This is a genomic window from Sporosarcina sp. SG10008, assembly GCF_044569405.1.
Classification (GTDB): Bacteria; Bacillota; Bacilli; order Bacillales_A; family Planococcaceae; genus Sporosarcina; species Sporosarcina psychrophila.
In genome coordinates this window covers 2,407,109-2,464,779 of record NZ_CP172607.1, presented here as the reverse complement: position 1 = coordinate 2,464,779, position 57,671 = coordinate 2,407,109, and the positions used below count along the sequence as shown (strand labels likewise).

53 protein-coding genes and 1 pseudogene (2 of these 54 running past the window's edge) are annotated in these 57,671 nt (G+C 39.4%); 39 read left to right on the top strand and 15 right to left on the bottom strand.

Features of this window, described 5'->3' with window-relative positions; genetic code table 11:
- Positions 1 to 120, top strand: the end of a protein-coding gene (locus tag ACGLYD_RS11890; protein WP_399633208.1) for a transglycosylase domain-containing protein. Its footprint begins 2,022 nt before the window's first position; 120 of the gene's 2,142 nt are visible here — the last part of the coding sequence; its start codon lies off the left edge, out of view; the stop codon is at positions 118 to 120.
- Between the two features lie 365 nt (positions 121 to 485).
- Positions 486 to 1,328: a YwqG family protein gene (locus tag ACGLYD_RS11885; protein WP_338655943.1), complete on the top strand. Its 843-nt coding sequence runs from the start codon at positions 486 to 488 to the stop codon at positions 1,326 to 1,328.
- Positions 1,329 to 1,508: 180 nt separating this feature from the next.
- Here ACGLYD_RS11885 and ACGLYD_RS11880 read toward each other — a convergent pair whose 3' ends face one another.
- The 3 genes from ACGLYD_RS11880 to ACGLYD_RS11870 are packed head-to-tail and all read right to left on the bottom strand — an operon-like array spanning position 1,509 to position 3,868.
- Positions 1,509 to 2,243 carry an ABC transporter permease gene (locus tag ACGLYD_RS11880; protein WP_399628058.1) on the bottom strand — a complete coding sequence of 245 codons (735 nt, stop codon included), beginning with the start codon at positions 2,241 to 2,243 and terminating at the stop codon, positions 1,509 to 1,511.
- Complete coding sequence (locus ACGLYD_RS11875) at positions 2,244 to 2,954, bottom strand: ABC transporter permease (RefSeq protein WP_067210967.1); 711 nt, start codon at positions 2,952 to 2,954, stop codon at positions 2,244 to 2,246.
- Positions 2,954 to 3,868 carry an ABC transporter ATP-binding protein gene (locus ACGLYD_RS11870; RefSeq protein WP_187045330.1) on the bottom strand — a complete coding sequence of 305 codons (915 nt, stop codon included), beginning with the start codon at positions 3,866 to 3,868 and terminating at the stop codon, positions 2,954 to 2,956. The genes ACGLYD_RS11875 and ACGLYD_RS11870 overlap by 1 nt, the downstream gene beginning before the upstream one ends.
- Before the next feature lie 139 nt (positions 3,869 to 4,007).
- Here ACGLYD_RS11870 and ACGLYD_RS11865 point away from each other — a divergent pair, with 139 nt between their 5' ends.
- Together ACGLYD_RS11865 and ACGLYD_RS11860 are read left to right on the top strand one after the other, a co-directional pair.
- A complete protein-coding gene (locus tag ACGLYD_RS11865; RefSeq protein WP_187045329.1) occupies positions 4,008 to 4,940 on the top strand; it encodes a YafY family protein in 933 nt (310 codons plus the stop codon).
- 63 nt (positions 4,941 to 5,003) lie between these two features.
- On the top strand, positions 5,004 to 5,492 hold the full coding sequence (locus tag ACGLYD_RS11860) for a GyrI-like domain-containing protein (protein WP_067210960.1): 489 nt from the start codon (positions 5,004 to 5,006) through the stop codon (positions 5,490 to 5,492).
- Between the two features lie 64 nt (positions 5,493 to 5,556).
- On the opposite strand, the gene ACGLYD_RS11855 is transcribed toward ACGLYD_RS11860, so the two are convergent.
- Positions 5,557 to 6,903, bottom strand: coding sequence for a histidine kinase dimerization/phospho-acceptor domain-containing protein (locus ACGLYD_RS11855; RefSeq protein WP_399628054.1), 1,347 nt, complete (start codon positions 6,901 to 6,903; stop codon positions 5,557 to 5,559).
- Entirely contained in the window at positions 6,900 to 7,574 is a 675-nt protein-coding gene (locus tag ACGLYD_RS11850; RefSeq protein WP_399628051.1) for a response regulator transcription factor, read from the bottom strand. Before ACGLYD_RS11850 ends, ACGLYD_RS11855 begins: the two co-directional genes overlap by 4 nt.
- A gap of 986 nt (positions 7,575 to 8,560) precedes the next feature.
- Between ACGLYD_RS11850 and ACGLYD_RS11845 the strand changes: the two genes are divergently transcribed.
- From ACGLYD_RS11845 to ACGLYD_RS11795, 11 genes are all read left to right on the top strand, one after another.
- Positions 8,561 to 8,869 carry an ArsR/SmtB family transcription factor gene (locus tag ACGLYD_RS11845; RefSeq protein ID WP_399628048.1) on the top strand — a complete coding sequence of 103 codons (309 nt, stop codon included), beginning with the start codon at positions 8,561 to 8,563 and terminating at the stop codon, positions 8,867 to 8,869.
- Between the two features lie 207 nt (positions 8,870 to 9,076).
- Entirely contained in the window at positions 9,077 to 10,447 is a 1,371-nt protein-coding gene (locus ACGLYD_RS11840) for an NAD(P)-binding domain-containing protein (RefSeq protein WP_354312524.1), read from the top strand.
- A 15-nt stretch (positions 10,448 to 10,462) separates the two neighbouring features.
- Positions 10,463 to 10,663, top strand: a complete 201-nt coding sequence (locus ACGLYD_RS11835; RefSeq protein WP_354312526.1) for a hypothetical protein — start codon at positions 10,463 to 10,465, stop codon at positions 10,661 to 10,663.
- Between the two features lie 335 nt (positions 10,664 to 10,998).
- On the top strand, positions 10,999 to 12,558 hold the full coding sequence (locus ACGLYD_RS11830) for a PTS sugar transporter (protein WP_399628044.1): 1,560 nt from the start codon (positions 10,999 to 11,001) through the stop codon (positions 12,556 to 12,558).
- Positions 12,559 to 12,671: 113 nt separating this feature from the next.
- On the top strand, positions 12,672 to 13,301 hold the full coding sequence (locus ACGLYD_RS11825) for a hypothetical protein (RefSeq protein ID WP_399628041.1): 630 nt from the start codon (positions 12,672 to 12,674) through the stop codon (positions 13,299 to 13,301).
- Positions 13,302 to 13,413: 112 nt separating this feature from the next.
- The gene (locus ACGLYD_RS11820; RefSeq protein ID WP_187045320.1) at positions 13,414 to 14,193 is read left to right on the top strand and encodes a MurR/RpiR family transcriptional regulator; all 780 of its coding nucleotides are present in this window, start codon (positions 13,414 to 13,416) and stop codon (positions 14,191 to 14,193) included.
- Positions 14,194 to 14,448: 255 nt separating this feature from the next.
- The gene (pfkB, locus tag ACGLYD_RS11815) at positions 14,449 to 15,369 is read left to right on the top strand and encodes a 1-phosphofructokinase (RefSeq protein WP_187047933.1); all 921 of its coding nucleotides are present in this window, start codon (positions 14,449 to 14,451) and stop codon (positions 15,367 to 15,369) included.
- Positions 15,370 to 15,374: 5 nt separating this feature from the next.
- Entirely contained in the window at positions 15,375 to 16,808 is a 1,434-nt protein-coding gene (locus ACGLYD_RS11810; RefSeq protein WP_187045319.1) for a PTS fructose transporter subunit IIC, read from the top strand.
- Positions 16,809 to 16,814: 6 nt separating this feature from the next.
- A complete protein-coding gene (locus ACGLYD_RS11805; RefSeq protein ID WP_255428465.1) occupies positions 16,815 to 17,282 on the top strand; it encodes a PTS sugar transporter subunit IIA in 468 nt (155 codons plus the stop codon).
- Positions 17,283 to 17,284: 2 nt separating this feature from the next.
- Entirely contained in the window at positions 17,285 to 18,154 is an 870-nt protein-coding gene (locus tag ACGLYD_RS11800) for a class II fructose-bisphosphate aldolase (protein ID WP_187045318.1), read from the top strand.
- Between the two features lie 72 nt (positions 18,155 to 18,226).
- The gene (locus tag ACGLYD_RS11795; RefSeq protein ID WP_399628036.1) at positions 18,227 to 19,081 is read left to right on the top strand and encodes a Cof-type HAD-IIB family hydrolase; all 855 of its coding nucleotides are present in this window, start codon (positions 18,227 to 18,229) and stop codon (positions 19,079 to 19,081) included.
- 309 nt (positions 19,082 to 19,390) lie between these two features.
- Here ACGLYD_RS11795 and ACGLYD_RS11790 read toward each other — a convergent pair whose 3' ends face one another.
- Complete coding sequence (locus ACGLYD_RS11790; RefSeq protein WP_187045314.1) at positions 19,391 to 19,675, bottom strand: nucleoside triphosphate pyrophosphohydrolase; 285 nt, start codon at positions 19,673 to 19,675, stop codon at positions 19,391 to 19,393.
- Positions 19,676 to 20,096: 421 nt separating this feature from the next.
- On the opposite strand from ACGLYD_RS11790, the gene ACGLYD_RS11785 reads away from it, so the two are divergent.
- Positions 20,097 to 20,450 carry a hypothetical protein gene (locus tag ACGLYD_RS11785; RefSeq protein ID WP_187045313.1) on the top strand — a complete coding sequence of 118 codons (354 nt, stop codon included), beginning with the start codon at positions 20,097 to 20,099 and terminating at the stop codon, positions 20,448 to 20,450.
- 300 nt (positions 20,451 to 20,750) lie between these two features.
- On the opposite strand, the gene ACGLYD_RS11780 is transcribed toward ACGLYD_RS11785, so the two are convergent.
- The 3 genes from ACGLYD_RS11780 to ACGLYD_RS11770 form a co-directional block, all read right to left on the bottom strand.
- On the bottom strand, positions 20,751 to 21,206 hold the full coding sequence (locus ACGLYD_RS11780) for a YehR family lipoprotein (RefSeq protein ID WP_187045312.1): 456 nt from the start codon (positions 21,204 to 21,206) through the stop codon (positions 20,751 to 20,753).
- Between the two features lie 221 nt (positions 21,207 to 21,427).
- Positions 21,428 to 21,787 carry a hypothetical protein gene (locus ACGLYD_RS11775; RefSeq protein WP_354312530.1) on the bottom strand — a complete coding sequence of 120 codons (360 nt, stop codon included), beginning with the start codon at positions 21,785 to 21,787 and terminating at the stop codon, positions 21,428 to 21,430.
- Between the two features lie 220 nt (positions 21,788 to 22,007).
- On the bottom strand, positions 22,008 to 22,796 hold the full coding sequence (locus ACGLYD_RS11770; RefSeq protein ID WP_399628030.1) for a helix-turn-helix domain-containing protein: 789 nt from the start codon (positions 22,794 to 22,796) through the stop codon (positions 22,008 to 22,010).
- A 235-nt stretch (positions 22,797 to 23,031) separates the two neighbouring features.
- On the opposite strand from ACGLYD_RS11770, the gene ACGLYD_RS11765 reads away from it, so the two are divergent.
- The 3 genes from ACGLYD_RS11765 (at position 23,032) to ACGLYD_RS11755 (ending at position 24,728) form a co-directional block, all read left to right on the top strand.
- Positions 23,032 to 23,154: a hypothetical protein gene (locus tag ACGLYD_RS11765; RefSeq protein WP_340767521.1), complete on the top strand. Its 123-nt coding sequence runs from the start codon at positions 23,032 to 23,034 to the stop codon at positions 23,152 to 23,154.
- A gap of 117 nt (positions 23,155 to 23,271) precedes the next feature.
- The gene (locus ACGLYD_RS11760; protein WP_399628027.1) at positions 23,272 to 24,162 is read left to right on the top strand and encodes an NERD domain-containing protein; all 891 of its coding nucleotides are present in this window, start codon (positions 23,272 to 23,274) and stop codon (positions 24,160 to 24,162) included.
- Positions 24,163 to 24,452: 290 nt separating this feature from the next.
- Positions 24,453 to 24,728, top strand: coding sequence for a hypothetical protein (locus tag ACGLYD_RS11755; RefSeq protein ID WP_399628024.1), 276 nt, complete (start codon positions 24,453 to 24,455; stop codon positions 24,726 to 24,728).
- Between the two features lie 199 nt (positions 24,729 to 24,927).
- Here the strand turns inward: ACGLYD_RS11755 and ACGLYD_RS11750 are convergent, their stop codons facing one another.
- Positions 24,928 to 25,509: a protein-L-isoaspartate(D-aspartate) O-methyltransferase gene (locus ACGLYD_RS11750; RefSeq protein WP_399628021.1), complete on the bottom strand. Its 582-nt coding sequence runs from the start codon at positions 25,507 to 25,509 to the stop codon at positions 24,928 to 24,930.
- 393 nt (positions 25,510 to 25,902) lie between these two features.
- On the opposite strand from ACGLYD_RS11750, the gene ACGLYD_RS11745 reads away from it, so the two are divergent.
- Both ACGLYD_RS11745 and ACGLYD_RS11740 read left to right on the top strand, forming a co-directional pair.
- A complete protein-coding gene (locus tag ACGLYD_RS11745; protein ID WP_067210937.1) occupies positions 25,903 to 26,274 on the top strand; it encodes an ester cyclase in 372 nt (123 codons plus the stop codon).
- A gap of 187 nt (positions 26,275 to 26,461) precedes the next feature.
- Complete coding sequence (locus ACGLYD_RS11740; RefSeq protein WP_399628017.1) at positions 26,462 to 26,992, top strand: DUF1572 family protein; 531 nt, start codon at positions 26,462 to 26,464, stop codon at positions 26,990 to 26,992.
- Between the two features lie 897 nt (positions 26,993 to 27,889).
- On the opposite strand, the gene ACGLYD_RS11735 is transcribed toward ACGLYD_RS11740, so the two are convergent.
- The 3 genes from ACGLYD_RS11735 to ACGLYD_RS11725 all read right to left on the bottom strand — a co-directional run bounded on the left by ACGLYD_RS11735 (position 27,890) and on the right by ACGLYD_RS11725 (position 30,505).
- Positions 27,890 to 28,588, bottom strand: a complete 699-nt coding sequence (locus ACGLYD_RS11735) for an ankyrin repeat domain-containing protein (RefSeq protein WP_338655970.1) — start codon at positions 28,586 to 28,588, stop codon at positions 27,890 to 27,892.
- 183 nt (positions 28,589 to 28,771) lie between these two features.
- Positions 28,772 to 29,731, bottom strand: a complete 960-nt coding sequence (locus ACGLYD_RS11730; RefSeq protein WP_067210929.1) for a hypothetical protein — start codon at positions 29,729 to 29,731, stop codon at positions 28,772 to 28,774.
- Between the two features lie 234 nt (positions 29,732 to 29,965).
- The gene (locus ACGLYD_RS11725; protein WP_187045303.1) at positions 29,966 to 30,505 is read right to left on the bottom strand and encodes a TetR/AcrR family transcriptional regulator; all 540 of its coding nucleotides are present in this window, start codon (positions 30,503 to 30,505) and stop codon (positions 29,966 to 29,968) included.
- Between the two features lie 140 nt (positions 30,506 to 30,645).
- Here ACGLYD_RS11725 and ACGLYD_RS11720 point away from each other — a divergent pair.
- A pseudogene (locus tag ACGLYD_RS11720) lies at positions 30,646 to 32,033 on the top strand (DHA2 family efflux MFS transporter permease subunit).
- A 103-nt stretch (positions 32,034 to 32,136) separates the two neighbouring features.
- Here ACGLYD_RS11720 and ACGLYD_RS11715 read toward each other — a convergent pair.
- Entirely contained in the window at positions 32,137 to 32,685 is a 549-nt protein-coding gene (locus ACGLYD_RS11715) for an ECF transporter S component (protein WP_340742448.1), read from the bottom strand.
- Positions 32,686 to 32,888: 203 nt separating this feature from the next.
- On the opposite strand from ACGLYD_RS11715, the gene ACGLYD_RS11710 reads away from it, so the two are divergent.
- The 4 genes from ACGLYD_RS11710 to ACGLYD_RS11695 all read left to right on the top strand — a co-directional run bounded on the left by ACGLYD_RS11710 (position 32,889) and on the right by ACGLYD_RS11695 (position 39,017).
- Positions 32,889 to 33,737: a pyridoxamine kinase gene (locus ACGLYD_RS11710; protein WP_399633205.1), complete on the top strand. Its 849-nt coding sequence runs from the start codon at positions 32,889 to 32,891 to the stop codon at positions 33,735 to 33,737.
- A 401-nt stretch (positions 33,738 to 34,138) separates the two neighbouring features.
- The gene (locus ACGLYD_RS11705; RefSeq protein WP_399628012.1) at positions 34,139 to 37,171 is read left to right on the top strand and encodes an efflux RND transporter permease subunit; all 3,033 of its coding nucleotides are present in this window, start codon (positions 34,139 to 34,141) and stop codon (positions 37,169 to 37,171) included.
- A gap of 158 nt (positions 37,172 to 37,329) precedes the next feature.
- The gene (locus tag ACGLYD_RS11700) at positions 37,330 to 38,568 is read left to right on the top strand and encodes an NADH:flavin oxidoreductase/NADH oxidase family protein (protein ID WP_340742446.1); all 1,239 of its coding nucleotides are present in this window, start codon (positions 37,330 to 37,332) and stop codon (positions 38,566 to 38,568) included.
- 248 nt (positions 38,569 to 38,816) lie between these two features.
- On the top strand, positions 38,817 to 39,017 hold the full coding sequence (locus ACGLYD_RS11695) for a cold-shock protein (RefSeq protein WP_025783429.1): 201 nt from the start codon (positions 38,817 to 38,819) through the stop codon (positions 39,015 to 39,017).
- 226 nt (positions 39,018 to 39,243) lie between these two features.
- On the opposite strand, the gene ACGLYD_RS11690 is transcribed toward ACGLYD_RS11695, so the two are convergent.
- Complete coding sequence (locus ACGLYD_RS11690) at positions 39,244 to 39,906, bottom strand: TetR/AcrR family transcriptional regulator (protein WP_338655980.1); 663 nt, start codon at positions 39,904 to 39,906, stop codon at positions 39,244 to 39,246.
- Positions 39,907 to 40,409: 503 nt separating this feature from the next.
- Between ACGLYD_RS11690 and ACGLYD_RS11685 the strand changes: the two genes are divergently transcribed.
- The 13 genes from ACGLYD_RS11685 to ACGLYD_RS11625 all read left to right on the top strand — a co-directional run.
- A complete protein-coding gene (locus ACGLYD_RS11685) occupies positions 40,410 to 41,912 on the top strand; it encodes a BCCT family transporter (RefSeq protein ID WP_338655982.1) in 1,503 nt (500 codons plus the stop codon).
- A 68-nt stretch (positions 41,913 to 41,980) separates the two neighbouring features.
- On the top strand, positions 41,981 to 44,029 hold the full coding sequence (locus ACGLYD_RS11680) for a CocE/NonD family hydrolase (RefSeq protein WP_399628007.1): 2,049 nt from the start codon (positions 41,981 to 41,983) through the stop codon (positions 44,027 to 44,029).
- A gap of 560 nt (positions 44,030 to 44,589) precedes the next feature.
- On the top strand, positions 44,590 to 45,711 hold the full coding sequence (locus ACGLYD_RS11675) for a M24 family metallopeptidase (protein WP_399628004.1): 1,122 nt from the start codon (positions 44,590 to 44,592) through the stop codon (positions 45,709 to 45,711).
- Between the two features lie 45 nt (positions 45,712 to 45,756).
- Positions 45,757 to 46,281 (top strand): DUF2179 domain-containing protein, encoded by a 525-nt coding sequence (locus ACGLYD_RS11670; protein WP_067210904.1) that lies wholly within the window; start codon positions 45,757 to 45,759, stop codon positions 46,279 to 46,281.
- A gap of 55 nt (positions 46,282 to 46,336) precedes the next feature.
- A complete protein-coding gene (locus ACGLYD_RS11665) occupies positions 46,337 to 47,311 on the top strand; it encodes a proline dehydrogenase family protein (protein WP_338655988.1) in 975 nt (324 codons plus the stop codon).
- Positions 47,312 to 47,712: 401 nt separating this feature from the next.
- Entirely contained in the window at positions 47,713 to 48,963 is a 1,251-nt protein-coding gene (locus ACGLYD_RS11660; protein WP_399628001.1) for an amidohydrolase family protein, read from the top strand.
- A gap of 551 nt (positions 48,964 to 49,514) precedes the next feature.
- Positions 49,515 to 50,225, top strand: a complete 711-nt coding sequence (locus ACGLYD_RS11655) for a LysM peptidoglycan-binding domain-containing protein (RefSeq protein ID WP_399627998.1) — start codon at positions 49,515 to 49,517, stop codon at positions 50,223 to 50,225.
- 321 nt (positions 50,226 to 50,546) lie between these two features.
- Positions 50,547 to 51,818, top strand: a complete 1,272-nt coding sequence (locus ACGLYD_RS11650; protein ID WP_399627995.1) for a polysaccharide deacetylase family protein — start codon at positions 50,547 to 50,549, stop codon at positions 51,816 to 51,818.
- Between the two features lie 20 nt (positions 51,819 to 51,838).
- Positions 51,839 to 52,342, top strand: a complete 504-nt coding sequence (locus tag ACGLYD_RS11645) for a sigma-70 family RNA polymerase sigma factor (RefSeq protein ID WP_399627992.1) — start codon at positions 51,839 to 51,841, stop codon at positions 52,340 to 52,342.
- Entirely contained in the window at positions 52,339 to 53,412 is a 1,074-nt protein-coding gene (locus ACGLYD_RS11640) for a S26 family signal peptidase (protein WP_340742442.1), read from the top strand. Before ACGLYD_RS11645 ends, ACGLYD_RS11640 begins: the two co-directional genes overlap by 4 nt.
- Positions 53,413 to 53,616: 204 nt before the next feature.
- Complete coding sequence (locus ACGLYD_RS11635) at positions 53,617 to 55,095, top strand: S-layer homology domain-containing protein (RefSeq protein WP_399627987.1); 1,479 nt, start codon at positions 53,617 to 53,619, stop codon at positions 55,093 to 55,095.
- A 194-nt stretch (positions 55,096 to 55,289) separates the two neighbouring features.
- Positions 55,290 to 56,654, top strand: coding sequence for an S-layer homology domain-containing protein (locus tag ACGLYD_RS11630; protein WP_399627984.1), 1,365 nt, complete (start codon positions 55,290 to 55,292; stop codon positions 56,652 to 56,654).
- A gap of 458 nt (positions 56,655 to 57,112) precedes the next feature.
- Positions 57,113 to 57,671, top strand: partial view of an S-layer homology domain-containing protein gene (locus ACGLYD_RS11625; RefSeq protein WP_399627981.1) — the start only. Its footprint extends 884 nt past the window's final position; 559 of the gene's 1,443 nt are visible here — the first part of the coding sequence; its start codon is at positions 57,113 to 57,115; its stop codon lies off the right edge, out of view.

Genomic DNA, 57,671 nt, shown 5'->3' with positions numbered 1-57,671 from the left:
ATGGAGGACAAAAGAAACAAGGACAAAGACAAAGACAAAGACAAAGACAAAGACAAAGACAAAGACAAAGACAAAGACAGAGACAGAGGCAGAGACAAAAAGGATAAAGATAATGAGTGAGACATGATTATTTGAATGTATGAACTGTTTGACTTCTTGTTTAGGGGAATATTGCATCAACCAAAAAATTCTATGATTAAAGAAACAAAGGTAGCGAGTTGCTTGAAAAAATCTCGTTCGATGCAGGAATGGAAGTGCACACAAGGCGTCAACTTGTCCGTGGGATATGGCGAGGAACACACTGAGCGAAGAGTATCTGGATATAGATGCTTTTTACCAGGTGACGAAGTTGTTGGAGGCTATTTTTAGTCGACAAAGAGCTTCGGAATATTGTATGGCAGAGTATGGGCTAGATGATAAAACCTAATCAAGGACCCAGCTGTATCAAGTTGAACGGATAACAATCATTAAAGGGGAGATGCATTATGCACGTTATTGATAAGTTATTGAAAGAATATAATCTTGTCCATAAAAAAGAAGATCTATTGAAAATCACAGCTTCATCTATTGGAATGGTTAAAGAACTAGTAGACGAGGCGGATATTCCAATAGGGCATTCTAAATTTGGTGGTTTACCCGATTTACCTGCTCACTTTTCATTTCCCAAATACCATAATGGATATCTATCATTTTTAGCACAATTGAATCTAAGAGAAGCTAGCCCTTTTGATAAGGAAAACCTACTTCCGAAAACAGGAATTCTCTATTTCTTTTATGATGTAGTAGATCAACCTTGGGGATTTGATAAAGAAGATAAGAATTGTTTCAAAGTTCTTTATTTCGATGGAGATGTAAAAGAGTTAACACGCACACCATATCCCGAAAAGACAGAAGATTATTTCCAATTGCCTGTATTTAAAGCAATGTTTAATGAATTATTATCCTTTCCGGAAGAGTTTTCGGGGATAGTATTGAACGAAGAGGAATTAGATAACTACTTTGATTTCAGAGGGAGTATGATGCAACAAGTAGAAAGGTACAGTGGATCAATTGCTTCTCCAATGCACTATATGTTTGGAGAACCTTTTGCCATACAGAATAACGTGTTTGAAGAAATTATTTATTATGATAACGATGAGAAAATAGATTGGAACTCGAAGGAAATCAAACAGAAACGTAATGAAATGGTTTTATTGTTTCAAATGGATAGTGATGATGATTTAGATGTCATGTGGGGCGATGTTGGGATTCTTTACTTTTGTATCGATAAAAACGACCTTCAGAGTAAACAGTTTGATAAAGCGAAGTTTACTCTTCAATGTCATTGAGTAGAGGGCACTACCCTTCACATAATATCAAAGTAAAAAGGATTGCCTAGTATCCTGTCTTGAACTGAGCCTCGAATAGTGGACACTTTAAAAAAAGTGACCCATTCGAGGTTTTCTGTTTTAAATTTTCGGATACGCTTTTTCAGTCAAAACATCCATGTGGACGCCAGACACTAACGTTCATACTTCCTTTCTCAAAAAGTAAACAAAGCCAGTTCCTAAAAAAAGCACAAAACTCCCCAAAATTACGGTGAATAATGTGATAGGAGAAACATTTAATGCACCAAAACTTTCAACTGAATTGGACATCATCATCTCAAATGGTTGTGCCCATGGATAGTATGGAGCGAACCTTTCTGAGTTGACAATCAACATATTCGGTATCGTAAAAATCACATTGACTGCAAGTGGTGCGGCGAAGCTCGACCATGCAACAGATACAAACATTTGTAAAGCGATTAACGGTAAGCAGGCAATCCATCCTCCGATGACACTTGTGGAAATGGTGCCCCAAGGAATGTCAGCCGGGAATCCTTTTATCCATCCTATGAGGAAAAGACCCATAATAAATAAGATTTGTGTGGCCGCAATTAGAAGGCTAACAATAAGGATTTTCACGAGATACACATTTTTTCTAGAAACCGGAAGTGAAAGAAGTTGCTTCCACCCACCTCCAACATGCTCATATCGACAAACAAAACTTGAAAAGATCCCAGTTAATAACGGTAAAAAAAGAATGGCGTGACTAATTGTCATCATACCAAGCGTTGCGATCCATTGGTGTTGTTTGGAATCTGGAATTTCACTTAATTCACTCAGCCCAAGCAACAACGATAAAATCGGACTCACGAAAATGAGCATCCATATCGAGGATTTTCGTAACTTTAGAAACTCAGATTGAAATAATTTTCCCATTTATTTCACGTCCTTTCGATTAAAGTCTAGGAGACTTATGAAATAAAGTAGAATTCCCGTTCCAAGGCCAGCAAAAACCGAGTACATTGGTTTTTCCCATTCATTCATTAACAACGGCCATTTCCATGGAACCCAGTCGGCAAAGTTCATTGAATACATAGAGATGATTGCACCGAGAATTCCAAATGTTAATGGAATGGCTTGATTTTTCAATGTAATCGCCAACCAAATTTGCAAGATGATAAAAGGTAAAGCAGCAAGACATGGGAAGAAACACATTTTGAGTAAATAGAGATAAGGTATATCCGTGCCGAATTTTAATGCAATGCCAAGTACAATCGTACCAACCGCTAAGAAGAAACAAGAAATCAAGAGGAGGAAAATGGACAGAAGCACTTTACCTGTAAATACTTGAGTTTTTGAAATGGGCAATGCCAAGAGTTGCTTCCAAGCATTTGTCTGATGCTCAATATTGGCAATCATTGATGTCAATATCGTTAAGCCGATGAGAATCGTGATGATAGATAACATAGAAACCTCACCAATTAGCCCCACCCATAAATCATCCTTGTAAACTTCTGTGAGCCAATCATACCGTATTCCAAAATTGACGGCTTCCAGGCCAATGACCCCCATTGGTCCAAGAAGTACGAGAAATAGGATCATTTTTCGCTTGATTTTAAGAAACTCAGAGGCCATTATCCGCGTCATCACAAACTGCCCTCCTGTCCGGTTAATTCTAAAAAGATTTCTTCCAATGATTTTTTCTCTTCTTCTACTCTGTAAATTGAATAATCGTTTTGAACGAGGGATTTCACAATTTTAGCGACTTTTTCATCTGAACCATTTTCAATTGAAAGCTGATTGTGAACGAGATCCGTAGTATACCCATGTGTCAATAATGTCTTCCAAGCGGATTCCGCGTCATTTATTGTTAACTTAATCTTGCTCGTAGACTGCTCTCTTAGTTTCGAAATGGAATCTTGAAAAATCATTTGGCCTTTTGAAATAATGCCTACTTGTGTCGCCATTTGGTCGATTTCTGAAAGTAAGTGGCTCGATAGGACAATCGTAATCCCGTGATCCTTTGGCATACTTTTAATAAGTTCACGAATCTCAATAATTCCCGATGGATCCAGTCCGTTCGTTGGCTCGTCCAAAATGAGCAGTTCAGGATTCCCAAGTAAAGCAGTCGCAATGCCAAGCCGTTGCTTCATGCCTAAAGAGAACCCTTTTACAGGTCGTTTCGCATCCTTTGTCAGACGGACGATTGAAAGGACTTCATCAATTCTAGATTTTGGCACGTCCAATAACAGGCGCACCGTTTCTAAATTTTCACGGGCGGATAAATGCCCATAATAAGAAGGATATTCGACCAGTGATCCAACCTTTTTTAAGATGGAGAGTTTTTCTTTTTTAACATCCTTGCCGAAAATATGGATTGAGCCTTTTGTCGGTCGAGCAAGCCCGAGAAGCATTCGAATGGTCGTCGTTTTTCCGGCACCATTCGGCCCTAAAAAACCATAAATCTCACCCTTTTTCACTTTCAAATCTACATCATTAACAACTCTTGTCGAGCCAAACTTTTTCGTCAGCTTCTTCGTTTCAATAATAAAATCATTCATTTCTCTCACCTCATTTACAGCTTACCGTGTGAAGGTTAAAGTGAGGGGGTGATCAAGTTTAAATTTCGTTTAAAATGAAGAAGAATATTTTGATAAGCTAATTTATGATTATACAAATACTTTTAAATGGAGGTAACCAATGAAGATAGATAGGTTACTAACAATGACCATGATGTTGATTAATCGTAAAAAAGTAAAAGCGCAAGAATTTGCTGAGTTCTTTAATGTGTCTGTTCGTACTGTTTATAGGGATATTGATACACTCAGCAATGCAGGAATTCCCGTTATTAGTTATCAAGGTGCAAATGGTGGAATTGGTCTGCTTGAAGGCTACAGAATAGATAAGCAAATTCTTACGGAGGAAGAGATCACATCCATCTCGATTGCTTTAAAAAGCATACTTACTTCCCATGAAGACCTTTCCGCTAAAGCGGTATTAGAAAAATTAGAAGGACTTGCGGAAAAGAAGGGACAGCAAGCTTTCGACTATCTATTCGTAGATGACAGTCCGTGGGGTCAAAACGCTCGTTTGAAAGAAAAGGTAACATTGCTAAAAAACGCGATTACGACAACAATTTGTGTCCGTTTTTCTTATTCAAGTAGTGAGGGGAACGTCACATTCCGCTCCATAGAGCCACATACGCTCATCCAAAAAGGGAGGATTTGGTATGTGTATGGATATTGCCTTCTCAGGAACACGTTCCGACTATTTAAGTTAGCGAGGATAAAGGATCTTGAGATGTGTAATACATCTTTTATTCGTAAAGAAGTGAATAATGATGAACTTCCCTGGGATAAGGCATGGTATGCACCGAGCAAGGTGGTCACGTTAAGAATGGCATTTCATCCAGACTATCGCTTAAAAATTGAAGAGCTATTTGGTTTGGATTCGATAGAGGCCAATCAATCCATTGTGAAGATAGAAATACCAGAAGATGAATGGTTATACGGGTTTATCTTAAGTTTTGCTGATAAAGTGGAGGTGCTTGAGCCTGCTCATATAAGAGAAAAGATTCAACAAAAGGTAAGACACATCATTGATGTATACGAAAAAACAATTAAACCAATATGACATACTGCTGTCAAGTTTAGGTTGATATAGTTGAAACAAACCTAAAAAGGCGGGGAGAAAAAGATGATGAATCCAGTAATAAAAAAGAAAGACCGGTTTACTATTATAGGTATTTCAGTAAAGACGACAAACGCTAATGAAATGACAGCAGGTGCGAAAATTGCGGGATTATGGGAACGGTATTATGGACAAAAATTATTTAATGAGATTCCCAATCCTATCAATACATTTGTAACTTATGGCCTGTATTCAGACTATATAGATGGTGTGAATGGAGAATATAGTATAACTGCTGGATTAGAAGTAAGTGACCATAGCGAGATCCAAGAAGATTACGTTGTTAAAACAATACCAGCTGCAACATATCTGGTATTTACGTCTGAAGAAGGACCGATTTCAGAAATCGTAATTAAACTATGGCAAGATATTTGGAACTGGTTTGAACAAGAGGAAGTGGAGCGGACGTATACGGGTGATTTTGAGGTATATGATGAAAGATGCCAGAACCCACAAAATGCACAGGTGGACATTTACATAGCCATTAAAGCATAAAAAAATTTAAAAAGCTTGTAACCTTTCCAAACAATAAGGAAATGGATACAAGCTTTATTTCATTTTAAATCTGTTGAATAGTCATAATTGTACCGTGTTCGCTTGTTTCAATATTCCAGTCCAACTGCATGTCCTTCAGCATAAGTGAAACGATAGAGAGTCCTATGCCAACACCTTTATGACTCGACCTCTCTCCCATTCCAGGCCCATGATCTTCAATCACAATTGTTTCATTTTCAATTCGAACTGCTACAAACTGTCCGCTTTTTGCGTGACGGTAAATATTTTGAAACAGGTTATCCAAAACACGGTGGACCCACTGAGGATCGACATCCCACATCAACCGTTTATCCGGAATCGTTAACTCAATATCAAACTGAAGATTTTCAAAGGTAGGATACCAGGCCGCAAATGAATTTCGAACGAGTCGAACCATATCTACATTTTCTGGATAGTACGGATACTTTCCCGTTGTCAACAACGTGTACGAGAGTAGATTTTCAATAAGCTCGCCCATATAACCTACTTTTTCATCAATGAAGTCAAGAGACTCCTGTCCCTTTGTACTGAGTGGTTCTTTCTTTAAACGATAAGCGTGCCCACGTATTGTTGTAAGGGGGGTACGTAAATCATGCGATAGATTCGCAATGAGTTCTTTTCTAAGCTCTTCTTCCTCCATCTCACGTATTCTACTCATTTCTAGTTCTTGAACCATCCGATTGAAGGAGTGTTCAAGACGGCCGATTTCGTCTTGTTTGGACACTTCAATAGTCGTTGGAATTCCATTCGCTTCAGGCGTTGCCATCACTTCTTGCAAATGAAGTAGTCTTTTTCGAATCCGATAAAAAAAGAGCGTAGAAATTAATATAAATAGAGCAAATATAAACAAAAGAGCCACTGGGAAAAAATAATTATATTTTGCTCTTAATTTGTCATTTGGACTCACCATATCCGGACGTGGGATTTGTAACACCATAAAGCCTTCTTGTTGTTCATGCCCAATAAAGGCGACAACGGTAAATGGATCGACTGTATATCCACGATTATTTTTCATGAAATGAATGGAATCAGATGCTGTCCATGTGTCGGGTACTGAAATCGATTCAGGAAACTTATCTTTTGTCTGCCCTCTATCATCAACCCAATACATAGATGCTTCTTGATAAACATGTTTCAAGCTTGATAATTTTTGATGGATTTGCTGTTCAGAAGCACCTGATAATCCTTTGGCTGTTTCATTCCACATTCCTTCTAAATCCGTTCCATTATAGTAGCGTACTGAGGATTCAGCTTGTTCGATACTATTATAAAAAATAATCGATAAAACAGGCATGGAAAAAGGGAGTATCATCATCGCAACCAAAATGATTAACAAATACTGCGCCAATAATGACTTTCGCAGTTTTTTCATTGTTTCACCCTATAGCCGAGGCCACGAATTGTTTCGATAATTTTAGGTGAACTTGGCTCTTCTTCAATTTTTTCTCTCAAATAACGAATATGGACCATCAAGGTCTTATCCCCTTCAAGATAAAATTCTCCCCATACAGCCTCGTAAAGCTGTTCTTTTGTCAAAATTTGATTTGGATGTTCCAATAAATACATGAAAATTTGACGCTGTTTGGCCGTCAACAAAACTTCTTCACCGTTATCTTTTAAAATTCGGTTTTCCATTATGTTAACCGTTAAATGACCAATCTGAATCTCTTCAGGTAACGCCTGTCGATTCCTTCTTAGTAACACTTCAATTCTTGCAGCAAGCTCTTCAGGATGAAACGGTTTAGTCACATAGTCATCTGCGAACTGTAGCCCTTGTAACTTATCATCCACAGCGGTCCGAGCGGACAACATCAGAATTGGAATCTCGGGATGATTGCTTTTCAATCGCAGTCCTACCGTAAACCCATCTAGCCCAGGAAGCATCACGTCTAAAATGACTAAGTCCGTATTACCAAACGCTTCTTCCATCCCATCCCCGGAAGTAAGCCAGCGTACCAAATAACCACGCTGCTCCAAGTCCTCTTTAACAATGCTACCAATTTCTATATCATCTTCAATATATAATATTTCCTTCACTACCATTCCCCACCTTTATCAATGTAAGAGGTCCGAAAAACTTTCTAATGTGACTACTCATCTTTACTATATCCTATCATAATGGGATTCTCGTCTATGTATAAAGCATTGGATTTTCCGAGGTTATCGATAGCCTTCAAATCGACGGATTGTTCCAGGGGGGTAATCATTTGAGCGGTTGAAGAGGAAGTAAAGAATGGAAGTAACTGTGTGATTCGCCCTTCCTTAGTTTACTTCAATAAAGGGCTAATAATATATGTGACATATGAAAAGGGAACACCTCAAATATAAACCAATCTAGAAAAAAGAATTATTCGAACATTCATGCGTGTTGAGTTGGTAACTGTGGTAAAATTCTGTTAATTAATAAAGTTACTATTGAACTACGACAATTGACTTAGGTAGCACTATATTGCAAATGGGAATTATAGGGTGATGGTTCTTGTGAAAAGTGGCGGATTAAATTGATTATCTATAACGAACCATCGTCTCGTTTTTTAGAACATATTCTGGATAATGAAATTGGTTATGTACTACAGAACAACGTAAAGAACCTCATGAATAAATCCATTTCCGCCAGTGAACTAAGGTCATGGGAAAATCCCCTTCCACAAATAGCTTGATGGAAGGGGATTTATGATAGATTAATGGATGTTGTTAAGTGAATGATGCTCAAATAATTACTATAGAACCCCACGCTATAAAAATTTCCCGATGAAGAAGCAAAAAATGCAGTGGAACAAGCACTGGATGCTGGCTATCGTTTGATTGATACTGTAAAAAATATTTCACTATATATTGCTATTAAATAGAGCTTAATTTCAAGTACTGTGCGCATACTATTCAGTAATTACAATACAATTCTATAATAATAGAAAGTAAATCAACACCTCTGTGATAGTAGAAGGGTAGAACTCATTAATTGACGTTTTCCTTGATTCACTTTAATATATAACATATCAAAATAAATTGATTTTTAGGAGAGTTTAGGTATGATAAAACCACTGGATGTTTGCGATACAACTTTACTTGACTATGAAAAGAAATTTAAGGCTTTGTCTGATCGCAACAGGCTCTATATAATGCGTATCTTATCAACTGAAGGAAAAACGTGCGTTTGCGACCTGAGTGAACTACTTGAATTGACTCAATCCAAATTATCTTACCATCTAAAAATTCTATTAGATGCTAACTTTATTTCTGTTGAGAGAGTTGGGAAGTGGAATTATTATTCAGCTAATCCAACTGAGATAAAGAAGATTTTATCTCCGGATCTTTGTTGTCTATTTTATCATGAATAATTTTTTGACCAATACATCAAAAAAAATTGATGTATTGGTCGACCAAACCAATTTTGTCATACTCGGTAGACCGAGTAGCTACTAAAGAAAGTAGCTCGGAATTTGAAATCATTCTTGAAGCTATGTCAATTCAATTAAACGAATGAAATAAATAGAGTGCAAAGTAGAAATAACTTCGACTCGTTTTAATCTAAAGGAGGAATGAACATGAAAAGTCAAACTGCATGTTGCTCAACTGATAACTTTCCTGTTCAAATAAAAAGTAAGAAAAAAGAGTTCCCTTCACTACCGGTTGCTGTCATTGGAGCTGGACCAATCGGATTAGCAGCTGCTGCGCACCTAGCCAACGCCGGAGAGAAATTCATCGTTTTGGAAGCTGGGCCAAGCGTAGGACATCATGTCCTAGAATGGGGCCACGTCCAGTTGTTTTCGCCATGGCAATATAATATTGATAAGGCAGCCAGAGTACTCCTTGATAAGCAAGGGTGGGATGCTCCCTTCAATGATGAGCTGCCCACTGGCAAAGAGTTGGTGGAAAATTACCTACTACAAGTAGCTGAATTACCACAAATTAAACCTTCAATCCAGCTGAATACTAAGGTGATTTCCATAAGTAAAAAAGGGCTTGATAAGATGAAGTCAACCAATAGGGAGAACGTTCCTTTTGTGTTATATGTTAATAATCAAGGGGTAATGGAGCAGATTGAAGCGAAAGCGGTAATTGATGCGACCGGAACATGGGGGCAACCGAATTCCGTGAATTCTGCTGGTGTCTGGACTGAAGTAGAAAAGTCTCTTGAAAACCAAATACATTATGGTATTCCAAACATGAACAGTAAAGAGCGTGAAAGATTCATCGGAAAAAAAATTGCAGTCATCGGTGGCGGTCATTCAGCAATCAATACGATTCTGGAGCTTTCCAAGCTGAATGAAGAACGTTCAGATTTAAAAATTACGTGGATTCTTCGCAAAAAAAATGTGGAAGAAGCATACGGTGGCAAAGAGAAAGATGCACTGCAGGCACGTGGTGAACTTGGAACAAGGATTCATCAATTAGTGAATTCAGGCAAGGTTCAGGTGTACACGCCTTTTAGAATCTACAATGTAGAGAAAAAAGAGGGGTCAATGAAGCTGAATGGAGAATTAGAAGGTGAAAGTTATTCGATAGAAGGACTGGATGAGCTGATCGTCAATACGGGTAGCCGACCAGACTTTTCTTACCTAAGTGAAGTAAGACTAGCTATTGATGCAGCAACAGAAAGTGTTGGAGCACTTGCTCCACTCATTGATCCGAATCTTCACAGCTGTGGGACCGTCCGTCCTCATGGTGAAGAGGAGTTGAGACAACCGGAGAAGAACTTTTACATCGTCGGTATGAAGAGTTATGGACGCGCTCCTACCTTCCTAATGGCGACGGGGTATGAACAAGTGCGCTCAGTTGTGGCCTATCTGACAGGTGATTTTGAAGCCGCGAAGAACGTGGAACTGGACTTGCCGGAGACCGGGGTATGCAGTATAAACCTGGCGACGAACATAACAGATGAATCTTGTTGCAACGCCACAACCGACTGCTGTTAAAAGAGTGAGCTATCGATGACCATAAACCATGGAGGTAACTTGACGGAAGAATACTTTCGCGCATATGTATCACTGGTCATGAATTCAAGAAACTATACCTTGGAAAAAGAAAAGCACTTTATGGTAGAAAGTTTTTTAACAGGAAACCCAACTACATATGGTCCAATAACTGGTGCAAGTTATATTAATGCCGTAAAAGTTTTGAGTTTAGATTGATGCTAGTCGTTGATGTTGGCTGCCTGTGCACCACGCAATTATTCAAGTATTCCTATGAAAATACCTTTGTGTTTTTTTGGGAATGTCTGTCATATTGGAAGTACCCCTTGTTATGTTTTTTTGTTTTGTAAGTACTTAACAACTAAAGCATAATCCAAGGGGTATTTTTGGTCTTTTCACTAGAATTGGCTAGTTATTTTTTTGTTCATGCAAAAAATGGTTTTACAAATTAGAATATTCCGGTTATGTTGTACTTATATTAAATGTACGTACATTCTGCATCTTAGAACAACGTATTCATTGGGAAATTTGGAAGTGGGGGAGGACTGGGGTTTGTGAAAAATATAGCCATTTTAGGTAGTAGCGGAGGGAATCTATATAATTTAGGGGGGAAATACCCGAATAAATTAATAATAGATATTTTAACACAGTGTGATACTGCGGGTATTAATGTTAGCGCAATACAGTTTGTCGGTGCAGAAGTATCAATGGATGCGGCTAAAAATACTACTAAAGCATCCTTGTATACTCTTGAAGAAGGAAAACCTAAGATAATTTACAATGGGTCATTAAAAGATACTAATCAAGAGGCAACTAAGATGGACTTAGAAATAGCCGGGCAAATTAGGAATGGTGGTATAGACGGATTAATACTAATGAGTATTGATACTGAAAATGCAAATAAAAATGCAATTAATGCTGCGGTAGAAATGAAGATTCCTATTGTGGGAACTGGAGGAACCGCAATGGCGAATGTTAACTCCAAAGGGGCAAATGTGATATCTACATCTGGCACTACAGGCACAACTAACAGGACTAGGGCAATATCGTTCGTTTTTTCATTATCCAAACATTGGGGTATTAAGTTTCGTCCTACATTTGGGAAAAGTAATGAAAATAACAATGAGCAGGCAGGAGGTAATCCATTAAGAAGAATCAATATTCGTGGAATCATGATATCTTCTATTCCCGCTTTTATCTCAATGGCTTTAATTCTTGCCTTAAGTAAGATTCCGATATTATCCGGATTAGGTGATGTTTTTGATATTTTAATACAGGCACTTCCGGTAGTTCTAGCGGCCATAGCTGCAAAGCAAGTCTCAGATCTTGATGAAGTGTCGATTATTGCAGGAATAATAGCTGGTGTACTTTCGATTGATGGAGGTATTATTGGGGGGATTTTGGGAGGTATAGGAGCAGGGCTATTAGTACAGTTTTTATTTATGAAATGTGTACAATGGCGTTTTCCAATGACTACAGTTAATATAGTCGCTGGTGGGTTTTCAGGTATAATATCTGGCTTGGTAGTTTACTATATTTTAGGACCTTTGGCTTTGGCCGCGGGAGACTATATCAAGCTGTTAATAGAGCTAACGATAGCATTTAATCCTATACTTGCTGGAGCAATTGCGGGATTATTGATATGGCCTGCAATATTAGCCGGGGTATATCATGCCGCAATTTTGCCGATTGTATTATTAGAGATGGAGCAAGCGGGCGTTAGTTTCTTAGGTGCCGTTGATATGGTTGCCCTGGTTATGGTAGCGGCTGGTATTAATCTCGCGAATATTCTTTTCCCTAGGAATAAAAGCGAAGCAGCTATTGCAACACCAGGTTTAATGATAAATCTAGGTTTTGGAACTTTCGTTGAATCTGCCTATCCATTTATGTTTTCAAGTAAAGTAGTTTTTGTAGGGGCAATTTTGTCCGGTGGGATTGGTGGAATGATTGTAGGTATGTTTGACATTAGAGGAACGGCTTACTTACCATCTTTTGTAGCTCCATTTGCTTCAACGAATTCCTTTGGATTAATTACTGCTATGTCGGCGTCATTATTTTGTGCATTTATAATCACAACTTTTGCGAACAAATTATTAAAAACAAAAAAAGCGTAAGGAGTTTATCTTATAGGAGGAATTTAGAAGAAGATTAGAGGAGATATGAATCAAAAAAACATGCTATGTTAAAGGTATGGAACGCAATAGTGGAACATGGTGGTCAAACATTGTTGAGTACTGGAATTACTGGTGATGATGCTCGTTTGGCGAAGGCAGTTGTAGATTCTGGAGTAAAACTTCTCGAACCAAACCATCCGGCAGTTGCACTTGCCCGAGGGCATAAAGGTGTGACTACAATGCATGAATCAGAAAATATTAGACACGGGATTGAATTGAAGGAAATGGCGAAAGTGGTTAAAGGGGTTAGAAATACGGTAGGTAACGATCCCTTCATTACTATTGGAATTCCCGGAGGATTCCCGGAGCTAATACTTGTGGAATTAGAAGATGAAGACTTTAAATTAATGTCAGTTAATGGTGCAGATGGTCTACACGCTCGTAAGTCTAATCTTGAAAACCTTAAAGAGATAGTTAAGAAAGTACATAAATTTGGTTTGACTGTTGATGCATATATAGGTCATCCAGATGATTTATACACTTTTGGAATTCCAACTAAAACACGACGGTTGGCAAAAGCATTTAGTGTATCACCTGCACCCCATTTACCGTCATCGAAGGTGGCAAAACGGGACGAAATGAACCTTGCCCACGTGGCGGCGGGAAGAAAGATAAGAAGTGTTGTGGGAAATAACACTAGACTATATGAGGTTTCTACTAAATATAACGAACACCCATTTTGAATAGATATTGATCAAAAAAGGTGTCTTATTGAATTTTAGCGCTACAAGAACGACGGTAAAGGGGGTAGGCATGATAAAATAGAATAAGAATTACTTTAAAGGAGTAAGATTTATGAATAAACCATTATTTGATATTCCATCGAGCACATATTCATTATTAAGTGCGACAGAACGTTTTTTACTTGAATATATACATCAAAACATCGATGAAATTGCGACGATGTCTATTGTTACACTTAGCGAACGGGCTACAGTTTCCACAGCTACTATTGTAAGGTTAATGAAGAAAATTGGTTATGAAGGCTATACGTCTTTTAAGTATAGATTAATGCAAAATAAAAAGATGGTTGATTATGATGATCAGCTCCATGATATCGATGTGGATATCAAGAAAGCGATTAAGAAAAATGAAGAAGAGGTTTTCAGAACAATTCAGCTTCTAAGTATTGGTCAAATAGAGGATACTGTGCAAAAGATGCATGATGCAGAAAAAATTTATATTTTTGGCCGCGGTTTCTCGGAAATGATTGCTAACGAAATGATGATAAAACTTCAGCTAACGGACAAGGCCTGTGAGAATCACGATGATCCGAATATTATTCGAATCAAATCTCAAAAGGTAAAGACGAATGAACTTGCGATTTTCATTTCATTAAGTGGGGAAACTACAGAACTGGTTGAAGCATGTCAAAATTTAAGGATGAGACAAGTAACGACTATTTCCCTGACAACAAGTCTCGATTCATCCCTGAGTAAGCTATCTGATATAACGCTACTAGGTTATAAAAGTGACCAATCGCTATTCCCTGAATATGAGGTGAGATCCCGATTATCATTAAATGTAATCGCGAGGATTCTGCTGGATGCTTATGTGATAAGAACGAATAGCTAAATTCAAGGCTTTCCAACGTACTCGGGTTGGAGAGTTTTTTTGCAGGAAATTATAAAATACTTGACTTGTGAGGAACTTTTGATATAGATATTTCAATTCTTAACTCCAGCGCCTAGCCCCCGAGTCGCTTCAGGCTTGCTGGGGCTAGGCGCTTGCACTTTTGTTTTTTCGTAAAGACTTTTACATATTCTGAAAACATTTTCATAATGGAGTATGGGATACTTGTTTCAACAACAACAGAAGGAAGGTGAAACCGTGATATACACATGTACCTTGAATACTGCGATTGATTTATATGTCGAGCTTGAAGAGCTAATACCGGATAGTGTAAACCGTACGTTCGACGAAGATTACCAACCAAATGGAAAAGGTGTCAACGTATCAATCATGCTTAAGCGATTGGGGATTGAAAGTGTAGCGTTAGGATTTATTGCTGGATTTACTGGTAAATACATCGAGGATTCTCTTCGTGAAATGGATATTCAAACTGATTTTGTTGAAGTGGATGGCATTACACGTGTGAATGTGTTTATAAACTCAACTGAAGAATATAAAATAGTAAATCAAGGACCAGTCATTCAGCTAGCGGAGCAGAAGCTTCTATTGAATAAAATTAAGGAGATACCTACAGGAAGTATGCTTGTTTTGTCAGGCAGCTTACCGAAAGGTGTACCTGATTCAATCATCGTTGACATCGCCAAAACTTGTCAAACACAAGGTATCCAATTAGTTCTTGATACAAGTGTAGATACGGTTGCTGACACATTAATATATAGACCTTTTTTATTGAAACCAAATGAAGAAGAAGTTGCTGACATTTTGAAAAAAAAGAAACCGCTTTCAGAAGAGGGACTAATCGAATGTGGGAATGAGCTCTTACAGCGAGGGGCGCAACAAGTAATTATATCAAGGGGAAAGAACGGTGCGCTTTACTTTTCGCAGGATGATTTATTGAAAGTCACATCTCCGCAAGGAAAAGTTGTGAATACGGCTTGTTCAGGGGATTCGATGCTTGCGACGTTTATTGGTAAGCGATTGCAAGATAGGACGATTGGAGATGCACTTTCACAAGCGGTTGCAGTAGGAGCTTCGACGGCATTTTCTAAAGGACTTAGTGATTTAAAAGATATACCTGATCTTCTCAAACAAGTAACCATTACAAATTATAAGGGGTGAATAATATGACGCGTAAGAAAATAGTTGCCGCCACTGGTTGTCCAACAGGCATTGCCCATACATTCATGGCGGCTGAAGCATTAAAAATTGCAGCTAAAAAAATGGGTGTTGATATTAAAATTGAAACCCATGGCCAAGTTGGAATTGAGAACAATTTAACAGAGGAAGATATTCGCGAAGCTGATGGTGTTATCGTTGCAGCGGATAAAAACGTTGATACAGACCGTTTCCACGGCAAGCGGCTAATCGAAGTTCCAGTTGCCCAAGGGATACGAAAACCAGAAGAGTTAATTACTAAAATTGTAAATGAAGAAGCGCCTATACATTATGTTAGCGGTGCTGATATGGGTGGATATGGGTCCTCGTCAGTAAGGAAATCTTCAGCTACTGGGTCAAGAGGAAGCGGTAAATGGGTGCATTCAATTTATAAGGATCTTATGAATGGTGTGTCTTATATGCTACCGTTCGTTGTAGGCGGTGGCGTGTTAATAGCACTATCATTCTTGTTCGGGATTTATTCGGCAGATCCGGATCACGAGCAGTATAATGAATTCGCTGCATTTTTAAAGAAAATCGGTGGATTGAGCTTCAGTTTAATGGTACCAATTCTTGCTGCATTTATCGCTGAGTCAATCGCGAAACGTCCTGGTATGGTGGTTGGTTTTATAGGAGGACTACTGGCGGACCAAGCTGGGGCGGGTTTCCTTGGTGGAATTATTGCCGGTTTTATAGCGGGATATACAATTATCCTCCTACAAAGACTATTAAAGCGCATGCCGAAATCGCTTGACGGATTAAAGTCAATCTTCTTGTATCCGGTACTTGGTATTTTTCTGATTGGTATTGTCATGACACCACTACTTATACCGGTTGCCGGTTTAAATGAAGGAATGACAAACTTCCTTGCATCTGTTCAATCATCGAATCCACTTATTCTTGGTATTATAGTAGGAGCTATGTCTGGGTTTGACATGGGTGGACCCTTTAACAAAGCAGCCTATCTAACAGGTACCGCACTGCTTGCGGAAGGAAATCTTTACTTCATGGCTGGTGTATCAGCAGCCTGTATTGCACCGCCACTTATTATTGCCTTTGCAACTGTATTTTTCCGTAAATACTTTACAAAAGAAGAACAAAATGCGGGTGCAGTTAACTTTATTCTTGGATCAACTCATATCACAGAAGGAGCGATTCCCTTTGCAGCTAAAAATCCGCTCGTGGTTATTCCAATTATTATGCTTGGATCATCGATTGCAGCTGTATTGACGTATACGTTCGGCGTGCAAGTCCCTGCGCCACACGGAGGATTCCTAGTGCTTCCCGTTGTAACAGGCGCTATCCAATGGGTATTCTCCATCTTGGTGGGTTCACTTGTCGGTGCAGTACTTTATGGATTATATCGTAAAAAATTAGCTGGAAATAAACCAGTAGAGGAGTGATTCATCATGAATAATTTGATTCAACCATCATTCATTCAATTAAACGTGAATGCAACATCCCAGTCAGAAGTTTTTAAAACGATAGCAGATGTTGCTGTCCAAAATGGAATTGCTACATCAGCACAAGAAGTGGTAGAAGGGTTACATGTCCGTGAACAGCAAAGTACAACTGGATTCCAAGACGGATTTGCAATTCCTCACACACATGCGGAAGCGATAGTAAAGCCTGCAATCGTCATTGTCCGTACTGAAAATGGAGTTGAGTGGGAATCATTTGACGATCAACCAGCGTTCTTTTTCCTATCACTTCTTATACCGAAAACGGCAGCGGGCACAACGCATTTGAAAGCTTTAGCTTCTTTATCACGTATGCTTATGAATGAGGATAAACGACAGGGATTGTTGGATGCAAAAACAAATGAGTCTCTTGCTGAACTAATTGGAAATACACTTACGGAAAGCGGGGGAAATTAATAATGGCACTTATATCTACCACACCAATGCTTGAGAAAGCAAAACAAGATAAGCACGGAATTGTTGCATTTAATGTACACTCATTCGATAGCATTTTTTGGGTGCTTGAGGCAGCGGCCGAACTGAAATCTCCAGTGATTTTGCAAACGACAGTGGGCACGGTCACATCTCTAGGTGCAGAAAATATTGTTGCGGTCGCAAAAGCGGCTTCTGAGTATTATAATATTCCTACAGGTTTACATTTGGACCATTGCACAAATTTCGAAGTGATCAAAGAAGCGATTCGCGCAGGTTATACATCAGTTATGATAGACGCATCTATGCATCCATTCGAAGTGAATGTCGCAGAAACAAAAAAGGTAATGGATCTTGCGAAATCACTTGGAGTGAATGTGGAAGCTGAACTTGGAAAAGTAGGCGGCGTGGAAGATGACATTGTTGTTGCGGAAGAAGATGCAGAAAAAGCAGTTCCTGAAGAGTGCAAACAATTTATTGAACTGACTGGCGTACCTACGTTAGCACCAGCGATCGGCACAGCTCATGGTATTTACAAAGGTAAACCTAAGATTGATTTTGATCGTATCGCCAAGATTGCAGAACTTGTGGATGTCCCGCTTGTGCTGCATGGTGGCTCAGCAATTCCTGAAGAAGAGGTTCGTCACTGTGTATCTTTAGGAATGGCAAAAGTAAATGTATCGACAGAATTAAAAAATGCTTATTCAGAGGCAATTCGTCAACATTTCCTTGATGATCCAGATGCGCTAGACCCACGTGCATATTTACAAAAAGCAAAAGAAGCTGCAAAAGAAATGGCGAAATCCAAAATTAGAATGGTAGGAAGCGAAGGAAAAGTCGTTCCCGCATTCGTATAAGAATCATTAAACAGACCTTCTCCCATCTTATTAGAGAAGGTCTGTTAGTAATTTAAAAAGGAAGGGATTTAAATGAAATTAGTTGCAATCGATTTAGATGGAACATTGCTGTCAAAAGACAGTACGATTAGTGGGGAGAATGTAAAAGCGATTAATGAGGCGCAGGAGCAGGGGCATGTGATCACGATTGCTACGGGACGATCACTACACGACACGAAACGAATTCTGCAAAATGCTGGGCTAGAATGTCCAATGATTACTGGCAATGGGGCTGTTGTTTTCCATGAGGGAAATTCACTTAAAAACCTAGTGATTCCGGCAATTGTTTTGACGGAAATGCAGGAACTGCTGGAAAAAAACCACTTCTATTTTGAGATTTATACGAATAAAGGTGTCTTTATCCTACAAGAGGGTAGGGATTTATTGTACAAAGAAATTGAAGGAAATCAATTGAAGGCGATTGATTTCTCGCTGGAACAAATAACTACTGAAATTGAGATTCAATACAATCAATATGGTTTGCAGTATTTTACAGATTTTCAAAATATCGAATTCACCGAACTGGAGGTGTACAAGCTCTTTGTTCTCACGTTTGATATGAATAAAATGGTAAATCTTCAGGGGAAACTAATGGGACGAGAAGATATTTCACTTACGACTTCTGGTAAAGCGAAACTTGAAATTGGACATCCAGAAACAAGCAAAGGAAATGCACTTCTATTTTTTGCGGACTACTTGGGAATTTCAATTAAAGAAACGGTTACCATTGGTGATAATTTGAATGATCTATCCATGTTCGAAATTGCAGGAACGAGCATTGCAATGGAAAATGCAGAAGAAGCGGTTAAAAAGCAAAGTACGTATATAACAACCCATCATGATGAAAATGGTGTAGCCGAAGCACTCCGGAAATATGTTCTCAGTTGATACCTTATATATTGAAATAAAGAATCTCAATCGATCGCGCTTCGGCTACCATGAGAAATGCGTCTACGCTGGTACTTTCCGGATAGATCGCTGATATCTACTACATCAGTACAGTGTGTAAGGCATAATGTTAGGTACCTGTGCGTGACACTATTCAGTGAATATAGTGCAATTGTGTAATAATACAAAAAAATTAATACCTATGCGGTTTTTCTTTATTTTTTGTATGATTATTTGAACGTGTGAATTGCTCATCTTTGTGTCTGACACAGGTACCTCTTTTTTAGATCTATAATTTCACCAATTAAGTTAGAAGTAATTAGCCGCACCCCAGTCATCTTCTACTTCAATCAGAAAAATACGCTCATCAAATCCACCGCGTTTCTTCGCTTTATCCAAACGTGTTTTTTCAAGTTCTTCGACTGCATCTTCGTTTGCCTCAGTCGCTTTATACTCTGCTAATTCCTCGTGCATTATTTTAGTAATCTCACTGCTATATTCAGCATCAGTTAATAAGCGAGATGTGAATTTTCTGTTAGAATTTTCAATGATTTCTGGAATGCGATCGCGGACTTGTTTGTTGTAGGTTGGCACTATAGTCATTTCCTTGTGTTCATCGTCATATGAACTAATTAACTGAACACAGGAGGTTGGGCATATGTTGTTTGCGATGCATCGGATTGATAAGAAGATGGAATGGATTAATCGGCTATTAGCTCAACATTCTTCGGAGATTCGTAACCCCATCCACTCAATCCATTCCCCAATCATTTCTCCAATTAATGAAAGACATGCTATGATTAATACTATGAGTTTATTCGAGAATTCCCCCAAATTTCCTTCTATTAAAATAATCTGCTTATTTTCAGTATCTAATAAAATTTCAAAAACCACACCGTAAGAGTCATTGTATTCGTCTGGAAATGCGTACTATTATGAATTGTGTTGATGTTGTACGGTACACAGGCGGCATGTAAGAAGAAATATGGAAAAATAGATAGAGGAGTTGAGTGAGTTGGTTGATAAAGAAACCCAAGTACAGATTCTGCTTTATGGGAATGCATTAGTCTTTGCTTGTGAAACATTAGGTGTGAAAGATATGAGGACTCGTAAATATTCCGAAGTTTTTACAGTAAGTTATGAAGAAGTATATGAATATATTTCTATCCATGGCCTCCCACAAAGTGAGTCAACAAGCAAAGATACGCTAGTTGAAGGCTTCCATTATTTTAAGGAAGAAGGAAAATGGTATACCTTTTTTAAGGAAAGAGGCCATATCTCTTACGAAAAGAATTTTGATGATGAGGAGCTTGGAAAAAGATATATTGTCACTACCTTGCTGCAATTAAAAGGAACAGGTCTGTATTAAAGGGTAGTCTAACAGAAAAAACAGTTAGGAAGAGTGGTGCTACTATAGCGTTACTTTTCTTTTTTTCTAAGTGTCCTTTTACGAGTAGTTGTACTATAAAAAACGTAGATGCAGTTTACTGATGGAACATCTGCTGTTATGTGAAATTTTATAGTGAAAGGAAAAAAGTTTTACAGTCAAGACAGTGCAAGTAAAAGGTTGAGATGAAACGAGAAGTTTACAGTGTTTGAAATAGGTAGCATATACTTTTTGAAAACATAAGGAAACGCACTGAAACATCCCAGTGCGTTGATTATTCATCTATTTAACTTCTGCAAAACCTTGACTTTCTAGTAGTTCAACAGATTTTTTCATGCTAACGCCTTTTTCTTTAGGGTCTTCGCTAAAGGACATTCCCGGTAGGTTCTCGACATCTTCGAAATTGACAACCTCATAATCTATCGCTAAAGTTTCAACTGCTTTTGAATCATCATATTCTAGTTTATGCGTCAATCCATCGATATTTTGAAATTGTTCAATCATAGGAGCAAAAAGTTCTTTTGCTTCATCTTTTGATGCAAGACCAACTAAGTCATATTGAATAATATTTTCAGTTGTTTGCATGGTAACTTTATCTCCTTTAGCTGTGTAGATCATTGTGGTCATAATACCATCATGCTCTAACTCAAATGTTCTGGTTGCTTCCTTATCACCGCTACATGCTGTTAAAAATATAACGAGACCTACAATCGATATAATTCCTATTAATTTTTTCATTAGTCCACTCCTGTTAAATCAGATTTCGACATTTTAAATTTATGGAAACCATTATTAACCATACTACAATGTTGATAATTAAGAAAGATATTGAATTATCAACAAAGCAGAGAGCCAATTGACTAGCTATTTCGGGGTGTAATTTATGCAAAGCAAACTAAATCAAAACTGAACGGCTAATAAATGATCGGGCTTTCCCTTTTTTAGAGCAATAGTCTAACCTAGATTGTACGACGTCCTAATTCCTTCTGGACCATTTTAAGCATGGCCAACCGGAGCTTGCGCTCGTAAGGGTCAGTCTCAGATTCCGGCTTGGCGAGATAATCCTCATTGTACTTGATTTCGAGGTAGAGGATGTCTGTCGTCTCCATGACGGTGTGGCGTTTGGACTTCTCCACCTCTGCCTCGATTTTTCCCGCCTCATACTCCGCAGGGTCTCGATGGGCAATCTCCGAAAGAATGACCATAATCGATCTGGTGTCCGGTGACTTTTCGTTGTTTAGCAGCGTTAGCTGTTCATACAACTTCTTGTTGGTGAACTTTTTGACCCTAGCTTCCCTGTACCTCATAAATAAATTCACAATTGCTCCCCTTCAGACCAAATTAACTTATTTTAACATTTAATAAGTGCTTTTTAAACTGAAATCCACTTGTATAATGCAAAATAGCGCGCGTTAGTGATGGTTGCCTGTGCACCACACAATTCAAACATAATTCTGAGTCGTTCTATCCATGAAACTTTCATGTTTGCTGAAATAAACATTAAAGTTTTTGCACCATACAATAACCCGCACAATCATTTCAGCGATAGAAAAATCCCTCAACTGGCACGTCATAATCCATAAAAGCCTCGCTGAATAAAGCCTTACCAATGAGTTCGCGTAAGACACCTGAATAATAACCGGGCAGATTCCGGACTTTTTTCTGTTTGGTTGTTTGAACCGCAATACGAAGGGCATGCATGGCTAATTGCTCGAACAGTTCTCCTTTGTCTTCGTGAATACTGAATTTCAGCATTTGTAGGGACTGTTTCCGATAGACGCCGTAAAAATTACGTGCTAATTTACTTTCTCCGATTGTTGAAGAAAGAAGAGATTTCATTTTACCGAAAAGTGTAGTAGGCACAATTTCCGTAGGAGACGTTCTTTTAAGGTCTTTAGTCTTTATCGCTTTAGAAAGAAAAGCTTCGGTTTGTAGATTAGCGAGTTCAAACTTACTGCTAGAAGGCTTTTCGTCATTCTCTGGGGTGTTCAATTTCGACTGGTCATTAGTAGGTTTAATGACATAAATGTTAGCGCCTAGACCGCTCATAACGGGGCGGATATAGTGAATGCGTTCGATGATTTCGAGCTTTACTAATTTGCGGATGGCGCGTCGAACAGTTGCATTTGATTTCTTGATAGCCTTTTCGATGGTTTCGTGTTTCAAGTGGGCAGCGCCGTATTTAACGGAGTAACGACGAATCATATCGAGAACAGCCCGCTCTGTTTGGTTCATATCGTTCCAGTGCGTAAGTACATGTTGTCTTGTTGCCGCGTCTAGATCGTGTTTGTTTGTGAAGTATGCGTATTCAGATAGGTAAGTTGTCATAAAGAATATCCCCTTTATTCTTTATATAGAAGAAAAGTGGGGGAAAGGGGACATTTTTGTGAAAAAAGTTTTTAATTCGGCAATTGGGGAAAACGCCTATTGCTTTAATGATGGCTGTCTGTGAACCACACAATTCAAACACAATTCAGATTTTTTCACCATAAAACAATTCCGATTGTTGTAATAAACATGAAAGTTTCGTGCACCTAACAATAAAGTAGGGGGGGACGTCTGGGTGATGGACAAATTAAAGACTGTATCGTCCCATATTCCAAAGGGCATTGACGCTGAAATTACTTTTGAAGAACGTACCCGGAAACTGGACGAAGCGATTCGACTTGGGTATACCTATGGTTGACATAGGTACCTATTTTTATGGAACTTTTTTCGTATTATATGATATTATTGTAATAGTTGGAAAAGTAGATACATTGACTGGTTACCGACAACTGAGTGATTAACTTGGGGGGATATTATGAATGCAGAAAATAGTATGATATCGGGATTTTATGAAGGGATATTGATTACAATCAAGATGTTTATGACCTCTAGTGCGTTTCCAGTTGTCGTCATATTCATGATCTTGTGGATTATACTGCAGCGGAAAATGCCGGTTATTAAAGGGAAGTATGGGGAGTGGGTTGTAAAGACTAAGCTTCGGAGATTAGGGGATGCATACACTGTCTTCCATGATGTTTATATTCCGAATGGTGAGCGGGGACTGACGCAAGTAGATCAAATTGTGACCTCAGTGTATGGCGTGTTTGTCATCGAAACAAAACATTACAGCGGTTGGATTTTTGGTGATGAATTTAAACCCTATTGGACACAAGTTATTTATAAACGGAAAACAAAAATGTACAATCCAATCCGGCAAAATTATGGCCATGTTCAAGCTTTACTTACCTACATAGGACAAGAAGGAATGCAGGATGTCTGTTCCATCATCGCATTTTCATCTAACTCTACTTTTAAATTCAATAAGGGTTTCACCTCAGCACATGTCATACAGTTCCCTGATCTTCTAACGACAATCAGCCAGTACAAGGAGCAGCACATTAGTGAGGATACCGTGAAGGGGATCAATGAAAAGCTCGCGGAACTTTTGGCTCTATATAAAAAAGACAGGAAACTATTCAAGGCTGAGCACAAGCAATCGATTCGAAAAGCGAAAGATGCCAAGCAGACGGCGCGTTCACATACGAGCCATGCGAAAAATATATCCAAGACTGATGCCTCACTATTATATACTGCTTGTCCGAAGTGTAATGGGCAGTTGACCTTAAAGACAGGTAGATTCGGAAAATTTTACGGTTGCAGTAATTATCCTGATTGCCGGAATACGGAGAGTGTGAATCTGGATTAGCATCGGCGGAGTGTTTGATTTTAGTATAATTAATCGAATGTGTGAATTGTTCGTCTTTTTCTTGACACAGTATACCTCTTTTAATGGCTGGGGGATGGATGTTTAGAACTACATATGAATGATTAAGGCCCAGGTATTCAGAAATGGATGCTTGGGTTTTTGAAAATTTGTAATAGACGCTGGCACACCTGGTTAATTGCATGAAATGTAACCTGAAATCCGATACTAGCTATCATTGACGGGCTTCCTATTGAATCGATTTCGTTACTTGGGAGACGACCCATTTAGGGATGAAACAGAAATTAACGTCTCAAGTCATTGAAATGGTGAAGCCATACAGATTCACCGATTCCATGGTTCGTGGAGCCTTTCAATCTTTTACACATACACATGAATTCATTGAAAGGGTCACAGAAACGAGCATGATAGATACTTTCTCATATAAATCCCCTTTTGGCATTTTAGGAAAAGCAGCTAATCATTTGTTTTTGGAAAAGTATATGAGCCATTTTATTGCCCGCCATGCCCAAAAGGTAAAAAGAATTGCTGAAGCGACGAAATACTAATAGATATTAATTTTAGGTATCGATTCAGTAAATACAACTCAATTCAATTCAATAATAGTACAAAGTAATTCAATACCTATGCGATTTTTCTTTATTTTTAGTATAATTACTTTAACATTTGAATTGTTTGCCTTTTTGTCCGGCATAGGTACTTCTTTTGCGTTTTATTTTTTAACCGATACGGGATAGGTGCTGTCACCTATTCATACTTTCCTTTCAATGGGACAAACCTCACTTCATCCAACACTGCGGTATGGATTTCTCCATCTTCATCTTTTTCCAAGAGCAAGAGTTCCTGTAGGAGGGGTGTTCCTACTGGGATGATCATTTTCCCTCCGATACCTAGTTGGTCTATGAGTTCGCGTGGCACCTGGGTAGCAGCGGCGGTCACCATAATCCGGTTGTAAGGAGCGTGTTCTTCCCAACCGGTGCTACCGTCATCCAGCTTGAAATGGATGTTGGAGAAACCGGCCATTTCTAATCTTGCTTTTGCCCGTTCATGCAAGGCAGCAATTCGTTCGATTGAATAAACGGAGTTCGAGAAGGCGGCGAGTAGGGCGGTCTGGAAGCCGGAACCCGTTCCGATTTCCAGCACTTTTGAATAAGGCTGCAAATCGAGGGCCAATGTCATTTCGAGTACGAGGGAAGGCTGGGAAATGGTTTGTTCATGCCCAATCGGAATTGCTTCGTCCATATAGGCGAATTCCTTGTGCACATCCATGAAAAAGCTACGGTCCAGTTTTTGAAAATAGGTAATTATGTCTTGGTTTTGATTGGTCATTGTCCATGCTCCTTCGTTTAATAGTTACTAACATTGCACATTAATCATTACCGATAATGAGTATATGTAAACAACGGTAAGCGGACGGTACCTATAAATACATAGATCGAGGTGAAATATGAACATTTCGATGGATTATGGGCAACTTTATGGTTCTGGAATTAAACTAGGAAAATGGGAAGAAACGCACCCATCATTTACATGATTTTAGGTACGTTGTGCAAGAAGCTATCATGAATGTTTAAACTTTTATGATGTTTCTAAAGCGACTGACCGCATATTAAGTGGATTGCATGCGTACTTCAAAACAATTGGAAAAGGATATTTGGCTATTTTATAGAATACCAATAATATGCTGATCAAGAAGTGATATCAGGAAAGGATGTTAAAATCATGAAACCACATAAAGACCAAGCAGTGGACTTTCTACATCTTATCGTCTCTGGAAAGATTGACGAAGCCTATAAAAAATACGTAAGCCCAGATTTCCGCCATCATAATCCATATTTCCCGGGGGATGCGGATTCGCTTAAGCAAGCGATGGAAGAGAATGACGGTATCAGCCCAAACAAAACGCTCGAAGTGAAGCAGACGATTGAAGAGGGAGAAAACGTGATGGTTTATTCCCACATCAAACAGAAGGTGGAGGACCTAGGGGCAGCGGTTGTCCATATTTTCAGTTTTCATGAAGGCAAGATTGTTGAAATGTGGGATGTTGGCCAACCGGTGCCGGAAGATTCACCAAACGAGAATGGGATGTTTTGATGGCCTCGTTATTCAACATCCAGCCGGAAACCGCCTCTCGATATTGAACCTGTACTTGTTGGCGTAGGTGCTTTTTGGATTTATGCGTTTCTGGCTATTCAGCCTTAAGCAATGGTGAAAATATTCTCACACGTTATCATCGAATACATCAGCGAACTGATTTTTGGAACTAGAGGGGGAACACCATATGTCGATTGGAACAGAATATTTACGAGTTGTTCGAGAGCGGTTCATCGGGTTAAAGGGGCAAGGTGAAAAAACATTCGACCAGTTGAATGAGGATGATTTACATTGGACGTCAAACGACGATTCAAACAGCATCGCGATTCTTATTCTGCATTTAAGTGGAAATATGGTTTCGAGGTGGACGGATTTTCTGACGACGGACGGTGAAAAGCCGGACCGTAATCGTGATGGGGAATTCGAAACGAAAAGATTGTTAAAAGCGCAGCTGATGGATCATTGGGAACATGGCTGGCGCGTTTTTTTTGATGCGCTGGAAAGCTTGCATGAGCAAGACTTGGAAAAGAATATTCATATTCGCGGGCAGGCACATTCCGTCATAGATGCGATTGAGCGGCAAATGGCGCATTATGCTATCCATATTGGACAAGTCATGTTCATTGGAAAACAGATTAAAGGAGAGCAGTGGAAGAGTCTAAGCATTCCGAAGGGCGAATCTGACGCGTACTTGGCAAGGATGCTGAAGGGGAAATGAAAGTATAGGCGGACTACTGAGATATGATGCCTTACAGAAATGCAGGGTGTTTTTCTCATGTTATTGCTGTGAGTAAATACAAATAGTTTATGAGTATCTATAATTAATGGAATAGTGTGATTGTATTCTTTGTAGTGTGAAAATAATGTCGGAGGGGTAAATGGTGTATAAGATTGTGACTCTTACAGTTGAAAGAAACAACCCAGAACTGTACATACCCACTTTTTAGAGTAATTACTTACAGATGAAGTTTGTAGGTTTAGTGAAAAGATTGGAAGATTGAGTCCAACCCAATTTGAGATGAAAAACATCCTTGAATGAAAGATTCTAAGATGAAACTACAAGAGAAAAAGCAATTGATAATGTTCTGGCACTACAAATAAGCTGCAACAGATAAAGAGTAACATCAATAACTTTGTTTATGAAATTACTATTGTAATGCTCGACCAGATAAATAATTTGAGAGTCACAGATGGTGAAATTGAAGATGTACTCAACATGGAAAAAGGTTGTAGGGTTGTTGGAGAGGTTCTTTACTACTTGAATCTTGACTGGACAAATAAAAACTTTAAATATGAACAAGATCATCTACATCCAGATAATAGGTTTAGCGAAGGGAAGCCAGTATCTGTTAGTATGGAAGATTGGAGAATCTGGCGAGGCCTACGTAATCGACTACCTAATCTACATTTCTGTTTTAACGGGGAAGGAACCGATGGACCCTGTTATAAAATGAATTTTAGCCCAGTGGTGGTACCTGTATATTGAGCTAAAAACAACAAACACCGCTAGAGTTATCCTAGCGGTGTTTGTTATATTAAGTAAATTGTGGTGATGAAATTATATCGTTAATAATATTTTTGCGATAAACATTAATGAGTAAATAAAAAAATACTGTTACATAGCACCACTATCTACTAATATTTGCTCAATCTCTTTAAACCCTTTTTTTCGTGCATGTTGTAGAGGGGTGACATTATTTTTATCAGGAATAGTTACATCTGCTCCGTTATCTATAAGTAATTGTACAGTTTCCTGTTGTACTTGGTTTCCATTATTTAAAATGATTGCTTCCATTAAGGCTGTCCAACCGAGATTATTTACATGATTAACATCAATATCAGTCGAAGTAAGAAGTTCCTTGATAACATCGAGATATCCATGTTCGGAGGCAGGGATGAGAGCAGTTCCTCCATATCGGTTGGTAATAGTGGGGTCAGCACCGGCCTCGATTGTTAACTTTAGAATGTCCAAGTACCCCTCTGCGCCAGCATACAAGAAAGGATTGTTTTTCATGTCATCTTGGATATTGACGTCTGCACCGGCTTTAATTAAGGTTTTTGCCGTGACGACGTCATTATTATACGTAGCTAACATAGTGGCAGTACGACCGTTTTCATCCTGTACGTTTATATTTGCCCCTTTAGTAATCAGTCTACTTACGCTATTTGTATCTTTAAGTTCAACCGCATTAAGTAATTCTAGGTTCAATGTATTTTCCTCCCTTTTCTGTTCGGTAGGTATACCTTTCCCACCTGTAACGCAACCTTGTAAAATAAGAATACTTCCAGCCAGCATAATCAACCACTTCTTCATAAAGTGCTCCTTTTTAATTTCAATTACCTGCACGTGGAGCTACTCAGATCATTCGCTATAATTACATAATAATAGAATGAAGATCGGACAAATTGGCGAATGTCTGGTTTTATTGTATGGTCATTCACGTGTGTTAATTATTTGTCTTTGTGTCAAGCACAGATGCCCTCCACTTACTTATTCTTATGAAGAACACCCACTACACGAGCTACAACTACTCCCGGAGTCAGAGCTCCCTCCATCCGAAGGTGCACTTGGCATAGCTCCGGCGTCTGTTCCCACTTCAAACGAATTCACATTGGTGACAATTTCGTTCCATTCTTCTTTATAATCGAAGTCGGTTGCAAAGCCTGGTGATCCGTCTGCGAAAGCACCGGTCACTTTTTTCTTCTTCACTTGAACTGTTTCATACTCATAAAAGGCGAATAGTGAGGCACCATACCAATAGCCGTCTTTTCGTTTAACACGCTTTCCATTTGACTTCATCACTTGTTGTCGTGCGAATTTGAGAAAGGTAGCCAATGTATGTGTCGAGGCGGCATCGGATGAGTGACGCCCAAACGACTCAATGATTCCTTTTGGATCATTCACTATACGCTCTATCCATTTTGCATGTTCTTTCTTTTTTTGCGCGAATTTCCCCCATAGATGCGAGCGGGAAGTAACGTTGAAAAAAGAAAGATATAACACGTCGAACCAAGCGCGTTCATTTGGAAGAAGTGTTGGTGTTTCATGAGGGTGATGTTCAATCTGTTCACCAATGAAATCTAAACAGAATTGATTATACAGCTGCTCTTCTTCTAAAAAGAAGTGCCAAATATCGTCTACCTTTTTGGAAAACATCGGAAGTCTTTTTGAGATACCTGCTAACAAAAGAAATTTCTTGAGTTCATACCACTGTTCTCGCAGTTCGGCATCTGTTAGCGTACGATTTCTATTCTTTACACGCACATTTACAGTTTTCTCAATCTTCCTTGACCAGGCGCGATTGAATTGTCTGAAAAGTTGTTTGGTCTCTTTGTCTGCCCATGGCGGAGCAGTCAATTTCTTTGAATAGGAATATGGTTGACCCTTCATTATCAAAAAAAGGTTTGGACATACAAATACAAGAAAAACTCCTACAAATATCAAGTATGGTTCCATTTACTTTTCCCCCTTACGTAATGCTGATCTATTGTGTAAGAAGTGATTATAGAGTATTTATATTTATAGTAATTTTACCATAAAATGCATTTGTTTGTTTATTCGGGTGTGTTAATTGTTGGTCTTTGTAACTGACACAGGTACCATGGCAAGTTGCTATCAAGAATCTAAATCAATGCCAAAACGTTGTGCAATCAATGTTTTGGCATTTCATATTTTTAATAGATAATAAAATTAAGATTGATTCATGGGATTAATTTGCTCTGCGATATACGCTGAATCCAGGTATAGGCCATCTTTTAACCACCATATAATGACACCAATAATAGAGGCAGCTTTAATATCTGTATCTACAATGATTTTTCTTCCACTAATTTTAGATTGATTTCTGCGGGTTACTATTAAATCTTTCATCAACAAAAGTAAATGTTTTTCAACTTGTTCAAACTGTACTAAAGCAAGTATGTAACTTCTTTGATCAAGAAGATAATCCAATAGCTGTATCAAGTGCTCTTTTCGATTCCTATCAAAAATGGAAGTTAAGTTTTCTATTTTGTCAGTTAGCACTTGTAAAATATCACTTACCAAATGTTCCTTCAACTCATTGATATTTTGATAGTGTAAATAAAAGGTGGTCCGGTTCAAATTCGCTCTCTTTGTTAATTTTTGGATAGAAATTTGGTGTAGTAAGTGACCTTCTTGTAAAAGTGTTAGTAGGGCTTCCTTAAGCATTTCCTGTGTACGTATGGGACGAGAACCTTCTTTAAAAGTCATTTAAATTATTCCTTTTTTATATTTAATTTTCTGCTAATCGACAAAAATGACCTGATTGTATATGGGTTTTTTTCTTCTTCTGCTATGCTGTTTTTTAGACAATTCGTCGATAACAGGTACTATATGGGGAGGGATTTTATATGCAAAATGAAATATCGAGTAGTACTAAAAAATTGCTACTTATCATCATGATAACAGGAACCTTTTTTTCTACATTAAATCAAACATTGTTAAACGTTGCATTTAGTGATTTAATGGTTGTTTTTGATGTGAATGCTGCAACGATTCAATGGTTAGCCACAGGCTTTATGCTTGAAAACGGTGTGTTAGTACCCATTACAGCTTACTTAATGAAACGTTTTTCAACACGTCAGTTATTTATCAGCTCATTGTTATTTTACTAATCGGCTCTATTGTCGCAGCATGTGCGAATAATTTTGGTGTACTATTAACAGGTAGAATGGTTCAAGCTGTGGGTGCTGGTATTATCATTCCGTTAATGATGACTGTCATTGTATATTTATACCCTCCGGAAAAACGTGGCACAATTATGGGGAATGTTGGCTTCGCCATTATTTTTGCACCAGCAATTGCACCAACAATAGCAGGATTTATTTTAGAGTATTTATCCTGGCGATGGTTATTTATCATCATGATTCCTTTCGTAACATTGATTATTATTATAGCAAGTAAGTATTTAGTTAATGTTGCTGAAACGTCGTCAAAAGAAAAGCTCGACATAGTCAGTGTGATTTACTCAACTGTTGGCTTTGGATTCGTTCTATTTGGCTTTAGCAGTGCAGGCAGCCGAGGGTGGGATGATTTAATCGTTATTACATCAATTGTCGGAGGTTTGCTTGTAACGATATTGTTCTGTCATCGACAAATAAAGGCTACTGAACCTTTATTGAATTTAAATGTCTTCAAATTTAAAATATTTACGATGACGACAGTAGTTAATATTGCGATTACAATTTTAATGTATGCCGATTTAATATTACTGCCGATTTATTTGCAGGATGGACGAGGGTTTACAGCACTTGAAGCAGGATTGTTATTATTTCCGGGAGCTATTATCAATGCAACGCATTCCCCAGTAGCAGGTAAGCTATTCGATAAATATGGGGCAAAACCTTTATTCATTTTAGGAACGGGTTTAATTGCGATATCGATGTATGCAGTTATTGATTTATCACCAGAAACAACAACAGCATATATTTTAGTTCGTACAATTTTATTACGTATTGGTTTGGCGTTTATTACGATGCCGTTAAACACAGCTGCTTTAAATGCATTACCAAGAGAATTAGCCTCTCATGGATCGGCGATTAATAACACAATTCGCCAACTAGCTGGAGCAATTGGTACAGCAGTTATCATGACGATTTATTCTATTCAATTATTGGATGTTTCTTTAGAATCTACGACAGGTTATAGTAGTGCGGCGAGTAACACGTACTTCTATATGTTTGTTATCTCTATAATAGTGTTCATTATCACATGGTTCACGCCGAAAAAGACAAGTTAAAGTGAATTTTAGGTACCTGTTTTGAATTGTATTTTAGAAAAATAAAAGCACGCCATCTATGCTGTCAGCAAAACAGCAAGATGGCGTGTTTCAGTTGTACGTATTAAAATTTCTTTTTGAAGTACGGTGTTTTTTTCAGTGCGATACATACTGGTATAGCTATAAGCAAACCTACAACGTTTTGGATGATGTCTCCAGGAATTGATGCCATAGGAGCAATCCAGCTTTTGAACATAATCGCTTGCCCGATATAGTACACTGCGATCATCACGGGCATTGAAACAACTGCTCCCAAAATGTTTAACCCCATATTGTCGCCTCTATGGCCACTAGACCAAGCGATTTTCCCGACAATTAAGCCTTGTAATGCGCGGGAGATAATTGTCGTTGGTGCCCAAATTGCCCAGCCACCTAAGATATCGAATAAGCCCATTCCGATTGCTCCAGCAAGTGCCCCTTTTTTAGGACCGAATAAAATCGCTGCCATGAAAAGCATAGATGTCCCTAAGTGAATCAGTCCACCTTGCCCGAATGGTAACTTAATATTAATCAATGTTGCGGTGAAAATAAGTGCTGCTAAAATTGCGGTAATGACTAAATCAAATGTTTTCGTTCGTGGTTTTATATAGGCTTGTTTTTGTATATTTTGCATCTGCATCTTCCTCACTTTAATGAATATTTTGGTTGCTTTAACTTTAGCAAAGAGCTGACTATTGTTAAAGTGTCAATTTCATTGAAGTGTAAAGGGTCAGATTGTTTTGTCGGTAAATTAATAGTTTTTGGTGCATTTTCGCCTCTGCCTTATTATGATACGATGAAGAGAGTACAAGTAGGATTAGTTAGGTGGCGAATGTGATTAAAAAAGTTGCTGTAATTCAGGATATGTCATCTTTTGGGAAATGCTCGTTAACGGCTGCAATTCCTGTGCTATCAGTGATGGGTGTACAGGCAGTTCCATTGCCAACTGCGATTTTAACGGCGCAGACTGGGTATCCAAGCTTTTATTGTGAGGATTTAACGTCAAAAATGGACTATTTTGTGGAGGAATGGAGAAAGCTTGGTGCAACCTTTGATGGCATACATACAGGCTTTGTGACAGGAAAAGAGCAAATTGATAACATATTTCAGTTTTTACACGTGTTTCATTCGAGTGAAACGAAGCTGCTTGTCGATCCGGTAATGGGCGATACGGGCGAGGTATATAAAATGTTTACAGGCGAGTTACTTGATCGTATGAAGGATTTAGTGAAGTCCGCTGACATTATTACGCCAAATATTACAGAGTGTTGCTTGCTTACAGGGTTGTCGTATGAGAAGCTACAGAGCTATCAAAATGAGTCAGATTATATTCAGGTGCTAGAGGAGGCGGGCCATCAGCTACAGCATGAAACAGGGGCGAACGTCATAATTACTGGTTTGAATCCGCCGTCAGCAGATGCGAACAAACGCTATGTAGGCAATATGTATGTCGATGCAAATCGCTCATTTTATAGTATCCGTGACTATAATGGCGAGAGTTATTCGGGAACTGGTGATTTGTTTGCATCGGTCATAATGGGTGGAATGATGCGTGGACAGGACATAGTGGAGTCCATGAAGCTTGCGGAGGCGTTTTTAGCCGCTGCGATAGAAGCTACGACAAAAGAGCAAATTCCGAACGAGGCAGGCGTGAATTTCGAACAATTTTTGCGAATGTTGCTTTAGGTGGTTGACAGTTAACTGGAAATTGCGACCGATGTTCGGAGTCGTTTCTAAATTGAAAGTGTGACTGTCATCTATCATGACCTACAATATGGTTTAACAATACGTACAAGAGCAGTATACTTCCTTTGGAATAGGGAGGTATACTGCTTTTTGCGTAATAAAGAGCTTTATTCCACACATCATTAATTTAAAGTATCCGGTTCTGAAACTATTCGAAATTCAACGAGAACCTGCTACCCATTATCGCTAAGCCTTAGGTCTTAGAAAAGGATAATACTAAGGTTCAATGTGGAATATATTCCTATTTTATACAATAGAGATGCAACTAAAACGATGGAAGGGAGCATATACTTTCAAGTCTGATTTTTTGAATTACTTTAGTTTTTAGGAGGAGACTTTTTATGTCGATATTTACCAAATGGTCTTTTGGTAACAGGGCCGCTGTAGCTGCATTAACCATTTTAATAATAGTGATAGGCGTCGTCAGTTATTTTAGACTACCTATGGAGTTTTTACCATCTGCCGATAATCCGCAAGTCACTATTATTTCCATGGGTCAGGGAACTGACTCCAAAACAATGGAATCCGAAGTAACCATCCCGATTGAAAGAGCAATTACGGGATTAAATGGTAAAACCTCAGTCTACTCTACAACTGGAGATGGATTTTCAAAAGTGGATCTGTTCTTCGAGGCAGGAACTGATATGAAACAAGCCAAACAGGACGTACAAGAAGCGTTAAGTAATGTAGCTTTGCCTCTCTATCTCTCCAAGCCGACAATCTCACAGCTAAATACTTCTATGATTCCAATTGCTAACATTGCCGTCAGCTTTAATGAAGGTTTGACTACCGAAAATCTGGATTTTGCACGTGAAAAACTTCCATCTCTCTATCAAGAAATTAAAGGGGTTTCCAAAGTAGATGTCTATGGGATTACAGATTCCATCATTTCAGTCAAGATTGATGATGGAAAATTAGCTGAAAATCAGATTTCTCTTCAATCGGTTATGGGGATTCTCCAAGGTCAAAATACTGCTGTAGCTGTCGGTGAAAAGATGATCGATGGAAAAACAAGTAATATTAAAGTAATAGGTGATTTAACAAGCATCGAAAAATTGAAAGGTTTAACGATTACACCTGATTTAACGCTTGCGGATATTGCAACGGTTGAAGAAACAAAAGATGCGAATTTCATTAGCCGTTTCAACGGTAAGGATAGCTTAGATATTAGCATCACAAAGGATAGTCAATCCAATGCAGTGACTATTAGCAAAGAAATTGAAAAAGTAACAAAGGAAATCAATGAAAAGTATAATCAGCAAGAATCTGTTATTTATATATCCTCTGCTGATTTGGTAGAAAATTCTGTTCATACGATGATAAAAGAAGTACTCCTTGGCGCACTGTTTGCAGCGATTGTCATTATGCTCTTCCTACGAAATATCCGTTCTACCTTTATTACCATTGTATCGATTCCTTTATCCCTTTGCTTCACACTATTTCTACTGTCATGGTCTGGGGTGACATTGAATATTTTAACACTTGGCGGTGTCGCTGTTGCAGTTGGGCGTCTAGTTGACGACAGTATTGTCGTCATCGAAAATATTTTCCGCAAAATGCAAACAGAGAAATTCTCCGTCCAAATGATTATTGGTGCAACGAAACAAGTAGGAGTCGCTATTACTGCTTCTACATTAACAACAGTAGCCGTATTCTTACCGATGAGCTTATTAAATGGGGGCCTTCAAGAATTCCTTTTACCATTCGCTTTAACGGTTACCTATTCTTTGCTCGCATCTCTGCTCGTCGCTTTGACGGTTGTTCCGTTAATGAGTGCGGGATTATTGAAGAATACAAAGTTGCCTGAACATAAGCCTGCCGTTCGTTTTCCAAAAATGGTTACATGGTCCTTAAACCATAAATGGATTGTCTTCTCGATTTCCATCTTCCTTTTCATCGGATCCATCGCTACTTACTTTGTCATCCCAAAAGGTGCAGTTGATAGCTCCTCTGCAGACTATGTCTTGACCACGCTAAGTTACCCGAATGATACATCACTTGAAAAAGTAAAGGAAAAAACAATGGAACTGGAGTCATCTATTCAAAAAATGGATGAAGTAAAACATGTTTTTTCACAGGTAGGTTCTCCAGCTGAAGCGGCACAATATGGCTGGGTTGGATCACCGACTGAAGCAACGTTCAGTATTTTATTAGAAGATAAAAATGATACAGAACACATCGTAAAAGAAATGGAAAAGAAAAAAGATCAATATCCTGATGCCCTCTTAGAAGTAACTACCTCTTCCTTTATGATGGGAGGAGCAAGTACGAATATTATCATTGATGTAGTAGGTGATAATTTAGCAGACTTAGAAGATGTGGCAACTACTATAAAAGAAAAAGTACAGATCCTTGAAGGCGTAGAGGAAGTTACGACCAATCAAGATGAAAAGAAAACAGTATACTCCCTCGTTGTAGACCCAACAAAAGGAAACACCGAACAAATTGCACAACAGTTAGGAGTGATGTTAAATAAGACACCAATTGGAACGATTAGTTTAGATGATAAACAAAAAACTGTATTTCTAGAACCTCTCCTAGATACAAAAACACCTGAAGACATAGAAAATATACCAGTCATGACTGATACGGGTCTTGTCCCTGTATCATCCATTGCTAAGTTACAAAGTGAAGAGCGTTCAACTAACCAGTTCCATAAAGATGGGGATGCCTACCTCCGAGTAACAGCTTCAGTTGATCCAGCCAAGCTATCGGAAATTTCGAAGGCAGTAAATCTAGAAATTTCCGGCGATAACAATGACAAAAAAGGCATAGATCTTCCGGAGAATGTCGATGTTCTAGTTGGAGGATCAAGTAGCCAACAAGCAGATGATTTTACAGATTTATTTCTCATTATGCTTGTTTCCATCGGGATTGTATTTTTAATAATGGTTATCACATTTAAGTCAATCAAAGCGCCAATCGCTATTCTTTGCTCTCTACCACTAGCTGCAATAGGAGCCATTTTAGGAATTCTTATCAGTGGAATACCAGTTGATATCACGGCACTTCTAGGAGCATTAATGCTAATTGGTATCGTCGTAACAAATGCGATTGTACTTTTAGACCGAGTAAAACAAAATGAACAAAAAATGATTATTCGTGATGCGCTTGTTGAAGCAACCGCAACAAGGATGAGACCGATTTTCATGACCGCGATTGCAACTATCTGTGCGATGCTTCCACTTTTAGTGAAACAGGCAGAAACAGGAAGTTTAGTATCACAAAGTCTCGCGATTGTTGTTATCGGTGGATTAGCCATGGCGACCCTGCTAACTCTGATTGTTATCCCTTGTATATATGAATTGCTTTATTTTAGAAAGTCTAAGAAACAGCGAATTAGTCAGGCTGCTGAACAAGATATTTCCATATAATAAAAAACCAGACCTTAGCTTAAACGCTATTGGTCTGTTTGTTATTGTTCGTTCTTGCTTCTTATTATTCAGCGTATACAATACAATTGTATAATACAAAATAAATCAATACCTTTGCGTTTTCTACATATCTGAAATAGTAAGGAGACATGCTAAAAATGAATCAATCAAAGTCCGTTTTGGGTATTTCTCTACCACTTCCAAATGGAACAATCATTAAGAATAGAATTTTTAAATCTGCCATGAGTGAAGCGTTGGGAACGGTTTATCAAAATCCAACTGAATCATTGGTTACTTTATATAAAACCTGGGCTGAGGGGGGTGCGGGTATTGTCATGACAGGTAACGTTATGATAGATCGAAATGCTTTAGGAGAGCCGAATAACGTTGCTTTGGAAGATGAACGTGATTTAAAGATGTTAATGAAGTGGGCGAAAGCGGGAACTGAAAATGGGACTCACCTTTGGATGCAGCTTAATCATCCAGGGAAGCAGTCACCAAAAATGATTTCAAAAGAACCTGTAGCACCAAGTGCAGTTCCTCTTACAGGAGGTTTAAAACGATTCTTTAACCAACCACGTGCTCTTCAGGTGTCTGAAATTGAAGACTTGATTAACCGATTTGGAGAAGCAGCAAGAATTGCGAAAAAAGCAGGCTTTACAGGTGTTCAAATCCATGCAGCACACGGATACCTTTTCAACCAGTTTTTATCCCCTTACCACAATCAGCGAACAGATGAATGGGGAGGAACCTTAGCAAATCGAATGAGGTTTTTGGAAGAATCGTATAAAGAAATCCGGAAACAAGTCGGGAGATCATTTCCAATCGGTATTAAACTTAACTCAGCTGATTTTCAAAAGGGTGGATTCACTGAAGACGAGTCCATGGAAGTTCTTCAGAAAATGTCCGAATTAGGGATTGATCTCATTGAAATTTCTGGGGGGAATTACGAGAATCCGATAATGATGGGTGTAGATGTAAAAGAAACTACAAAAAAAAGAGAAGCGTATTTTATAGACTATGCAAAAAAGGCTCAGGCATTAATCACTACTCCAATAGTAGTCACAGGCGGCTTTCGTACTCAAAAAGGCATGGAAGAAGCTATTGCGAACGGAGAAATTGATATGGTTGGAATTGCAAGACCTTTTGCCTTAGTGCCGGACTTGGCAAATAGAATCTTTAATGGCAGTTATGAAACCGTTCATGCAAAACCAATCCGAACGGGGATTAAACGAATAGACAAGAGTGCTTCCTTGTTAGAAATTGGTTGGTATGAACAGCAGTTAGCAAGAATGGGGAAATCTAAATCTCCAAACCCTGACCATAATGTCTGGATATCTTTAATACAAAATCTTCTAGGGAATGGTCGTAGTGTCTTCTTTAGAAGAAGAGCATAGACGATACCGTTATGGTGTGTAGTTCTTTATTTTTTTGTATAATTATTCAAAAGTGTAAGTAGTTCGTCTTTGTATCTGATACCCCTTTTTAGAGCAGGACCATTTGCTGTTTTAACATATATCTGTTATTCTAAGAAAGAGTTATTTTTGTTCGTTTTCAGATTGAGAAAAGATTTTGTTTTTCGTCTAAGTATTTGAGCAAGGGTAGTAACACATTGTGTGGATATCCGCACTAGGAGGCAACAATTATGGAACAAGGTACAGTTAAGTGGTTTAATGCAGAAAAAGGTTTTGGATTCATCGAGCGTGAAGCAGGAGAGGACGTATTCGTACATTTCTCAGCAATCCAAAGTGAAGGTTTCAAATCTTTAGACGAAGGTCAAAGTGTAACGTTTGAAATTGAACAAGGACAACGTGGCCTACAAGCTACAAACGTTCAAAAAGCTTAATAATAACTAGAAAAAGACCCTACAAGTAGGGTCTTTTTCTATTTGCTTAAATTAATTTTAGGTACCCTGCGCGCGGAACTATTCTGTAACAACAATGCAATACTATAATAATACAGATTAAATCAATAACTATGCGGTTAGTCTTTACTTTCAGTGTAATTGCTTAAAAATGAGAATTGTTCGTCTTTGTGTCTGGCACAGATGCCTCTTTTACTACTTTAAACGATTAATCCACTTTCTTACTCGAATTTTGAATAATCTCCGTAATATAATCCATCGTGATTTCCGAAACCTTTTCCACTTCATGAATCGTCCGGTTATTTAATAGATTTGTGAGCATACCTTGCCAAATAAGAATCGTCATCTCATTGACCTTATCAATGTCCACTTCATCGATAAAGCCCTCATTTGCAGCGATTTCCAAAATGGACCGACCTCGTTTTGACACGTTACGTTCAAATAGAATGTGTTTAAGCTCTTCTGGAAAACTGATCAGATCAGTTGGATAAATTTCATAGTAATCTGCCAAGAGCTTCTCAGGAGGATTACCTAAATCCATGATAAATACAGCATGAAAGATTTGTGGCTGTAGGAAGGAGTGCTTACAAAAGCATTCCCATGAGAGTATGTATTTTTCTAACGGATTTTCCCCTTTTTCAATAGCGTTCTGCACGTCATTTGTATATGTTTTCAAAAACTTCATGGAAGCGAAAAATATTAAATGTGAAATCTCCGTAAAATAATTGTAAATGGTCGCACTATTATAGCCCGCTCGATCGGCTACTTTTCGGATTGTGACATTTTCAATCCCTTCTTCTTCAATTATTTCCGCTGTCGCATCAACAAAGTATTTCCACATCCGGCTTCTTTGAATCTTCTTATTCTCCATTTATGAACACCCCTATATTCTGCATAGTACCATTAGATTGACATTAGTATGCCCATTATACAATATCTACTAAAAAAATAGTTGTTAATTAGATTGTTCTATGTTTTTCAATGTGTTAATATAATCAGTATAAATTTATAATCATGATTATTTAAACTAGTCTGGTTTTAAAATACTCATGAATACTAAGTTTTTATTTACTCGCGTGAAAAAGCAGTTTCATCCTTACTGTGGGAATTGGTGGAGGGAACGAGATAATATGGAAATCCGATTATCCGGAAATGCTGGATAGGTTCAACAAACAATCAATGGCGTTATGGGAAACCGCACTGATTGAAATAGTCTTTAAACGGATAGGTATGAATTGAGAGATGGGAGAAATATAGTGAATTATTTCCATTACGCTCGCTATTCGTGTCTTAAATGAAAACGTTACCACGTAGAGAAATTAGCTGCAAATCATGGTTTTTAACAATACGAATTTGAAAAAGGGGATTGGAAGTATGGGGAAAGTTAGAATTGATCCATTTGTATTCTGGACATCAATCGTCGTTATCTTTGCGGCAACTGTGTTATTAGTGTTAAACCGAGGAACAGCGGAACCGTATTTGGATAAGCTAATGACTTCCATTACCTATCAAATGGACTGGGCATTTCAGTTTTTAACAATCGGATTATTTATATTACTGATTTATTTAGCCTTTAGCCGTTTTGGGAAAATTAAGTTGGGTGAAGGCAAGCCCGAATTCTCCACATTCAGCTGGGGGACAATGTTGTTCACAGCAGGCATGGGGACAAGTATTATGTATTGGTCAATGTTGGAACCGATTTATTATTTCATGGGACCACCTTTCGGAATTGAGCCCGAAAGTAATGAAGCAGCAGAGTGGGCATTGACGTATGGCTTATTCCATTGGGGAATATCGGCATGGTCACTTTATGCTTTCCCGACAGTTGTCATTGCTTACTCGTATTTTGTAAAGAAACGTCCTTCGTTAAAAATGAGTACTGCACTTAGTGGGGTTCTCGGCAAATATTCAGATGGCAAGATTGCAAAATTAATTGATGTGCTGGTTATTTGGAGTTTGGTCGGAGGTCTTGGGACTTCTCTTGGACTTGGTGTTCCAATGGTTTCGGCAGTTGTCGCTAGCATTTTTGGGCTAGATAAATCACTGATGCTCGATACAATTATAGTAATCAGCATTACAGTCATCTACTCTGCCAGTGCGTATATGGGACTGCATAAAGGAATTAAGCGATTGAGCGACATAAACGTCTTCCTTGCATTGGCTCTTGCGGTTTTCGTTTTCATTGCAGGACCGACTTTGTTCATATTGACGTATTTTACCAACAGTTTCGGAATGATGATCCAGAACTTTGCGATGTTGAGTTTTTATACAGATCCAATTAACAAAAGTGGATTCCCACAAGCTTGGACAGTCTTCTATTGGGCTTGGTTTGCTGCCACGGCTCCATTCATGGGCTTGTTTGTTGCACGGATTTCCAAAGGACGCACGATTCGCCAACTCATTACACATATGCTGTTATGGGGGTCAATCGGAGGGTGGACTTATTTTGCGGTCTTCGGTGGATACACGATGAATTTACAATTAGATAACATTCTTCCGGTAAAAGATATTCTAACCGATAGCGGTGGTCCAGCGACAGTTGTTGAAATCTTGAAGTCATTGCCACTTAGCTACATTGTGTTACCGTTCTTTGTTGTGTTGGCGATTATCTTTCTATCGACCTCACTCGATTCTGCGACCTATATTCTTGCGGCAATTGCAACGAAGGAAATAAAGGATGGGCAAGAACCAGCAAGATGGCATCGTATGGTCTGGGGTGCGATACTGGCAGTCCTATCGGTAACCTTACTACTTGTAGGAGGATTACGTGTCATTCAAACTTCTGCCGTCGTTGTATCCGTACCGATATTAATCATTTATTTATTGTTAATTGTTTCGTTCTTCAAATGGTTAAAGCAGGATTTTCCGAATAAGTAAATCTAGTTTAACTAAGGAAAACTTCATTCGCATGCTAGGTTTTTAAATTATTAATTGGAGGTAATTATATGGTTTTCAATGTACGTGAATCGAACCGGTCAATTAAAACAAAATTTCCGAGAGAGGTTAAGGAAATTGAACATATCTGGATTCCGTTGTCAGACGGGACACGTCTATCTGCACGCATCTGGTTACCTGTGGACGCAGAACAACAGCCGGTTCCCGCTATTTTGGAATACCTTCCTTATCGTAAAAATGATTTTACAGCGCTAAGGGATTCGATTCGTCACCCGTACTTTGCGGGTCACGGCTATGCGAGCATTCGTGTGGACATGCGTGGATGTGGCGATTCAGATGGGATTTTATATGACGAATATTTAAAGCAAGAGCAGGACGATGGACTGGAAGTACTATCATGGATTGAGAAACAACCATGGTTTACAGGCGGAGTGGGTATGATTGGAAAATCGTGGGGCGGCTTTAATGGCCTGCAGATGGCGGCACGTCGCCATCCCGCGCTGAAAACAATCATTACACTTTGTTCGACAGATGATCGTTACGCTGATGATGTTCACTATAAAGGCGGTGCACTTCTTGCATCGGACATGCTTTGGTGGAGTTCTACGATGCTTGCCTACAATGCGCGACCTGCAGATCCCGACGTTGTAGGGGATGCATGGAGAAATAGTTGGTTGGAACGTTTAGAGAAAACACCGCCATTCGTAGAAGAATGGATGAGACACCAGCGTCGCGACGAGTACTGGAAGCAGGGTTCCATCTGTGAAAATTATGATGATATCGACATTCCTGTCTATGCGGTAGGAGGATGGGCAGATGGCTATACCAATGCCATCCCTCGTTTACTTGAAGGATTGAAAGGCCCTCGCAAAGGGTTGATCGGTCCATGGGCGCATGAATATCCTGAAGTCGCGGTTCCTGGTCCACAAATCGGCTTTTTACAAGAATGCGTACGCTGGTGGGATCATTGGTTAAAAGGCGTTGATACAGGCATCATGGAAGAACCGATGCTACGTGCATGGGTCCAGGATAGCGTACCGCCTAAAACGGATTACACGATTAGACCAGGTCATTGGGTTGCTGAAAATGAGTGGCCACCCAAGGCGCAAGAACAAAAATCCTATTATCTGAACAAACAACAGCTTTCTGATAAACCGGTTGCGGAACAAGCAATCACTGTTTCAAGTGTTCAGCATCATGGACTCTATTCCGGTGTGTTCTGTCCATTTGGACAACCAGGAGACCTACCTGCAGATCAGCGAATTGAAAATGGTCTTTCTGTAGTCTTCACATCTGACCCGGTAAATGAAGCGATTGAAATTCTTGGTTTTGCCGAGTTTACAGTTGAAGTAGCATCTGACCAGCCAAATGCATTACTAACAGTTCGTCTGAATGACGTAGCACCAGACGGTTCTTCGACACGCGTGACGTGGGGCGTGTTGAACTTGACACACCGAAATAGCCATGAACACCCTGAACACTTGGAACCGGGTAAAAAATATACGGTAACGTTACGTATGAATGCAATCGGACACAATTTACCTGTAGGACATTGTTGGCAATTAGCGGTATCGCCAACATACTGGCCACATGCTTGGCCATCTCCAGAGCCAGTGACATTGACTGTCTTTGCAAATGAAAAAACGCTTCTCACGTTGCCAATCAGACAACCTAAAGCAATCGATCAGGAATTACAACCGTTCGAACACCCAGAAACCGCGGCTGTTATGGAACGTGTGATTCTACGTGAAGCAAACCGGACTAGGGAAATTCGCCATAATACAATTACAGACGTTTGGACGCTTGATGACTTTTCTGATGAAGGGGCAAGAATGCTTCCTAGTAACGGAATCGAATATGGCAGCACAAATCGCAACGTCTATTCCATTGCAGGAGAGGATCCACAAACTGCCAAAGTTCAATGTGATTGGACGCTAACTGTTGGACGTGGTGAATGGCAAACGAGTCTGGAAAGCACCAGTATCATGACAGCAGACGATGAGCAGTTCTATGTCACGAATGAGCTGATTGCTTATGAAGGTGAGGCTGAAGTATTTAACAAAACATGGAGAATAGCGGTGCCTAGGGATTTTGTTTAACTTCATTTAGCAAATCTTTTTTACTGTAAGCGAGGCGCCACTTACAGAAGTCTCCCACTTCTATAAGTGGCGAGATGAATGCGAACGAAGCCTACAATTCAGCCTCCATGCTGAATTGTGGATTTCAGACTAAGAACGCCGTGTCCTGCGGTTATAAGAAAGGATGCAGTTCAATCCTTGCCTGTTGCATACCTGCGTCCTGCAGGCACAAGCTCAATTCAAAATCTTGACGCAATCACACCGAGGCGTGATTGATTTAATTTTCCTCCTTGTACAGATAGTGTTTCTATTAATGGAAGCCTGTTTGTCACAAGGAGTTTTTAGTGGGCTGACGTTTATATACCTATGACTTGTTTTTAAAGAAACGGTCGTAGTTGATATATAGATTGCCTCCGGATCCGTTCCGGCGCAAAAGGGAGACTCCTACTTTATGGCATCTTCGCTCAATTTTTATATGTAATCCTATGTTCAATATAATTGGATTGTTACACTCTTTTTGATAATCATAATTACTAAATTGGGTGTGGTAACTAGTATAAATTTTGAGAGGTGATTTAAGCATGATTGTTCAAAAGAGACTGGAACAGTTTAGAAAGTATATGGATGATAACCAGATTAGCTTGGGTTTAATTTGGGAGCCAGATAATCAGTTTTACCTATCAGGTTTCCGTGCTATTTCCTATTCTCGTCCGATTGTGACACTCATTGACAGCGAGAAGACAGTGTTAATCATACCAGGACTTGAAGAAGTCCATGCGGCGGAGAAAGCGAAAGTAGATGCAATGTATGTCTACTATGAACAATTTGGGCTTAGGGATAAGGAATTATCCTATATGGTTCATTTAACGAAACTTATTCAACAAATTCCCGCTGGTAGCTACATCGGCGTTGAGTTGGATAGTCTTCCTTCGAGCGTGTTTATGTACCTAGCTCAACTAGGTTTTACTGTTGTGGATGTAGGCAAGAAGATTACTGAAATGAGAACGATTAAAGATGCGCATGAAATTGAGTTGCTAAAAATAGCGGGTCGTTTGTCAGATCTAGCGATTGCAGAATCATTGAAACATGCACGGCTAGGCATTAGTGAACTTGAATTTGATACGTACGGTGATAGGATTTTACTTGAGATTGCATCAATTGAGTATCCTGACGAACTGATCGGATATGAAGACTGGACATGCTCTGGGATTCGACGCAGCGAAATGCCTCACTTATATTCGAGTACACGTAAGTTTGAAGAAGGTGACGGTGTTGTTCACAGCCGGCAAGTATGGTTCAACGGCTATCGAGCCGAGAATGAGCGAACGTTCTTCGTTGGAAAGCCAACCGAAAAGCAAAAGGATTTATTAAAGCTTGCAACTGAGGCACAACGAGTGGGTATGGAACTTATACGTCCTGGTATTATGGCGAAGGAAGTTGATATTGCTGCCTACGAAGTGTTTAAAAAAGCGGGTTATGGTGAATTTGTCAATCACCGAATTGGACATGGACTCGGACTTTCCGAACATGAAGAGCCGTACTTGAGGTTCGACAATGACCTCATTCTCCAAGAAGGAATGGTGTATACAATAGAGCCAGGCATCTATGTACCCGGAGTTGGTGGATTCAGGCATTCAGATACAGTTATTTTAACAAAGAGTGGCAGTTTCGCGATTACACAGCATCCGAAAACGAATGAATAGATGACATTTCAAGTAATTATTAGGTAAAGACCTGAGGGGGATCCCATGACAGCTATACTATTTATCATCATCGCCATTAATATCGTTTATGTTTCCTTATTCACGTTGCGCGTCATCCTAGTCATTAAAGGGTACCGAATGGCGGCATCGATTCTATCGACGGGCGAAGTGTTTGTGTACCTGATGGGATTGACAATTGTTCTGGACAATTTAGATAATCCCATCAATATTGCAGCGTATTGTATAGGCTGGGGAATGGGTGTCTTCCTCGGAAGTAAGATTGAAGAGCGCTTGGCACTCGGTTATATCGTCTTTGACGTTGTCGTTGATTCACTTGAGATTGAAATTCCCATGAAAATCCGGGAACAAGGGTATGGTGTAACTTCTTGGGTTGCAGATGGAAAAGATGGTAAACGACTCGTTATGAAAGTGTTAGCGAAACGAAATTACGAACAGAAATTAAGAAAACTTGTCCTCTCATATGCGCCTAAAGCTTTTATCATCTCCTATGAACCGAACAAGTTCAACGGCGGATTTTTGCTTAAAAACCTTAACTCAGGACGAAATTAATCTGAAGAAAATGTTGAATATGAATACCGATAAAAAGAGAGTGAGGGGTATGAGAATGGCTTTATTAAAAGATTTATTTATTGGGTTATCCCAAAACCAACTACTAAATACTGCAGCTAAAAAGTACGGTTTGAAATTAGGCGCACAACATGTTGTCGCAGGGACGAATGTCGCTGAAACGATTGAAAGTATAAAAGAACTGAATGCGCAAGGGATTTCTTGTACGGTCGATAATTTAGGCGAATTCGTTTTTGAAAAAGAGGAAGCCACCGAAGCAAAAGGACAAATTCTTGAGGTGATCGAAGGAATCCATACACATAAAGTGGATGCACATATCTCATTAAAACCGTCTCAACTTGGTCTGGATATCGACTATGATTTCTGTTTGGAAAATTTAAAGGAAATCGTGAGTAAAGCGAGCGCTTATGATATTTTCATCAACTTTGACATGGAGGATTACAACCGTCTACAATCATCGTTTGATTTATTAGAAACGCTATCTGAGGAGTATTCTAATATAGGAACAGTGATTCAAGCTTATTTCTTCCGAGCAGTAGATGACATCCAAAAATATAAAAACTACCGCTTACGGATTGTGAAAGGTGCATACAAAGAGTCAGAAGAAGTTGCCTATCAAAATAAGAAAGAAATTGATGATAACTATATTAAGCTCATCGAATGGCATCTGTTAAACGGTAAATTCACTTCAATTGCGACACATGACCATGTAGTCATTAACCATGTGAAAAAGTTTGTGAAAACGAACAACATCTCAAATGACAAGTTCGAATTCCAAATGTTGTACGGCTTTAGAACAGATATGCAGCTTCAATTGTCGAGTGAAGGCTATAATTTCTGTACATACGTTCCTTTTGGTAGTGACTGGTATGGCTATTTCATGAGGCGTCTTGCGGAACGTCCACAGAATTTAAATCTCGTTGTTAAACAAATGTTTAATAAGAAAACGAATAAGGTTATTTGTCTATCGGCAGGGGCATTTTTGCTGGGTAGAGCGTCTAAAAGGAAATAAATTTTCCATAATACGAATAGCAATCCCGATTCAAATGAGGCTATCATTTGAACCGGGCGTTTTGTGTGAATAAAAACTATGCACCTACACGGGGAGCTATTTAGTAAATGCAACTCAATTCTCTAATACAAAGTAAATCAATACCTAGGCGATTTTTCTTTACTTTCGTATAATTACTTTAATATATGAATTGTTTGTTCTTTGTCTGACACAGATACTTCATTTAAATTGTCACAAGACTTACTACTTGTCGCCAGCACAAATAGCAATGGGGAAATATTTTTAAAAAAGAAGGGTAAAATAGCCTAATCCCTCCTTCTTTCATGTTTTCAGTGGTCTGAAGGCTAACATTGGAATATAACAATGTACTATATTAGAATGACTAAAGGAGTGATGTATACATGAAGAAATTTATTAATGCGAATATATATGGGGATCCAGAATCCCATGAATTTTTAGTGGAAAACGGTCAGTTTAAAGCAATCGGTAATAATTTAAACAACGCAGATGAAGTGATTGATCTAAAAGGCTGTTTGGTGTTGCCACCCTATGTTGACCCTCATTTACACTTAGATTATATCTTTTCAGGGCTAGGAGAAGGAAATGCGAATGTATCAGGTACGTTATTTGAAGGTATACAGCGTTGGAGTGATAATAAGAAATCATTGACTGAAGAAATGGTGCGTGGACGTGCGATTAAAGGAATTCAAAAAGAATTGAGTAAAGGGGTTCAGTTCATTCGTACGCATGTGGATATTACTGATCCTAATTTAACCGGGATGAAAGCTTTAATTAAACTACGCGAAGAATTGAAAGATATCGTTACATTACAACTTGTAGCATTTCCTCAAGAAGGGTTCTTTAGATATAAAGGTGCAGAACGTTTAATGGAAGAAGCACTTAAAATGGGTGCTGACGTAGCGGGAGGAATCCCACACTTTGAAATTTCATATGAACATGGCGTTGAATCATTGAAACGTATTGTCAATATGGCAATAAAATATAACGTGATGATTGATATTCACTGTGATGAAAACGATGATCCAAATAGTCGGTTTTTAGAAGTGTTAAATGCGTTTGTTATGGAAAAAAACTATGGTAAATACACAACAGCAAGTCATACATGTAGCTTTGGTTCAGTAGATAACAGTTATGCCAATAAAATGTTAGGTTTATTTAAAGAATCACAAATTAATTTTATTTCTTGTCCAACTGAAAACGCGCATCTACAAGGACGTGGCGACAGTTATCCTAAACGCCGTGGTTTAACACGAGTAAAAGAGTTATTAAATAATGGGAATAATGTTGCATTTGCTCAAGATTCCATTGCGGATTACTGGTATCCATTAGGCAATGGAAATATGATGAACATTTTAGACAATGGTATCCATTTAGCACATTATACACACATTGATGAAATCAATAAGGCGTTCAACCTAATCACATACCACGGTGCAAACCTTATGAGAGTAAACGATGAGTATGGCATTGAAGTGGGAAAACCAGCTAACTTTATCGTTTTAGATGCACAAGATTCTTATGAAGCAATTCGTGAGCGTGCAGAAGTAATTGCATCAATTAGGAATGGTAAATATCTGTTTAAACGTGAACCACGAAAAAATGAAATAGAAATAGATTTCTTAAAACAATAATAAGATTCCTTCATCATCCCTAAAGAGTTCAGTCTCCTCGACACAAAATTGAGGGGATTTTTTTATTTGGTAAGCTTCGAATTAATAGTAAATAGTTCATTTTTCTATGGCGGAATAGCATTACTGTCAATCAACGAAATTTACAGCTTCAGGATCAAATCTGGTGTAATGATACGCCCAACAATCACATCGCTTCGTTGCGATTTCATGACCGTTCACACAAACTCGGTTTGGGCCGTCACAACCATCCAGGCCGCAACATCCATTCAAACGACTTTGATTCTCGTGGTATTGGCAATTTATCACATCATTATTGTTCAGATTGATTCCCACTTCTCTCCATTTTGGAAAAAGCTTTTTGGAATTTCAATAAAACCCATTCGGTACATAGTCTTTTTAAAACTCAGTCACTACTTTCTTTTTATTACAAATAAATCAATGAGATGAATAGTGTCACGCGATTGATATCTCCTGCACACAATTCTGTAACGGCTATGATATCTGCGGGTGTTATGCTAATGCAGGTTAGTGAAAGGGAGGAAATTCATCACATGAAAAAACACATCATTGCACTAGCGGCACTAGCAACATTATCAGTAGGGGCGGCGGGTCAAGCATCTGCATCTAGCGTCCATACGGTAGAATCGGGAGAGACATTATGGTCTATTTCACAAGAGGCTAATGTAAGCGTAGAAGAATTACAAACTTTGAACGGATTAAATTCTACTCGTATCTATCCGTCACAAAAACTAAAAGTGGAAGATAAGATGGAAGTACACGTAGTTGTGAAAGGTGATACTCTTTTCGAAATTGCGAAAAATAACAACCTTTCAGTGGATGAATTAAAGAATAAGAATGGTATTTCAAGTGATATCATCCGCCCAGGAGAAAAATTAGTAGTAGAAGGGTCAAAAACAGCTTCAGCAAATTCATCTACTAACAATGTTACAAAGAAAGCTGTTGCTTCAGCAACTAATGAAATGACAGTTACAGCAACAGCGTATACCGCTTATTGTGAAGGATGCTCGGGTGTAACGGCATCGGGTATTGACTTGCGTTCAAATCCTGACAAAAAGGTCATTGCGGTTGACCCTACAATAATCCCGCTAGGAACACGCGTGTGGGTTGAAGGGTACGGAGAAGCCATCGCGGGAGATACTGGCAGTTCTATTAAGGGGAAAAGAATTGATGTCTTTATGGAAAATGAGCAAGACGCACTAAATTGGGGACGTAAAACGGTTACGATTAAAGTTCTAGATTGATACTATTACCGATTACTGGTAGTTAGAAGTTTTACTGAAATTGTAAAGAAAAGAATGCAACTCAGCCTTGTACGTAAAAAGGGCTGAGTTTTTTGCGTATCTTCAAATACCTGCGGGCGATGGGCTAAACAAATGACAAACGGACTTATTTATCAAGAAATACAAAAGCTAATTCAAATGAGGGATTAACCTATGAAGTATCCTCATCTTTGCGTGCAGTCGCCGGCTTCAGCATAGATTCTCCCATCCCTAAAAAACTTTTGAAACTTTTTCTGAAAACCTACGTCTGTACGTTGCTTAATAGACGGTGGAGGTAAAGGGATGAGGAAGATTTCCAGTAAATTGTCGTTTGTTGTTTGCTTGATTGTATTTATAATGAGTATTGGTGCGATATGGATTTTGGTTGAATCGCAAGGAAGAGTGTTTGCGCAGGGTAAGGAAGCGGAGCGGTTTGTCACGAAGCGGGTATTTGAACGGGTGTTGACAGTGCAGGAACGTCAGCCGATTTACATGAAAGGGGCGGCCTTGACGCAGATTGGCGAGTTGGAGGCGGATCAGCCCGTTGCTATCACAGGTGAGGATGAGGCATATTATGAGCTTCGATTGGGAAATATGACAGCCTTTGTCCGTAAGGGACAGGCGACGGTTGAAAAAAAGAAGCTTTCGACAGTTGTACATACGGAGCGGTTGGCTGCGGTTCATACGCTGCAAAAAACGGCAGTTTACGAGGATGCTGATTTGCAGAGCAGCGTTATACTGGAGTTGGAAGAAGGGTTTCGCTATCCGATTGTACGGGAGGAAGAGGATTGGTATATCCTTACAATAGGAGAGCGACCGGGATATATTTCTAAGCAGTCCGTTGCAATGGATACGGGTCTACCGGTGCTTGTGTACCATCAGGTTTTGCCTCGCGAGTCGATGAGAACGATGGATAGTACGATTTCCTTGGAAGTATTTGAGCAGCAGATGGGGTACTTGGCGGATCATCATTTCGAGACGCTGACGGCACATCAGCTGTATGATTATTTGGAAGGGCGCCTTATTGTACCGAGCAAAGCAGTGCTCATTACATTCGACGACGGGTTATTGTCAACGAAGGAGTATGCATATCCCGTTTTGAAGCAATACGGGTTTCGTGCGCTTCAGCACATTATTTCCTCACGTACGGATCGGGCGCAGGGAGCGCAGCTGTTTGATGCGGAAGGTCCGCTGCAGTTTTTTACTGCTGCAGATTTAGAAGAGCTGGCGGATGTTTTCCAGTTCGAAGCACATACATATGAATTGCATTCACTTAATAAGGTTTCAGGTGAAGGTATTGCGTTAGATCGTTCAAAAGAAGAGATTCTTTTGGATTTACAGCAAAATATTGAGCAAGTGCCGGCAGCGGTTTCATTAGCCTATCCGTATGGGCATTATAATGAAGATTTCATCGCGGCGGCTAAAGAGGCAGGGGTGCTGATTGGCTTTACGACGAAAGAAGGGTATGCAAATAGGAAGACTTCAAATTATGAAGTATGCCGATATGGAATAACAGAAAAAAAGTCGTTTGAGCAATTTGTTGCGTATGTGGAGGGGGATATGACGTGGCCGTAGAAGAGGGCGAGGGTTTGTAAATGAGTACTATTGATCAAATAATCGATGAGCATTCGCGTTATTTAGTGCGTATCGCTTATTTATATGTGAAGAATTGGTCGACTGCGGAGGATGTTGTACAAGAAGTATTTATTACGTATTTTCAAAAGAGTGACCAGTTTCGCAATGAGGCATCCTTGAAGACCTATTTAACGAAAATGACAGCCAATCGTGCAAAAGATTATTTGCGCTCGTGGAAGCATAAAAAAGATGTACTGTTCGATACAATCTTTGTTTCGGCAAAAGGCGCAGAAGAAGTAGTGTTGGAGCAAGAGCGGCTGGCAACACTTGAAAAAAATCTTTTCCTGCTTCCGTTAAAATACCGCGAGCCTTTAATATTATTTTATTATGACGAGCAATCTATAGCGGAAATAGCAAACTATCTGCAGCTGAATGAAAATACCGTAAAAACACGGCTGCGAAGGGCAAAGCAGCAGCTAAAGGAATTTTTTGAGGAAGAGGACAGGGAGGTAGAGAGCAATTGAGCGATTTTAAAAGTAAGCTCGATCAAATGATGGGCGATACATCGAAGCAGGAAAGGCGGATAAAGCAGCGTGTACATGAACGTGTACGGCCACCGGTTAAAAAGTTTTCTTGGCAAGTGCTATTTGTCTCTGCGGCGATACCTGTAGTTGCACTGTTTTTTATACTCACAATCGACCCTCTGAATTTTCTTTCTTCAAATAAGGGACCAGGTGTCCCATATGATCCACTGGATGACTTGGCGCAAATCTCGGCACTGCAGAAGAAGAATCAACTGTCATCAGTTGATTATGAGGAATTTGCGTCACTTCCGAATTTTGATCAAGTCGACGGTCTATATTATGTGGATAAAGAAAAATTTTCATTAACAGGGAGTTCGGATGCATTCCATACGGTCATTGAGCGCAAAGCGAATTTATTCGATGAGGTTGTCTATGAGGCGGGCGACATTGTACGCACGATGACAAATACGACTAGCCATTTACCGACATATATGGATGCCTACTACGAGGTGATTGCGGTCCCGGGAGATCGTGTCGTGCTGAAAAACGGCCAGTTGAAGATAAACGGCAAACCGTTGCCATCTGAAATTAGGGATCGTTATGAAAAACAGGGAATCGCGATTGTAGGAGGTTACGACCAGCTGTTGAATGCGCGCGAATATTTATTAGTGAACCATTTTCCAGCAAGTAAAACGGTGCAGGGGGCAGCGATTACCCCAGTGCATAAAATTTATGGAGAAGTTGTAGGCATTGCAACGGAAGAGCGTACCCATTCGATGTATATGGATTATTTATCCGGACAGCTTACTGGTGAATATACACCGGAGCAATATTTTGATTTGTATTTGTATGACGAACTGTTGGGCTTCGGCAATTTGCCGGAAACGCCTGCGTTTACACAAATTAGCCGGTTAGGTGAACTTTTTTTAGAGGCATCTTATCGGAAAACGGCTCCTGTTTCTGAGAATGAGCTTGAAATCCACTACCAATATGAGCGAGAAGGGGTAGCGGAGCGGGTGTTTACAATGAAGCAGGATGCAGGCTCAGATCGTTGGGTGATAGCAGAATAGCAAAGGAGGGGTATGGGAACCCCGCCATAATTTTTTTCGGAAAACCAGGTTGGCAGCTGTCCAGAAGAAGTAGCCGTCAACCAACCGCTCACTATATAGAGACACCAACCTGGTTTTCCATCAGCTAGTTTGAAAAACATTGGTAATAGCGAATAGTTTCTTCTATATCAAAAACTACTACTAGAATAGAAAGGAAGAATGCGAGTGAGGAAGAAACTTATTATGGTACTCGGCGCACTATTGCTCGCTTGCGGTCTGCCTTTATCCGGCACGTTTGCAGCAAGCACAGAGCGATTTTCAGACGTACCATCATCAAAACATTTTGCAGAAGCAGTCTATAATTTGGCGGAACGCAATATTATCGGAGGCTATTCGGACGGCACATTCAAACCCGGAAACTCTATCACAAGAGGACAGGCGGCCGCAATCATCGCGAAGATGATCAAGTTGGACACCTCTAAAGTGAAAGATCCAGGGTTTAAAGATGTCCCGAAAGCGAACGGCTACTACAAAGCCATTGCAGCTATGGCGGAAAAAAGCATCATCAGCGGCTATGGGGATGGACGTTATGGTCCGAACGATCCAATTACACGTGGACAGATGGCTTCGATTCTCGTTAAAGCGTTCGATTTGCCGCGTTATGACTTCACGTCGTATAAAAGTCCATTCGAAGATGTGAAACTTGGGACAGGTCATGATCAGAATATTTTGACCATCTACAGACTTGGCATTACTACAGGAAAATCTGCTGACAGGTTCAGCCCGAATGAGTCCATTACAAGAGGACAAGCGGCTAAAATGCTGAAGGCGACCGAGGAAGCGAAGGCGCCGATTGTTACGGTGCGGGCAAGCGACTACAAGTGGGAACAGTTTAAAATGTTCGATTCCAATCATAAGGATACCGGTTTGTTCCATGCAGTGGTAGGAAGCGATAAACCCAATAGCCGTACGGCGGATAAGATCCACTTAGTCCCGCTACAAGAAGGGACGGGTACATTTAGTGTCGCTTTAGTGTATTCGGGAAATCCGGATAAGAAATACTACCAAAAGTATTATGTGTATATCAAAGAAGTCGATGGCGAGCTGAAGTTGACATTGGAAGAGACCGAAGATTTTCTAACTACACCAGCTATAATCAGTGTTAAAGAACAAGTCCAGAACGTTTCGCTCTCCACGATGGATGGAAAGAAGCTGTCTGACAACGTGAAGTTCAGCAAATGTCTCTCGAACAGTCCCTCTGATTGCTACGATGCTGAAGAGGTCAATCAGGATGGCAAGTATAATAATATACGTATCGGAATCGATAAACCGGGTCGGTATATCGCCACTGTCCGTTTTGCTGATGGAGAAGAAGTACGGTATGGCATGGTGGTGGAAAGTTCCGCTCCGAGTTTTTATTTCAGCATGCGGATATTAGAGGAAAAGACGTCCGCGACATTGAATTTGGGAGCAGATGGGAAGATAGGAAGGCATGTAATACCAAAAGATGCCGAGCAGATTGCCGTGGTCACAAGAGATCCAGAAAGTAACTTGTTCCGCGCTGATGCCAAGAAAGCAGGTTCATTCTCCATTAAGTTCCCGGACAATACCGACAATTATTTCCTAGGCATCAATGTGTATGTAGAGCAATTAGGCCCTATTATGAATATTGGTATGTACAAGGATGTCTACGTGGACCACTGATGGAAGGAGTATAAATGAATTTAGGGTACCAGCATCCATCACAATTTCGAACTGTATTAGACACTGGTACCGCTTTTTATATGGAGATACCATAGTGGTTTTCCAACCACCCAACAGTATGGATTTAAGGTGCCTGTGGAATGAATCATTTCTTTCCGCAGGCACCTTGTTAAAAAATAGGAGGTTCTATCATTTTGAAAAGTAAACTGACTGCCGTATTGACGGCTCTACTGCTCATTTTCGTTGCGACTCCATTTCAAGTACAGGCTGCCACTCAGTTTTCCGACGTGGGTAAGCATTGGGCAAAAAGTGAAATCATGTATTTATCCGACCGAAATATTATCGGCGGCTATTCGGATGGCACATTCAAGCCGAATGAGCCGATCACTCGGTCGCAAGCAGCATCGATGCTCATCAAGGCATTAAAAATTCCACTGACGGAAAATACCTCCGTCGCATTCAAAGACGTATCCAAAAAATCACCGTATTATCAGATCCTGGCGACGGTGAATGAAAAAGGAATTCTCCGCGGCGACAATGGCTACATGCGTCCTGGTGAAAAAACATCTCGCGCGCAAATGGCCGCGATCCTGCGTCGCGCGTTCGACATGCCGCTCGACAAGCAAGCAACATTTATTGACGTCACACCGTCACACTGGGCCTATCAGGACATCAATGGAATCGCAAAACAGCGCGTCGCGGGCGGATCGAACGGCAAATATATGCCATCAGACTCTGTCACGCGTGCACAGTTTTCGGCATTTTTAGTCCGTGCCATGGATGATAAGATGAAACTAAGCAACTACCATTCTTATGTCAGTACAAAAGGTAAAACCGTTGAACAGGGTGGCTTTACCTATTTCACTGAGCGGGACCAAAAGTACAATTATTCTATTATCAAAGAAAATAAGGAAACCGGTAAACGCGAAGTGATTTTGAAAAGAGAGGATATACCGAAGAGCCAATGGGATTTCGGCTCGGTTATTTTCATGCATGATAATACCCGGCTCGTCCTTTATAACGATGAGCTGTATATCCCTTACTGGAGCGGCGGATTTTCCGAAGCGGATGAAGTGCCATTTGCTTACGCTGTGATGAAGATGAAGACGGATGGACAAGATTTGGTGAAAATGAAAGAGCCGAGCCTGATGAGCAATGTGTTTGTTTGGAATGATCGGATTTTCTACACAGGTAGGGGTCTACCCTACATTGGTCCGGATGATTTTGTGGACACTACGTTATCGCTTTATTCCACAGCGATGGATGGCAGCAGCGATAAGAGGAAGGAATTTACTTTTGATGCGCGCGTGACGTATGACTATTACGAGGAATCAAACAACCAACCAAACCTGTATCGGGAAGCGGGCGACGATTTCCTCTCCGTGCTGCATGACCACTCCACGATGTATTATTTCAATAAAAAAGGCGTCTTCAAGTACAGTTTACTGGATAAAAAAACAATCAAGTTGTCGAATATCCTTGGGAAACGGATGGAAGTGACGGATACGCAGTTGATTGTGACAGACACGAAAGGGAAGAAACATTCGTTGAAGAAATGATAAAAAGACTTCCCTATTTTTAGATAACTGTGCGCGAAACTATTTAGGGAATAGAATACAATTCTATAATAATGCAAAGTAAATCAACACATATGCGATTTTTCTTTAATTTTTGCATAATTACTTGCATGTGTAAATTACTCGTCTTTTTGTCTGACACAGGTACCTCTTTAATATTCGGAAAACCAGGTGTTATTTGTCCAGAAAAAGAAGCCGTCAACCAACCGCTTACTATATAAAGACACAAATCTGGTTTTCCATTCACTCAATTTTAGGTACCCGTGCGCAGAGCTATTCAGTAAAGACAACTCAATTCTATAATAATACAAAGTAAATCAATACCTATTCGGTTATTCTCGATTCTTTGTAAAATTACATGGGAATGTGAATTGTTTGTCTTTCTGTCTGACATGGGTACCTCTTTTACTATATTAATAAATTCCAGAGGAGTTGATAAAATGTTCATCCAAAAGGTAAAGTTGACTGTGGTGGCACTTGCAATTGCAGGCAGTTTGTTAGTCTCGCAGGCTAGTGCGGAAATTTCAAGCGATTTTTCGGATGTGCCGACTACCAAACATTATGCGAGTGCGGTTTATGAACTTGCAAATCGAAACATCATAAGTGGGTACGAGGATGGTACATTCAAGTCTGCCGCATCCATCACACGCGGACAGGCAGCTGCCATTATCGCGAAGCTGTTGAAGTATGATACGAAGAATGTCAAAGACCCTAAATTCAAGGATGTGGCGTCGTCTCAGTGGAGTTATGGTGCAATTGCAGCACTTGCCAATGCAGACGTTATTAATGGCTACGGGGATGGACGATTCGGACCGAATGATTCGATTACTCGGGCGCAAATGGCTTCCATTCTTGTAAAAGCTTTTGGTTTTCCTCCCTATTACTACAGTAGTAGTGAAAATCCATTCACGGATACCCAACGTTTGGCCAGTCACCAAACGACTATTAACATTCTGTACAAAATGGGGATTACATCAGGGACCACTCCAACAACATTCA

Bases quoted from the DNA above. Each gene is read 5' to 3' on its own strand.
- ACGLYD_RS11885 (WP_338655943.1), top strand. From the start codon at position 486: ATGCACGTTATTGATAAGTTATTGAAAGAATATAATCTTGTCCATAAA.
- ACGLYD_RS11880 (WP_399628058.1), bottom strand. From the start codon at position 2,243: ATGGGAAAATTATTTCAATCTGAGTTTCTAAAGTTACGAAAATCCTCG.
- ACGLYD_RS11875 (WP_067210967.1), bottom strand. From the start codon at position 2,954: ATGACGCGGATAATGGCCTCTGAGTTTCTTAAAATCAAGCGAAAAATG.
- ACGLYD_RS11870 (WP_187045330.1), bottom strand. From the start codon at position 3,868: ATGAATGATTTTATTATTGAAACGAAGAAGCTGACGAAAAAGTTTGGC.
- ACGLYD_RS11865 (WP_187045329.1), top strand. From the start codon at position 4,008: ATGAAGATAGATAGGTTACTAACAATGACCATGATGTTGATTAATCGT.
- ACGLYD_RS11860 (WP_067210960.1), top strand. From the start codon at position 5,004: ATGATGAATCCAGTAATAAAAAAGAAAGACCGGTTTACTATTATAGGT.
- ACGLYD_RS11855 (WP_399628054.1), bottom strand. From the start codon at position 6,903: ATGAAAAAACTGCGAAAGTCATTATTGGCGCAGTATTTGTTAATCATT.
- ACGLYD_RS11850 (WP_399628051.1), bottom strand. From the start codon at position 7,574: ATGGTAGTGAAGGAAATATTATATATTGAAGATGATATAGAAATTGGT.
- ACGLYD_RS11845 (WP_399628048.1), top strand. From the start codon at position 8,561: ATGATAAAACCACTGGATGTTTGCGATACAACTTTACTTGACTATGAA.
- ACGLYD_RS11840 (WP_354312524.1), top strand. From the start codon at position 9,077: ATGAAAAGTCAAACTGCATGTTGCTCAACTGATAACTTTCCTGTTCAA.
- ACGLYD_RS11835 (WP_354312526.1), top strand. From the start codon at position 10,463: ATGACCATAAACCATGGAGGTAACTTGACGGAAGAATACTTTCGCGCA.
- ACGLYD_RS11820 (WP_187045320.1), top strand. From the start codon at position 13,414: ATGAATAAACCATTATTTGATATTCCATCGAGCACATATTCATTATTA.
- ACGLYD_RS11810 (WP_187045319.1), top strand. From the start codon at position 15,375: ATGACGCGTAAGAAAATAGTTGCCGCCACTGGTTGTCCAACAGGCATT.
- ACGLYD_RS11805 (WP_255428465.1), top strand. From the start codon at position 16,815: ATGAATAATTTGATTCAACCATCATTCATTCAATTAAACGTGAATGCA.
- ACGLYD_RS11800 (WP_187045318.1), top strand. From the start codon at position 17,285: ATGGCACTTATATCTACCACACCAATGCTTGAGAAAGCAAAACAAGAT.
- ACGLYD_RS11795 (WP_399628036.1), top strand. From the start codon at position 18,227: ATGAAATTAGTTGCAATCGATTTAGATGGAACATTGCTGTCAAAAGAC.
- ACGLYD_RS11780 (WP_187045312.1), bottom strand. From the start codon at position 21,206: ATGAAAAAATTAATAGGAATTATATCGATTGTAGGTCTCGTTATATTT.
- ACGLYD_RS11770 (WP_399628030.1), bottom strand. From the start codon at position 22,796: ATGACAACTTACCTATCTGAATACGCATACTTCACAAACAAACACGAT.
- ACGLYD_RS11760 (WP_399628027.1), top strand. From the start codon at position 23,272: ATGAATGCAGAAAATAGTATGATATCGGGATTTTATGAAGGGATATTG.
- ACGLYD_RS11755 (WP_399628024.1), top strand. From the start codon at position 24,453: ATGAAACAGAAATTAACGTCTCAAGTCATTGAAATGGTGAAGCCATAC.
- ACGLYD_RS11750 (WP_399628021.1), bottom strand. From the start codon at position 25,509: ATGACCAATCAAAACCAAGACATAATTACCTATTTTCAAAAACTGGAC.
- ACGLYD_RS11745 (WP_067210937.1), top strand. From the start codon at position 25,903: ATGAAACCACATAAAGACCAAGCAGTGGACTTTCTACATCTTATCGTC.
- ACGLYD_RS11740 (WP_399628017.1), top strand. From the start codon at position 26,462: ATGTCGATTGGAACAGAATATTTACGAGTTGTTCGAGAGCGGTTCATC.
- ACGLYD_RS11735 (WP_338655970.1), bottom strand. From the start codon at position 28,588: ATGAAGAAGTGGTTGATTATGCTGGCTGGAAGTATTCTTATTTTACAA.
- ACGLYD_RS11730 (WP_067210929.1), bottom strand. From the start codon at position 29,731: ATGGAACCATACTTGATATTTGTAGGAGTTTTTCTTGTATTTGTATGT.
- ACGLYD_RS11725 (WP_187045303.1), bottom strand. From the start codon at position 30,505: ATGACTTTTAAAGAAGGTTCTCGTCCCATACGTACACAGGAAATGCTT.
- ACGLYD_RS11715 (WP_340742448.1), bottom strand. From the start codon at position 32,685: ATGCAAAATATACAAAAACAAGCCTATATAAAACCACGAACGAAAACA.
- ACGLYD_RS11705 (WP_399628012.1), top strand. From the start codon at position 34,139: ATGTCGATATTTACCAAATGGTCTTTTGGTAACAGGGCCGCTGTAGCT.
- ACGLYD_RS11700 (WP_340742446.1), top strand. From the start codon at position 37,330: ATGAATCAATCAAAGTCCGTTTTGGGTATTTCTCTACCACTTCCAAAT.
- ACGLYD_RS11695 (WP_025783429.1), top strand. From the start codon at position 38,817: ATGGAACAAGGTACAGTTAAGTGGTTTAATGCAGAAAAAGGTTTTGGA.
- ACGLYD_RS11690 (WP_338655980.1), bottom strand. From the start codon at position 39,906: ATGGAGAATAAGAAGATTCAAAGAAGCCGGATGTGGAAATACTTTGTT.
- ACGLYD_RS11685 (WP_338655982.1), top strand. From the start codon at position 40,410: ATGGGGAAAGTTAGAATTGATCCATTTGTATTCTGGACATCAATCGTC.
- ACGLYD_RS11680 (WP_399628007.1), top strand. From the start codon at position 41,981: ATGGTTTTCAATGTACGTGAATCGAACCGGTCAATTAAAACAAAATTT.
- ACGLYD_RS11675 (WP_399628004.1), top strand. From the start codon at position 44,590: ATGATTGTTCAAAAGAGACTGGAACAGTTTAGAAAGTATATGGATGAT.
- ACGLYD_RS11670 (WP_067210904.1), top strand. From the start codon at position 45,757: ATGACAGCTATACTATTTATCATCATCGCCATTAATATCGTTTATGTT.
- ACGLYD_RS11665 (WP_338655988.1), top strand. From the start codon at position 46,337: ATGGCTTTATTAAAAGATTTATTTATTGGGTTATCCCAAAACCAACTA.
- ACGLYD_RS11660 (WP_399628001.1), top strand. From the start codon at position 47,713: ATGAAGAAATTTATTAATGCGAATATATATGGGGATCCAGAATCCCAT.
- ACGLYD_RS11655 (WP_399627998.1), top strand. From the start codon at position 49,515: ATGAAAAAACACATCATTGCACTAGCGGCACTAGCAACATTATCAGTA.
- ACGLYD_RS11650 (WP_399627995.1), top strand. From the start codon at position 50,547: ATGAGGAAGATTTCCAGTAAATTGTCGTTTGTTGTTTGCTTGATTGTA.
- ACGLYD_RS11645 (WP_399627992.1), top strand. From the start codon at position 51,839: ATGAGTACTATTGATCAAATAATCGATGAGCATTCGCGTTATTTAGTG.